The 57,671-nt window shown below is 58.6% G+C and carries 37 protein-coding genes (1 of these 37 cut by a window edge); 32 read left to right on the top strand and 5 right to left on the bottom strand.

Going from position 1 to position 57,671, the window contains the following annotated elements:
* Both metH and VGL38_05345 read left to right on the top strand, forming a co-directional pair.
* Positions 1 to 2,233: the 3' portion of a methionine synthase gene (metH, locus tag VGL38_05350; GenBank protein ID HEY3294841.1), read on the top strand. 1,229 nt of this gene lie to the left of the window's left edge; 2,233 of the gene's 3,462 nt are visible here — the last part of the coding sequence; its start codon lies beyond the left edge, outside the window; its stop codon occupies positions 2,231 to 2,233.
* 98 nt (positions 2,234 to 2,331) lie between these two features.
* Positions 2,332 to 3,216: a DMT family transporter gene (locus tag VGL38_05345; protein HEY3294840.1), complete on the top strand. Its 885-nt coding sequence runs from the start codon at positions 2,332 to 2,334 to the stop codon at positions 3,214 to 3,216.
* A 132-nt stretch (positions 3,217 to 3,348) separates the two neighbouring features.
* Here VGL38_05345 and VGL38_05340 read toward each other — a convergent pair whose 3' ends face one another.
* The 3 genes from VGL38_05340 to VGL38_05330 all read right to left on the bottom strand — a co-directional run bounded on the left by VGL38_05340 (position 3,349) and on the right by VGL38_05330 (position 11,415).
* Complete coding sequence (locus VGL38_05340; protein HEY3294839.1) at positions 3,349 to 3,840, bottom strand: Rrf2 family transcriptional regulator; 492 nt, start codon at positions 3,838 to 3,840, stop codon at positions 3,349 to 3,351.
* A gap of 234 nt (positions 3,841 to 4,074) precedes the next feature.
* Positions 4,075 to 5,151: a universal stress protein gene (locus tag VGL38_05335; GenBank protein ID HEY3294838.1), complete on the bottom strand. Its 1,077-nt coding sequence runs from the start codon at positions 5,149 to 5,151 to the stop codon at positions 4,075 to 4,077.
* A 492-nt stretch (positions 5,152 to 5,643) separates the two neighbouring features.
* Positions 5,644 to 11,415: a choice-of-anchor J domain-containing protein gene (locus tag VGL38_05330; GenBank protein ID HEY3294837.1), complete on the bottom strand. Its 5,772-nt coding sequence runs from the start codon at positions 11,413 to 11,415 to the stop codon at positions 5,644 to 5,646.
* A 274-nt stretch (positions 11,416 to 11,689) separates the two neighbouring features.
* On the opposite strand from VGL38_05330, the gene VGL38_05325 reads away from it, so the two are divergent.
* From VGL38_05325 to hisC, 10 genes are all read left to right on the top strand, one after another.
* Positions 11,690 to 13,198, top strand: a complete 1,509-nt coding sequence (locus VGL38_05325; protein HEY3294836.1) for a carboxypeptidase M32 — start codon at positions 11,690 to 11,692, stop codon at positions 13,196 to 13,198.
* Between the two features lie 220 nt (positions 13,199 to 13,418).
* Entirely contained in the window at positions 13,419 to 13,943 is a 525-nt protein-coding gene (locus VGL38_05320) for a MarR family transcriptional regulator (protein ID HEY3294835.1), read from the top strand.
* Between the two features lie 55 nt (positions 13,944 to 13,998).
* Positions 13,999 to 16,272, top strand: coding sequence for a TonB-dependent receptor (locus VGL38_05315; GenBank protein HEY3294834.1), 2,274 nt, complete (start codon positions 13,999 to 14,001; stop codon positions 16,270 to 16,272).
* 1 nt (position 16,273) lies between these two features.
* Complete coding sequence (locus VGL38_05310) at positions 16,274 to 17,164, top strand: hypothetical protein (protein ID HEY3294833.1); 891 nt, start codon at positions 16,274 to 16,276, stop codon at positions 17,162 to 17,164.
* Between the two features lie 78 nt (positions 17,165 to 17,242).
* Positions 17,243 to 19,513, top strand: a complete 2,271-nt coding sequence (locus VGL38_05305) for a TonB-dependent receptor (GenBank protein ID HEY3294832.1) — start codon at positions 17,243 to 17,245, stop codon at positions 19,511 to 19,513.
* A gap of 2 nt (positions 19,514 to 19,515) precedes the next feature.
* Positions 19,516 to 20,349: a DUF4249 family protein gene (locus VGL38_05300; GenBank protein ID HEY3294831.1), complete on the top strand. Its 834-nt coding sequence runs from the start codon at positions 19,516 to 19,518 to the stop codon at positions 20,347 to 20,349.
* Position 20,350: 1 nt separating this feature from the next.
* Complete coding sequence (locus tag VGL38_05295; protein HEY3294830.1) at positions 20,351 to 20,902, top strand: HD domain-containing protein; 552 nt, start codon at positions 20,351 to 20,353, stop codon at positions 20,900 to 20,902.
* A 149-nt stretch (positions 20,903 to 21,051) separates the two neighbouring features.
* Positions 21,052 to 23,013: a T9SS type A sorting domain-containing protein gene (locus tag VGL38_05290; GenBank protein ID HEY3294829.1), complete on the top strand. Its 1,962-nt coding sequence runs from the start codon at positions 21,052 to 21,054 to the stop codon at positions 23,011 to 23,013.
* Positions 23,014 to 23,200: 187 nt separating this feature from the next.
* Entirely contained in the window at positions 23,201 to 25,156 is a 1,956-nt protein-coding gene (locus VGL38_05285; protein HEY3294828.1) for a T9SS type A sorting domain-containing protein, read from the top strand.
* A 345-nt stretch (positions 25,157 to 25,501) separates the two neighbouring features.
* Positions 25,502 to 26,599 (top strand): histidinol-phosphate transaminase, encoded by a 1,098-nt coding sequence (hisC, locus tag VGL38_05280; GenBank protein HEY3294827.1) that lies wholly within the window; start codon positions 25,502 to 25,504, stop codon positions 26,597 to 26,599.
* Positions 26,600 to 26,783: 184 nt separating this feature from the next.
* Here hisC and VGL38_05275 read toward each other — a convergent pair whose 3' ends face one another.
* Positions 26,784 to 27,677 carry a hypothetical protein gene (locus VGL38_05275; GenBank protein ID HEY3294826.1) on the bottom strand — a complete coding sequence of 298 codons (894 nt, stop codon included), beginning with the start codon at positions 27,675 to 27,677 and terminating at the stop codon, positions 26,784 to 26,786.
* Between the two features lie 397 nt (positions 27,678 to 28,074).
* On the opposite strand from VGL38_05275, the gene VGL38_05270 reads away from it, so the two are divergent.
* The 5 genes from VGL38_05270 (at position 28,075) to deoC (ending at position 38,642) form a co-directional block, all read left to right on the top strand.
* The gene (locus tag VGL38_05270; GenBank protein HEY3294825.1) at positions 28,075 to 33,867 is read left to right on the top strand and encodes a T9SS type A sorting domain-containing protein; all 5,793 of its coding nucleotides are present in this window, start codon (positions 28,075 to 28,077) and stop codon (positions 33,865 to 33,867) included.
* A gap of 161 nt (positions 33,868 to 34,028) precedes the next feature.
* On the top strand, positions 34,029 to 36,059 hold the full coding sequence (tkt, locus tag VGL38_05265; GenBank protein HEY3294824.1) for a transketolase: 2,031 nt from the start codon (positions 34,029 to 34,031) through the stop codon (positions 36,057 to 36,059).
* The gene (gene rpiB, locus VGL38_05260; GenBank protein HEY3294823.1) at positions 36,056 to 36,505 is read left to right on the top strand and encodes a ribose 5-phosphate isomerase B; all 450 of its coding nucleotides are present in this window, start codon (positions 36,056 to 36,058) and stop codon (positions 36,503 to 36,505) included. The genes tkt and rpiB overlap by 4 nt, the downstream gene beginning before the upstream one ends.
* Positions 36,506 to 36,730: 225 nt before the next feature.
* A complete protein-coding gene (gene tal, locus VGL38_05255) occupies positions 36,731 to 37,831 on the top strand; it encodes a transaldolase (GenBank protein ID HEY3294822.1) in 1,101 nt (366 codons plus the stop codon).
* A 109-nt stretch (positions 37,832 to 37,940) separates the two neighbouring features.
* A complete protein-coding gene (gene deoC, locus VGL38_05250; GenBank protein HEY3294821.1) occupies positions 37,941 to 38,642 on the top strand; it encodes a deoxyribose-phosphate aldolase in 702 nt (233 codons plus the stop codon).
* A 208-nt stretch (positions 38,643 to 38,850) separates the two neighbouring features.
* Here the strand turns inward: deoC and VGL38_05245 are convergent, their stop codons facing one another.
* Positions 38,851 to 40,911: a thioredoxin-like domain-containing protein gene (locus VGL38_05245; GenBank protein ID HEY3294820.1), complete on the bottom strand. Its 2,061-nt coding sequence runs from the start codon at positions 40,909 to 40,911 to the stop codon at positions 38,851 to 38,853.
* A 377-nt stretch (positions 40,912 to 41,288) separates the two neighbouring features.
* Here VGL38_05245 and aroF point away from each other — a divergent pair, with 377 nt between their 5' ends.
* The 15 genes from aroF to VGL38_05170 all read left to right on the top strand — a co-directional run bounded on the left by aroF (position 41,289) and on the right by VGL38_05170 (position 57,579).
* Positions 41,289 to 42,314: a 3-deoxy-7-phosphoheptulonate synthase gene (aroF, locus tag VGL38_05240; protein HEY3294819.1), complete on the top strand. Its 1,026-nt coding sequence runs from the start codon at positions 41,289 to 41,291 to the stop codon at positions 42,312 to 42,314.
* 12 nt (positions 42,315 to 42,326) lie between these two features.
* On the top strand, positions 42,327 to 43,616 hold the full coding sequence (gene aroA, locus VGL38_05235) for a 3-phosphoshikimate 1-carboxyvinyltransferase (protein ID HEY3294818.1): 1,290 nt from the start codon (positions 42,327 to 42,329) through the stop codon (positions 43,614 to 43,616).
* Positions 43,613 to 44,470: a shikimate dehydrogenase gene (locus VGL38_05230; GenBank protein ID HEY3294817.1), complete on the top strand. Its 858-nt coding sequence runs from the start codon at positions 43,613 to 43,615 to the stop codon at positions 44,468 to 44,470. Before aroA ends, VGL38_05230 begins: the two co-directional genes overlap by 4 nt.
* Positions 44,445 to 45,611, top strand: a complete 1,167-nt coding sequence (gene aroC, locus VGL38_05225; protein HEY3294816.1) for a chorismate synthase — start codon at positions 44,445 to 44,447, stop codon at positions 45,609 to 45,611. Before VGL38_05230 ends, aroC begins: the two co-directional genes overlap by 26 nt.
* Positions 45,602 to 46,126, top strand: a complete 525-nt coding sequence (locus VGL38_05220) for a shikimate kinase (protein ID HEY3294815.1) — start codon at positions 45,602 to 45,604, stop codon at positions 46,124 to 46,126. The genes aroC and VGL38_05220 overlap by 10 nt, the downstream gene beginning before the upstream one ends.
* Complete coding sequence (aroB, locus tag VGL38_05215; GenBank protein ID HEY3294814.1) at positions 46,099 to 47,715, top strand: 3-dehydroquinate synthase; 1,617 nt, start codon at positions 46,099 to 46,101, stop codon at positions 47,713 to 47,715. The genes VGL38_05220 and aroB overlap by 28 nt, the downstream gene beginning before the upstream one ends.
* A gap of 142 nt (positions 47,716 to 47,857) precedes the next feature.
* Entirely contained in the window at positions 47,858 to 48,841 is a 984-nt protein-coding gene (trxB, locus tag VGL38_05210; protein HEY3294813.1) for a thioredoxin-disulfide reductase, read from the top strand.
* 130 nt (positions 48,842 to 48,971) lie between these two features.
* Positions 48,972 to 50,399 (top strand): dihydrolipoyl dehydrogenase, encoded by a 1,428-nt coding sequence (lpdA, locus tag VGL38_05205; protein HEY3294812.1) that lies wholly within the window; start codon positions 48,972 to 48,974, stop codon positions 50,397 to 50,399.
* A 191-nt stretch (positions 50,400 to 50,590) separates the two neighbouring features.
* Positions 50,591 to 51,577: an aldo/keto reductase gene (locus VGL38_05200; protein HEY3294811.1), complete on the top strand. Its 987-nt coding sequence runs from the start codon at positions 50,591 to 50,593 to the stop codon at positions 51,575 to 51,577.
* 135 nt (positions 51,578 to 51,712) lie between these two features.
* Positions 51,713 to 52,141: a hypothetical protein gene (locus VGL38_05195; GenBank protein ID HEY3294810.1), complete on the top strand. Its 429-nt coding sequence runs from the start codon at positions 51,713 to 51,715 to the stop codon at positions 52,139 to 52,141.
* A 30-nt stretch (positions 52,142 to 52,171) separates the two neighbouring features.
* Complete coding sequence (gene proS, locus VGL38_05190) at positions 52,172 to 53,644, top strand: proline--tRNA ligase (GenBank protein HEY3294809.1); 1,473 nt, start codon at positions 52,172 to 52,174, stop codon at positions 53,642 to 53,644.
* Between the two features lie 72 nt (positions 53,645 to 53,716).
* A complete protein-coding gene (locus tag VGL38_05185; GenBank protein ID HEY3294808.1) occupies positions 53,717 to 54,361 on the top strand; it encodes a hypothetical protein in 645 nt (214 codons plus the stop codon).
* Positions 54,362 to 54,364: 3 nt separating this feature from the next.
* Positions 54,365 to 54,943 carry a cob(I)yrinic acid a,c-diamide adenosyltransferase gene (cobO, locus tag VGL38_05180; GenBank protein HEY3294807.1) on the top strand — a complete coding sequence of 193 codons (579 nt, stop codon included), beginning with the start codon at positions 54,365 to 54,367 and terminating at the stop codon, positions 54,941 to 54,943.
* Between the two features lie 2 nt (positions 54,944 to 54,945).
* Positions 54,946 to 56,973: an ATP-dependent zinc metalloprotease FtsH gene (ftsH, locus tag VGL38_05175; GenBank protein HEY3294806.1), complete on the top strand. Its 2,028-nt coding sequence runs from the start codon at positions 54,946 to 54,948 to the stop codon at positions 56,971 to 56,973.
* 144 nt (positions 56,974 to 57,117) lie between these two features.
* Complete coding sequence (locus VGL38_05170; protein ID HEY3294805.1) at positions 57,118 to 57,579, top strand: Rieske (2Fe-2S) protein; 462 nt, start codon at positions 57,118 to 57,120, stop codon at positions 57,577 to 57,579.
* The last annotated feature ends 92 nt before the right edge of the window (positions 57,580 to 57,671 follow it).

Here is a 57,671-nt window from a genome sequence, read left to right as displayed (position 1 = left end):
GCGTGTCCCGATCATGATTGACACCACCGATGCCGCGGTGGTGGAAGCTTCCTTGCAGCAGATCGGCGGCAAGGCAGCCATCAACTCCATCAATTTCGAAGATGGTGAGAAGCGCCTTGAACTGGTCTGCCCCATTGCCAAGAAATACGGCGCGTCCGTGGTCTTCGGCTTAATCGATGAGGACAAGCAGTCCGGCATGGCGGTAACGTTGCAGCGCAAGCTCGCGATTGCTGACCGCGCCTACAAAACGCTTACGGACGTGTGGGGCTTCGATCCCGGCGAAATTATTTTCGATCCGCTGACGTTCCCCGCCGGCACGGGCGATCCCAACTATCTGGGAGCCGCCGCCGCCACGCGCGATGCCCTCTCCGAAATCCGCAAGCGCTATCCCGAAGCCTGCACGATTCTCGGCATTTCCAACGTGAGTTTCGGTCTTCCTGCCGAAGGCCGTGAGGCGCTGAATTCGGTCTTTCTCTATGACTGTATTCAGGCGGGTCTTGATATGGCTATTGTCAACACCGCCGGCATTAAGCGCTACGGTACACTCGCCCCCGAAGAGATCAGGCTCTGCGAGGATGTGCTTTACAAAGGTGATTCCGAATCCATTGCTGCCTTTGCCGCGCACTATCGCGAAGCCAAAAAGGAGAAGAGCGCCGATGAAGACGCGCACCTGACCTCCGAGGAGCGCCTCGCCAAGTGCATCGTGGAAGGCACCCGCGCCGGCATCGAGAAGATGATAGATGACTTGCTGACGCGGATGAAGCCCCTCGACGTGGTGAATGGTCCGCTCATGAACGGAATGAAGGTCGTGGGTGAACTGTTCGGCGCCAACAAGCTGATCGTTGCCGAAGTGCTCGAATCTGCCGAAGTCATGAAGGCCTCCGTCGACTATCTCGAGAAATTCCTCGAGCCCGGCGAGACAACCTCTGTACGTGGCAAGATGCTGCTCGCTACGGTCAAGGGTGACGTACATGACATCGGGAAAAATCTGGTGGACATGATTCTTTCCAACAACGGCTATGAGGTTGTCAATCTGGGGATCAAGATTCCGCCGGATGTGCTCATCGAAGCCGTAGCCGCCCATCATCCCGATTTCATCGGCCTGTCCGGTCTGCTGGTGCGCTCTGCCCAGCAGATGGTGGTCACCGCGCATGATTTTAAGGAAGCCGGCATTGATCTGCCGCTCATCGTTGGCGGCGCTGCCCTTACGCAAAATTTCACACTGACCCGCATCGCCGCCGAGTATGACGGTCCCGTGTTCTATGCCGGGGAAGCCATGCAGGGCCTGCGGCTGGCCAATCGCCTGATGGATGACGCCGAACGCCCGGCACTCGAATCCGAGTGGACTGCTCTGCGCGAAAAGGCCGTGCGCACCGCGCGCGATGCCGTCGAACAGTTGCCCCCCGCGCCGTCCCAATCGCTCTATGAAGAGACCCCTATCCCGCGTCCGCCGGACCTCGATCTGCATGTGCTGAAAGATATTCCCATCCGGGAAATCTATCCGCTGATCTCCCGGGCGATGCTCTACGGCAAGCACCTGGGGCTGCGTTTGGCCAGTTCACGGCTGGATAATCCTTCCGACAAGCAGGCGCAGGACCTTAAGGCTCACGTCGAGCGCATTCTGGCGATGGCCGAGCGTGAACAGCTCCTTTCCCCGCGCGCCACGTGGCGCTGGTTCCCCGTATACAGCGAAAACGAAGTCGTGTCGGTGCTCCACCCGGTGACCAAAGCCAAAATCGCCGAGTGGACCTTCCCCCGGGAACGCACCGCGCCGTTCCATTGCGCTGCCGATTGGGTGCGCCCGAAGTCTCTCGGTGGAGAAGATTACCTCGCCGTGTTTGTCACCACTGCCGGAGACAATGTGCAACCCCGCGCCAAACAGTTGCAACAGGAAGGCGAACTGCTCTCGTCGCATATTCTCTCGGCGCTGGCCATCGAAATGGCCGAAGCTACCGCCGAATGGACTCACCGCAGACTGCGCGCCGATTGGGGTTTTCCCGATCCTGCCGAGTTCACGTGGCAGGATCTGCTGCGCACCGCCTATCGCGGCATCCGCCTGTCCTTCGGATACCCCGCCTGCCCGAATCTTGAAGATCAGGTGCAGCTCTTCGACCTGCTGAAACCGCAGCAGACCATTGGCGTAACCCTCACCGAGGAGATGATGATGGTTCCCGAGTCCAGCGTTTCTGCCCTGGTTTTCCATCATCCCCGCGCCGAGTACTTCGCCGCATAGCCATATCCCCTTCTTCTTGTTCCCTTTCCCCACTTTAGTGGGGGAAGGGCCAGGGATGGGGGTTACGTTTCATCCTTCATCTTTCATCCTTTCTTTCTGTGTCTCGCAGCAAATCCTTCGAATACTTCATCATCTTTCTGCTGACCGCGATTTCCGGGTCGCTGTTCTCGGTCATCAAGATTGCGTTGCAAAGCTTCACCCCTTGGCAGCTTATTCTTGTTCGCTTTCTTCCCACGGTTCCGGTGTTCGCGGCCATCTGCTGGTACTCGCGGGAGAAGTTCCGTCTCCTGAATCGCGCCGATTGGGCCAAGTTGTTTGCTGCCGGGCTCTTCGGCACGGTCATTCATAATCTCGCGCTGAACACCGGCCAGACCCATGTCGGTGCGGGCATTGCCGCGCTGATGGATGCTCTCAATCCGCCTGCCATTTTCCTGCTGGCCGTAATCTTCCGCGCCGAGCATGTCAAAAAATATTTCGTGCTTGGCATGATCCTCGCCTTTGCCGGCGTCGCTGTGCTGACTCTCTCCCGTGGCGGACTGGGCATCGATCAAACCACCGCGACCGGCGTCGCGATTCTGATGATCGGTCCGGTCAGTTGGGGCGTGTACACGATTTTGCTGGCGGACGTGATCCCCAAGCTGGGTTTCTTCACCGCGCCTGCCGCCTGTGTGCTCTCCGGTGCCGTAGTGCTTCTGCCTTTGGCTCCGTTCTCCTTTCCCCATGGTCTCCCCGCGGGTTATGCTCCGTGGCTATGCGCCGCATCCCTTGCCGTATTCTCCACCATCACGGCGTTTGTCATGTGGGCGTGGCTGTTGCAGCGCCGTGGCGCTTCCCGCACCGGCATCATCGAATACCTGAATGTCATCTGGGGCCTTGCACTGGCCACCCTTGCCCTGCATGAGTCCCTGACGTGGCAAATGATCCTCGGTGCCGGGCTGATTCTTTCCGGCGTCGCCATCACCCGGCGGCGCACTATCCCTTGAATGTGACCCAACAAAAAAGTGCAAGAGTTCGTCTTGCACTTTTTTGCTTCAGCATGGTTGAAGAGCGCGCGTTCAGGCCGCGCTCTTCGTGTGTTCGCCCGTCGTGACCGGGAGAACAAATCCTCGAAAAACCTACTCCAGTTCTCCCGCCGCCACTTCATAGGGCGGCCTCAGCGGCGGCTGGCGGAAGCGCATCATGCCGCTCACATCCAGTTCGACCCGGGACTGATCCGTCGCGAGCTGCTCAATGGTTCGCGCTTCCAGAAAATGCCGGATCTCTTTCTTGATCCCTTCCCACTGGTGGTGCAACACGCAGTTGCAGTGGTCGTCACAAAACTTGTAGCCCAGCAGACACTGCTCTCCAAAATCTACATGGTCGGTCAGATGCGCGACATCCAGCAGCGTAAGCTTGCCCGGATCGCGCTGCAGAATGTAACCGCCTTTCTGGCCCCGCGTGGCCGCGACGATTCCCGATACCTTGAGCTGATGCAAAATCTTGGATAAAAACGGCAATGGAATGCCTTCTGCATCTGCGATGTGGCTGGCCAGCACTGGGCCTTTGCCCTTGGCCATCGCCAAGTGAACGAGAGCGCGGACGGAATACTGCCAAGTTGCTGATAACATGGTTGTCTCTCTCTATTACTTGATGATCAATACATCTCCAATCTATGGGAAAACTTACACAAAGTCAAGTCGAAAAATACTTGATCATAAATTCCAGTATCTTGTTATCTAATTAATTAGACAAACTGGTCATGAAAAAGAGGCTGCTTTATCGCGTTTGCGAAAGCAGCCTCTTTAGCTCAATTGCTTCGTCCAAATGTATCTAACCCGGTCCGTTCACATCCTGTCCGGTTGTTAGTTGATTGGCAAACTAACCGCAGGGTTCGACCGCGCACCAACTACCTTAGGCCGCTCGCCCGCACTGCGGAAGATCAAGACCGGAATATCCGCCGTCTCTGCCAGCGTTTCCGCCGTGCTCTGGCTCATCAGATGCACAAACCCTGACCGGTGGTCCGCACCGATGGCAATCACACCGCTCTTGTGCTCTTTAGCAACCATGAGGGCTTCCACCACCGGGGAACCGCTTCGCACCACAACATCGTGCTTCACACCCGAAAAGTCAAAGCGGCTCAAAAAATCTTCCACTTCCCGCCGTGCCAGCGTCGTACGCCGGTTGTCTTCAATCAAGGTGGAAGTCGTCGCATCCGGATTCTGAGAAGCGGCATACGAGCGTTTGCCGCCTGCGTCTGCCGGGCCGCAGCCTTGCCAGATGGGCCCTTCCAACATCGATGATGGCAGCGGTTCGGGGACTACATGCAGCACGGCCAACGGAGTCCCTGTTTGTCGTGACAGTGCAATCGCGTACTTCAGCGCCTTGCGCGAGGATTCGGTAAAATCCACCACGCACAACACGGGCTTCAGCGTGTGCTGCCCGACCGGGCGCACTACCATCAGTGGGACATCTACGCGCCGCGCAAGCTTTTGTGTCAGCGTGCCGAACCAGGCGTGGGTCTGCGACGCATCGCTGCGTTCGGAGAGCAGGATCACGCTTACATGGTGCTGCCGGGCGGCCTGCTCGATGTGGTAGGCCGGATTGCCTTCCATCAAAATCGTCTGCACGTAAGACGCTCCGGCATCGCGCAACTTTGCCGCGAGTTTTTCAAGCTCTGTGCGGCGCTCTCTTAGAACGGCAGGATCTCGCGCCAGTGTCGGCTCGTGAGGAACAACGTGCACTAAGACAAATTGGCTGTGGAATCTTCCGGCCAGATCGGCCGCAAGGGTGACCAGAGGTTTGGCAGCAGGATCAAGGTCTGTAGGAATAAGTACGTTTTCAAATAACTTACTGGACAACTCTCCTGTGCCGGACAGCCGCTCGCGAGCGGCCGTGGTTTCGCCGGAGCTTGCATACGGGATTCGTTCGTCTAAGACCATTGTTCCGCATCACTCTCTTAAGGCGGAGCAGTCCCGTTTCCGGAAACCTATCACCGCCGGGTTCAACCGGCATTCTTAAACTCTCTATGGCAGGTGCAATTGTGCAATGCAAATCACATTCCTCCGAGATCCCACTTGTTCCCATAGGGTCTCTATTACTTGATACCCGCGTCGGAAAAGCCGCGTTCCCACCCCTGCATTTTTTTCTCCATGAATCTATGTGCAATATTTGAACATGTTTCCGGCACATTTGGACTTCAACTTCCGCTCAGGAGCTGCCTTTGGTATTCAGATGTGATTGTCCACTTTTCCACCGTGTAACTCTTTGTCTGTCAGAATTATTCCCTCCCGCTGGGTAAGAGTTGCCGCTTTAGATTTGTTTAGATCATTTGTTATGTCACCAGCTATAACCCCGAACAAAAAAATGAGAGGCGAACCTCTCCTTTCATTGCTACCGACCGAAGCCCTGACCGGGACACACAGGTCTCCGGTCTATCTCCCAACCATTCTCACCCCTTCTTCCACCGCCGTTACCACATAGAACCGCTTTCCCTGGCCTGTGGCCACCACCGGTTCGACAAACGCCGTATCTGTAACGGAAGCAACCAGGAACTGCGGCTGGGCGGACACTGCCGAATTCCCGGCATACACCCGATAGCCACTGGCCCGTGCGGAGTGTCTCCACACTAACCGCACGGAGTCGCTCTGCGTGTATACGGCCAGATCCCGGATCACCGCCGGCAGCGGGTGGTACTCATCCGCCCCGATATCCGGTGGATTTCCTCGCACGTCGCCGTCAATATCTGTCGTCACTAACCCGGTCACAATACCTCGTCCATCCACCACTCCCGACGTATCCGCTATGTGCAAATCGCTCCCGCTGATAAAACCCGGATTGGCCGCAATCCCGCTGCTGTCGTATCCCGCCGCCTGCCAGGCCGTGAGGGTCGCGTAGGAAACTCCGTTCACGCGTCCCACGGCAAACAGCGGTGACGTTCCGAAAATATCATTTCCGTTGCATTGCGGACTCCCGCCGCTGTATTGCAAAATTCCATAGCTGGTCACATGGCCTTCGAGGGACACCAGAATATTGTTCTCAATTACCTGACTGCTCCCCGTGGAAATGCAGATGGCCGATAGGTCATTGGTCCACGGCATGTCATCCAGCCGCACACTGTTGTGCAAAATCGTATTGGTGCCTGACGAGAGATAGAATCCGTTGATCTTCAGATGTCCCGCATTGGAAAAACCGTAGATGAAATTGTTGACCGCCATCACCGCCGCGCCGCTTCCCGCCGCCGCGTAAATTCCCGCCGCGCGGTTCGACGCCGACAGAGACCCATCCGCAAACCCGTGAATCCGGTTTCCCGAAATCTGCACGCTGCCACCTGTCCCAAGTCCCGCTATATATACCCCATAGCAGGCCGCCGCCAAAGGAGACGGAGATCCGGGAACGATTTCGTTGCCGTTAATGACGCAGTCCACCTGCTTGCCGGCAGAAATCCCGTAGCGCGCATTCAAGATCATGGAGCGGTTGACGGTATTGCCGCTGTCCTGCCCTGCCGTGGCATCCCCTCCGATCGCAATTCCCGTAAAGGCACCACTTACCGTCACGCCGTCTATCAGATTGTTATGGCAGCCGTCTCCATGCACGAAGATCCCCGTGGTTATGCTTGCGGCAGAATCGGCGCCATGAATGCCACAACGTCGAATCTCGCAATGCGAGGACCCGCTGCGCAATGTTACCGCTGTCGTGCAGTTGCCCGCGGCGACAATCTCCATGTCGGCCAGGTTTACATACCGCGCGCTATCCAGCAGGATCACAGCTTCACCCGTAGCCGCTCTGAGCAGTGCCGGATTCTGCAACCCGTACAGCGACTCGATCGTCACAGGATGAGTTTCGCCGGCACCGGGGATGGCCGGAATGCAAAGCGTTCCGGTGTATATTCCCGGAGTAATCCGCAGTGCCACTTCATCGGATACACCGCGCATCGACAGATGATCTACGGCCTCTGCCGGCGTTGCAAAATCCGCCTCAACCCCGCCGATGCTGTAATGTCCGGCCAGCGGCGGCCCCACTACCGTCACCTCTGCCGTTGCGGTATCGTTCACCGCAATCTGGTCACCGGTCAAAAAACACTGTGCCTTCAAGACGCCACTCGCCAGCCCCGTATCCGGCGTCGCCCAGTGAACAAGCGCGGTATCGGCACCGCCCGCCGCGACGCTCACCGATGCGCTGCCGCAGGGAATCCCTCCGAAATACAGCAGCAGCGGCACCGAGGATGCCGCCACGGTCCCCTGGTTCACCACCCGCACAGCAATATCGTAGTCAAAAGCCGCCTCATAGCGTCCCCCGGGAATCTGCGCCCAGGATACGGCCAGATCATGCTGCGCCGCCAGAAAGTCGTACTCATCCGCGCCGATATCCGGCGGATCATCTCGTAGTTGCCCGTCAAAATCACTGTCGACTCCCACGCTGCTGACACCGCGATGGTTCAGCAGCGATATGTTCGGCAGAATATGCAGATGCACCGAATCCACAAACCCCGGATCTCCCGTTACGCTGTGAGCCTCTCCGCCCGTTCCTGCTTGCCACAAACTTAGCGTGGCATAGTCCGTATTTCCGGATCGTCCAAGATGGGCATGGCCGTTGCCTCCGGTGCGGTCACTGAACGCATTGAAGTCACTGCTAAGAGTGCCACCGCTCCGCACCAGGCACCAGGCATTGTTGGCCGTCTCACTGATCTGCAGGACATTGTTCTGCGCGACCGTGTGGGTGGCCAGCCCCGTATCCGCCAGGGCAACCACATCGCCGCTGCCCGCAATATCGTTCATCCACACGCTGTTAAATCGCACGTCCGCGTGCCCGCTGCCCACCAGAATTCCGTATACCGCATCCGCACCGCTTGCAGTCCATCCGCTGATCATGTTGTTCTGCACCGTCGCGTCGCCTTCGCCTGACGCGCTGTACACACCACAGCAGCCTGTCGCGCTCCGCCCTCCGGTAATCTCATTCCCGTCGGCAATCACCTGCATGCCGCTGCTCTGCGCGCCAAGATACACCCCGTAACAGGCTCCCGCGCCGTCAAACCCGGGGCGGATCCTATTGGAAACCAGCCGTGTGCTGTCCTGATAATCAGCGCGGATAGCGGTGCGAGTCGTCGTGATCGTGCACCGTTCCACCGTGTTGCCCCGGTCATCCGCCCCTGCGCTGCCATCCAGCCGGATGCCATAGTAGAATCCGCTGATGGCCAAATCGCGCAGCACATTCCCGTCGTTCCCTCCGCCCGCAATGATCACCCCGCAAGCTGTGGTTGCCGCGAGCGCCGAACCCGTCAAGGTGCAATTCAGAATCCGGTTGGAATCCGCATCGCTGTCCATCCGCACGGCGCTCAGGCAAGGATACTCCGGGACAATCGCCAGTCCGTCGAGAACCACGTGCCGTGCACCGCTGAAAATCACTACCGCCACGCCGCTGTCCGCGCTAAGGGTAACCCCGCCGAGCGAGTCCGCAGGCCGGAACGTCACCGTATGATCTCCAGATGTCCCCGCCACCGGACCGAGCAGAATCGGTTCGTTGTACGCTCCCGGTAGGATGCTGAACACCACCGGCCCGCTGATTCCCCGCTCCTGCACATCCCGCACCGCGTCGGAAATCGATCTGAAGCTGCTATGGTCCGCACCGACGGAATACACACCGCTTAACGGCGCACGCACCACATTCACCCACACGGCGGCGCTGTCGTTTGCCGGATCGGCGTCTCCCGCCAGAAAGCCTTGGGCTTTCAGTCGCCCCGTGGAAGGCGCTGCCGGAGTATTCCATACCAGCGTCACCGTATCCGTCTGCCACGGAGTAAGCGCGAGCGCCGTACTGTCCAGCGGAACATTGTTGAAATACAATCGCAGCGGTACACTATTCACTGTTGCTGCGCTGCGATTCTGCACCATAATCTGTACCGGCACGGCAGAGTGCTCTACCACCTGCGATGCCGGTTCCGCAAACCCCACCACCGCCACGTCTGCGGACGGTGCCGCAAACGCATAGTCATCCGCACCCCGGCAGGGCGGCGTCCATCGCGGCTCGCCGTCAATATCCGTCAGCAGGTCCGCTATCGCTGTCCCGTTGCGATTAGCCAGCCCATATGCCGGAAGAATGTGCAGATCATTTGAGTTGACAAACCCCGGATCGCCCTCGAGGCTATACAGGTCCCCGCCCGTCGCGCCTCTCCAGTCCGCAAGGCCGGGAAGATCCACACCCAAATGTCCCACGCGGTAACTGCTTCCCGTGCCCTGAAAGACATTGTAGTCCGACTCCAGCGGCGACGTGTTCAGCATCAGAAAAATGTTGTACGCCGGGCTGGAGAGTTCGCGGTTGCAGAAGATGTTGTTCACGATCCGCGTGTTCCCCGTCGCGGCGCTTGTCCCGATATACAGCGCATAAGCGGCGCCTGTCGCGGAGACGTCATTTACCAGCACACTGTTGTCCGCCACTTCCGTCTGGCCTGACGAGATGTACAGCGCCCGCGCCTGTGAGCCACCCGTGTTCTGAAATCCGTAGATAAAGTTGTTGCGGATGCGCACGACCGCCGTCGCCGAATCCGGCTTCACCCGGATTCCCACGGCGTACACGCTCGAGGTTTTCATACCGTGAATCCGGTTTGCCAACACCTCAAGCGTATCGTCCGGCAGCATCGCTCCCGCCCAGATCCCATCCACTTCATCTGCCGATCCGCCATTCACCGCGATGTCATTTGCCTGCACCGTGCAGGCGGACTGATACTTCAGATAGATCCCGCAGCGCACACTGTCCACGTGGCAACTGTCGATCTCGTTGCCTGTGCCGACCCCCGAAACCGTGCCTTCAAGCTGAATTCCCCGCACCGCTCTCCGCACCGTCAACATGGAAAAGCGATTGAATTCGCACGCCGTCCCGCGCAACAGAATCCCATCACTGTTGGCAAGGCCTGCACTCTGTCCCCGCAGGGTCGCGTTGCGGACCGTGTTGTGTTGGCTTCCGTCCGTCATTATCAGACAGTGGCGCACTGTCCCGGACAACGCCGTGATGTCAATGCCATCGAGCGTCAGGTAACGTGCGCCCGCGAGTGTCACCGTTGCCGTATCCACCGTGCTCCCGCAGGAAACCGTTACGGCGCCGCCTCCCGCATTACGGATCGTAACCGGACTTTCCGCAGATGCCCCCGGCACAGCGGAAATCACCACCGGCCCGCTGTACGCCCCCGGCGCCACCGAGATTACGGTCGGCGCGGACACACCCGTTGCCGTTAGTGCAGCCACGGCCTCGGTCAATCCTGCAAAGTCCGCGTTTGTGCCGCCTGCCGCATAGGTGCCCCCCAAAGGACCGGTTCCCGTAGTGAAGCTCCACACCGGACCAACCGTCTGAAACCACGGATTCCGCGTCACTACCCGCCAGTAATAAACGTGACTGCTCAGCAGGTGGGAAGGCTGCACATAGCGCGTCCCTTGCCCGTTCGCGATCACCCTTGCCGCAGGCAGCATCTGTTGCACGTCGGATGCCGTTCGAGACAGATACAGGTCAATCGCCGAGGTCTCTGTGTCCGCAATCCACGTCAGGGCCGAAGTCACGCTGGCATTGGAAGACTGATCGGCTGGCTCAGGAAAAGTCGGAAGGGCAGGGGGGAGGATCAGCAGCGGACCGCCGACATTGTCCAGCAGAATTGTGCTTGCCGCTGCGTTGCGTACCGCTCGCACCAACGCGATGTGCACAACGGTGCCGGAATATGCACGCAAACCGACGGCCCGCCGCACAAAAGCCGAGTCAAAATCGCGGCCCGGGCTCAGCACGGCTAACCGCACCGAAAAATCTCCGGCTGCCGTGCCGGTCGTTGACAGCAGTACATAGAGAGTGTCCGAAAACGATACGGACTGGCCCGAAGAACGCACATAAAAAGCCAACTCCGCGTGTGCAGAGTCGGCATACAGTGCGGGTGTGATCAGCCATTGCCGGATCGTCCCGCCGAATACATTTGGGTCGTGCTGCGAGGCCGCACTGTATCCCCACGGGCTCGTCGCACCACCGGAGCGCGTCCATCCGGTCGTGCCGTCACCGGTTTCAAAAGTCTGCCACCCTGACGGCGGAAAATCGCCCTCAAAGGTCTCCATCAGCGGCAGTGCTGAAACACATGCCACCCCTGCCAGCAGACCCGCCAATAAAAGCACCACGCGCGCGAAAACCATAGAATCGTCCGTCCCATCCATCGCAATCATCAACATCCATTCACCCATGCCGCGAATCTATAAGATAAGGCGCACAGCCGCCTGTGTAAAGAGCTGCATCACACATATTCAAAAAAGCCCGGATCCTTTAACGCTTCACATCCTTGATCTTAACAAGGATTTCTCATATCTTACAAAACTGTTGCAGGGTTGAGCTTACTGCTCTGACCGGTGAGCAAATTGCCACGGCCGCCTTACGATCGTGGACTTCGCGCTGGAATGAGTGATACTGCCGAATTATGGCATTTCATTTACAATTTCGGAAAGTAATGGAGATTCGAACATGACAAATGTTCAGACACACTACGGCGAACTGGTCGCCAAGTACCGCGAGTACACGGTCCTGCGCACCATTTCCGAACTGCTCCACTGGGATATGCAGACGATTATGCCTCCCAAAGGAGCCGAGAGGCGTGCCGACCAGCTCGCTCTCACGTCCGGCATGGCTCATGGCCGCCTGACCTCGCCGCGGATTGGTGAATTGCTTTCCGATCTTGAAGCTCATGAACAGGACCTGCTGCCCGAACAGTTAGCCAACCTCCGGGAGATTACCCGGGATTACCGCCGCGCTACCAAGATTCCCCAGAAACTGGTGGAAGAACTCAGCCGTCACCAGTCGGTCTGTCATGAAGCCTGGGTCAAAGCGCGCGAGTCCGGCGACTTCAACGAGTACGCGCCCTTCCTTGAAAAGATGGTGCGCCTCACCGCCGAGCAAGCCGAATATCTGGGGTATCGGGATACTCCGCTCGATGCCCTCATCGATGAGTTCGAACCCGGCGCCACGACCGCCATGTTCACCACGCTGTTCGATGAACTCAAGGCCGCCAATGTCCCGCTGCTCCGCAAAATTATGGCCTCGCCTGTGAAGGCGAACCATCGGTTTCTGGAGATGGACTATCCCGCTGCCATGCAGAAGAAGTTCGGCGAGCAGGTGATGCAGGCTATGGGCTTTGATACTCAGGGTGGTCGCCTGGATACCTCAGTGCATCCGTTCTGTTCCGGCACCTACGGCGACGTGCGGATCACCACGCGCTACAATGAGCACGCGCCGCAGCAGGCCATCTTCGGCATCATCCATGAGACCGGCCACGCGCTCTACGAGCAGGGATTCCTCCCCGAGAATCTTGGGACTCCGCTGGCCGAAGCTCTCAGCTACGGCATTCATGAATCCCAGTCGCGCATGTGGGAGAACTTCGTGGGACGCAGCAAGCCCTTCTGGACCTTCTTCCTGCCGCGCCTGAAGGAACTCTTCCCCAATGAACTGGCGCAGGTTTCACTGGATCAGTTCGTGCTCGCCATCAATCATGTCGAGCCATCTCTGGTGCGGGTGGAAGCCGATGAGATGACCTATGATCTGCACATCATTTTGCGCTTCGAAATCGAACGCGATCTGTTTGCCGGCAAGCTCTCCATTTCTGATCTTCCCCAAGCGTGGAACCGCAAGATGGAAGAGTATCTCGGCGTCACGCCGCCCAACAACGGCAAGGAAGGCGTGATGCAGGATGTTCACTGGTCAGGCGGTGCCTTCGGCTACTTCCCGTCTTACAGTCTTGGCAACATGGCCGCCGGACAGTTCTGGTATGCCATGCGCGCTCAAATGCCCGGCATGGACCAGCAGATGGAGCAGGGCAACTTCGCCGAGGTTCTGCACTGGCTGCGGGAGAATGTCCACCAGTATGGCCGCCGCTTCGTCCGCAACGAACTCATGCAAAAAGCCACCGGCAAACCCCTTGGCACCGCAGACTACATCCGCTATTTGAACGAAAAATACTCGGCGCTGTACAAGCTGTAATCGTTCCTTCGAATCGATTCAGAGAGGCGAGCCTTCGGGCTTGCCTCTTTTTGTTGTTGTTTTGTCGGCTGCCTCTCCGAGTTTCGTCAAATACAGATATTACAGTCTCCTTTACCCAAAGCTCCAGAAGTTACTCCTCTTGACAAATACATACTGACTGGTTAATTTACATATGTAAGTTTCACGGAAGAATAATTTCCGAAAGAAGTTTTTCTAAGTTATGAAAAGCACTGCATTTGATGTTGATCTTGAAAGCCGGGCACAGCTACTGATCGCCTTCCCACGGATTCTGATCATGGCCGGGGAAATTACGGCCAGAGCTGGAGATGCGCTGATTTTTGAGGAATTCGGCCTGAACGTGGCCAAGTTTAGCCTGCTGGCTACCCTCAGTCACTGCGGCGGTCAACTGTCCATGTCCGAACTCAAGGATCAGGCGCGCATGATGCGCAGCCAGTCCAACCTGACGCAGATGGTGGACGATCTGGAAGCCCGACATCTGCTTCAGCGCATTTCGTCCAAGGAAGACCGCCGAGTGTCTTTGGTGGAGATTACGGACGAAGGCCGGGCACTTACCGAACGCGTAATGGTGAAGTACTTCGAAATCATGGACGTCTACCTGAAAGACTTTCCCACCAATGAGTTGCGCGACACCGTGATGGTCATGATCAAATGGATCTGGAAGGCTGGCGATGCGGCGGGCGTCGGCCATTTGCGCCCAACCCCCAACCCGTTCGACGAGGCGTGACACGAAGCGCCCTTCACAACCCGAAGAAAGAAGCACATCAGAGGATTAACCATACATGAGTGAACACAAAACAGGGACAGGCATGCATCTTAAATTCATGATGCTTATCTTGCTGTCCACGATCTGCTTTTCCACCGCGCACGCCGTTACCGTCTCCGGCAAGATCCTGGACAAAGAGACCGGGGAGTCGGTCCCCAGCGCCGCAATTATGGTGGTTGGCACGACGCGTGGAGCTGCAGCCGATGTAGAAGGGCTGTTCTCGATTCCCGATCTCCCGGCGGGAGCCGTTCAGTTAAAGATCTCCGCGCTGGGGTTTCAGCCTTTTACCAAAGATCTCACTCTCGTTGAAGGCAATGATCAGCACATCATCATGAGGCTGGTGCCGGAAGCCGTGCAGATGATGGAAGTGAATGTCGAAGCTCAGGGGACCAAGGAACGCGAGTACACTCCCAAGGTGGCACAGTATCATCTTGAGTCCCGCGAACTGACGGCTCTGCCTCAACTGGTAGAGGCCGACCTGCTGCGCTCACTGCAGATCATTCCCGGCGTGCTGCCCACATCGGACTTCTCGTCCGACCTCAACATCTGGGGCGGATCCAGTGACCAAAACCTGATTCTGCTCAACGGGATCGACGTCTACAAGCCTGTGCATATGGGCGGTCTGTTTTCCGTATTCAATACGGATGCTATCAAGGACGTCAAGCTGGTTAAAGGCGGGTTCGGGGCCAAATACGGCGGCAGACTTTCGGCGGTGGTAGACATTGCCGACCGCGAAGGCAACCGCAACAAAATGCGGGGCAAGTTCGGGTTGTCTTTGCTCAGTGCCAATGGCACAATGGAAGGGCCGCTGCCTCATGGCTCCTGGCTGTTGGCCGGACGCCGCACCTATGTGGACTGGGCGTCAAAGACGCTGAAGAACAACGGCGTGATCAGCGACGCCTTTCCGTATTACTTTTATGATTTGAACGCCAAGGTCACGCGGGATTTTGCCAACGGCGACCGCCTGTCCCCCTCGGCCTACTTCGGACGGGACGTGCTGTTCCTGACGTCCAACACCAACGACCAGATCCATCTGTCGTGGGGAAATGCCACCTACAGTATTCCTTTTGTGCATGTCTGGTCGCATAAGCTGTTCTCCACCAACATCGTGGCGGGTAGTTTCTACAATTCGGATTTCCGTTTCGATACCGGTGGCAACTATTTCCTGTTCAAGAACAAGATACAGGACTTCACCTTCAAGACAGACTTTTCGTGGTTCATCAGCGACCGCAATGCGATGGACTTCGGAGTGCAGGCCAAGGCGATGGACCTGTCGTTCTTCATCGGCGGCCCGCAGGATACTTTGGTGGATCACACCAGCAAAGGCCTGATGGCGGCGGCCTATGTGTCGGATGATTTCCGCCTGACGCCGCTGTGGACCATTACCCCGGGACTGCGGCTGGAGCACAACGAGATCGCCGGTACCACCGATATTCTGCCGCGCCTATCGGCCAAGCGGTATCTCACCGCCAACTCTTCCATCAGCGCGGCGTGGGGCATGTACAGCCAGTATCTGCAACTGGTGAGCATGGGCGGCAATCTGGTGTCGATCTTCGATTCCTACGTGCCTATCGACAAGACGATGAACCCCAATCGCGGGCAGCAGTTCGCGCTGGGCTATGAGAATGCGATGGACGGCCGCTTCAAGATTTCGGCGGACGCCTACTACAAAATCTTCAACCGGATTATTCAGCTCGATCCCAAGCTCACTGACACACAGCACGGCAGAAACCAGGATCGCCCGCTCTCCGAGCTGTTTATCGTCGGTGACGGCCATGCCTGGGGAGTCGACCTGTTCATGCAGGGCGATTTCGACAAGTACACGGTGATGGCGGGTTATGGTCTGGGCCGCACCCTGCGCTCGTTTAGTTACTATGGTCCTTACAATTTCCCCGCCAGTTTCGACCGCCTGCACAACGCGAACCTGTTTGTCAGCCGGAAGATGACGAAGCACGGCACTCTGGAGGCACGCTTCACGTACGGTACAGGCCAGCCGATCACCAAGGCGGAAGGCGTGTACAGCCCCGGTTTTGACCTGCCCGGTCAGTCGCTGCCGTTTTCTCGGCAGAATGGGTATCGTGTCTCCAATTATAATCGCCTCGACGTGGCGTACCGGCTGCACTATGACTACCGCCACTGGAAGCTCGCGCCGTACATCGAAGTGGTCAACCTGTACAATCGCAAGAACGTGTTGTCGCTGGATTACAAGTTCAAGGACAACCCGCCCGTTGTAGCCGAAACCCATCAGTTGCCTTTCCTGCCGTCCGTTGGCGTCAACGTGGAGTTCTGAGATGCAAAAGCCAAAATGCCAAAAAACCAAAAAGTCAAACGTTCTTTGCATCTTTGCCGCGACACTGACGGTGATGCTGGCGCTGATTGCCGGATGTGATCCGGCCAACAAGGATCATTACGTCGAGCAGATTGTACTTCAAGGACAGATGTTCGTCGGACAGGCGCCGGAAATCCGGCTGGCTCATACGGTCCGGCTGGAAACACGGTACGATCCCAATAATGTCGGCATCAGTGGCGCGGATGTGGTGCTGACGGCTGAAGCGGATACTTTTCATTTGACCGAGCGGCTTTCGGATCTGCGCGGAGCGGGATATTACGGTCTCCGCCCCGGTGATTCCCTCATCTTGACTCCCGGAGCACACTACTCGATCCGCGCCATTGCCGGCACAGACACGATCACAGCCCAGACCCGGGCCGCAGGTTTTGTGCGCGTCACCGTGCCCGCAAGGGACCAGGCTCCGGATACCATTCTCTATGATGGCCAGTTCCGTTACGGCATCAACTGGGAGCGTGACAGCCTGGCGCGAGGTTACTGGCTGATTTACGAAAATGTCAATCCGCATCATGCGGATGACTCGACACTGCTGTGCGCCACCAACGCTGGGCCTGACAAGCGGGAAGGCGTTTACGCCTCCTACTGGAGTGTGCCACCAACAATGGACAGCACCAATTCTCCGGCGATTCTATTCAACCGGGACGGGCTGCACCGCGCGAGAATCTTCTCCTGTGACAGTGCATTGTGGTACTGGAGCAGCACGTGGATGCCCATCGCCATTCAGCCGAATCCGATCAGCAACGTGCACGGTGCCCTCGGATTGTTCTCGGTCGGCGGCGTGGACACCGTCTATTTCTACATTGCCAAAAATCCCGCCTTCGACAACTGTCCCTAAGCAGTGGATTGGCCATCGCGGATAAAGTACCCTTTGGAGAGTCTGCTGTAACCTGCACTGAAACGACAAGGGCCGCACATGCACCACGACTCACGCCGACTGTGGACAAGCATCCTCCTGATGGTGGTCATGCTGACAGGTGCTGTGGTTGGGAATCTGTATGCGGTAACGATTTCCGGTAAGATTCTGGATCGCGAAACCGGGGAGTCGGTTCCCAGCGCCGGCATATCGGTAGTGGGGACTCCGCGCGGGGCCGCCGCCGATGTGGAAGGTCTGTTTTCGATTCCGGATCTTCCGGCAGGGAAGACGGAGCTGCGAATCTCCGCGCTGGGGTATCAGCCGCAGGCGCAGAAGCTTGAACTGGTTGAAGGTGTGGACCAGCACCTTACCGTCCGGCTGATGCCGGAAGCCGTGAAGATGATCGAGGTCACGGTGGAGACGCGGGAGACGGCGGACCGCGAATATACTCCCAAGGTGGCGCAGTACCAGATGGAGCGGCGTGAACTAAGCGCCCTGCCGCAACTGGTAGAAGCCGATCTGTTCCGCTCCTTGCAGGTGATTCCCGGCGTGCTGCCCTCCTCGGATTTTTCCGCGGACTTGAATATCTGGGGTGGCTCCAGCGACCAGAATCTGATTCTCCTGAATGGCATTGAAGTGTATAAGCCCGTCCATCTTGGCGGGCTTTTCTCTGTGTTTAATATGGATGCCATCAAGGACGTCAAGCTGATCAAGGGAGGCTTCGGAGCCAAGTACGGCGGACGGCTTTCCGCCGTAGTGGATGTGGCAGACCGCGAAGGCAACCGCAACCGCCGGGTTGCCAAATTGGGACTGTCCTTCCTCTCGGCAAACGGCACCGTCGAAGGTCCGCTGCCGCATGGCTCCTATCTGCTCGCCGGTCGCCGTACGTATATTGACTGGGCGTCGCGGACCCTCAAGCACAATGGAATCATCGAGGACGATTTCCCTTACTACTTCTACGACCTGAATGTCAAAGTCACGCGGGATTTTGCCAACGGAGACCGGTTGTCTCCGTCGGCCTTCTTCGGACGCGACGTGCTGTCCTTGACGTCGACATCGCACGATCAGGTTCACCTGACGTGGGGCAATGCCACCTACAGTGTGCCCTTTGTGCATGTGTGGTCCCACCGGCTGTTCTCGACCAACATCGTGGCCGGGAGCTTCTATGATTCGGATTTCGGCTTTCAATCCGCCGGCAACCTGATCAAGTACAAGAATCAGATTCAGGACTTCACCTTCAAATCCGACGTGACGTGGTTCGCCACTGCCCGCAACACCTTTGACTTCGGCGCGACCGCCAAAGGAATCCGAATCGTGTATTTCATCGGCGGGCCGGGTGATACACTGGTAGACCGTTCGAACCGCGGCTGGCAGTACTCGGGCTATCTGTCCGACGATTTTCGCCCCACAGAGAACTGGACGATCACTCCCGGCATCCGGGTGGAGCGCAACGAAATCGCGCGGGCAACGGACTGGCTGCCGCGTCTGGCCATCAAGCGCCAACTGTCGGAGAAGACCTCCCTCAGCGCGGCATGGGGACTCTACAGCCAGTACCTGCAACTGGTGAGCATGGGCGGCAACCTGATTTCGATCTTCGACGCTTACATTCCGCTGGATCACACCCTGTCGCCCAATCGCGGCGAGCAATATGCGCTCACCTTTGAGGGTGAAGCCGGTGAGCATTTCCAGATTTCTTCCGATGTTTACTACAAACGGTTTCAGCGGGTCATTGAACTGCGGCGGAATATGACCAATTCGCCCGACGGCCAAAATGCAAATAAGCCATTGTCGGAGCTGTTCAACGTGGGCAGCGGGCGGGCCTTCGGTATGGATCTCTTCCTGCAGGCGGACTATGGCCGCTTCGGCTTCATGGCGGGCTACGGACTGGGGACGTCGCTGCGTTCCTTCAACGCCTATGATGGCGGACTCACTTTCCCCGCCGCCTTCGACCGCCTGCACAACACCAATGTGGCCGTCAGCCAGAAGATCGGCAAGCACAGTTCGCTCGAACTCCGGTTCAACTACGGTACAGGCCAGCCGATCACACAGGTGATGGCCTACTACTATCCGGGCGGAGCCTTTGGGACGCTGTTCCTGCCCGACCGCCGCAACGGCTACCGCATTCCCGATTATCACCGCCTTGATGCCGCCTATCGGATGCGGTATGCTTACAGGCACTGGACGTTGGCTCCCTATCTGGAAGTCATCAACGTGTATAACCACAAGAATGTATTGACCCGGGATTATGATCTGTCGCACAGTCCGCCGCGGATCAACGAGATCACCCAGTTGCCCATCCTGCCCTCCGTGGGCGTTAACGTGGAGTTCTGACCATGAGCCTACGCCTGAAGTTTGTGCTGCTGGCGCTGACGCTGAGCCTGCTGGTATACTGGGGCTGCGATGTCAACCGCCAGAATGAGTATCAGGAGCAACTGGTGCTGCAAGGACAGATGATTGTCGGCTATCCGCCGACGGTGCGGTTGACCCATACGGTGCCCATCGGCGAGGCATCGGAGGAGTACGACGTCGGGGTTGCCGGCGCCGACGTGCGGATGCGAATCGGCACGGATTCGAACAGTGTGGATTACCGCATGACGGAATACTCCAGCCGCGGTTGGCCCGGCTATTACACCCTCAACAACGGCCACCGCGTCACGCCGGGTGTTCACTATGCCATTACGGTAGCGGTTCGAGGCGATACGCTCCGCGCGGAAACCGTGGCGGCGGGACGCATGTTCCTGCTGTACCAGAATGAGGACACGGTAGTGTGCGGGAGCCCTACGGCGCTGGTGCTGCGTTGGCGTCCTGACTCGTTGGCGTCCGGCTATTACGTGCTGGTCGACAACATGGAATTCAATTATGAGGACAACCCGGTCGACTGTAACATCAATCCGTTCGCCACGAGCAGCGCCAGCAACTGGAGTGTCAGCCACCGGGATGACAGTCTCCAAGTGCCTTGGGTGATGCTGCGCTACCGGGGACGCCACGAGGCGATTATCTTCTCCTGTGACCGCGCTTTGTGGGACTATTCCTACACGGCCTATTACGGGCAGACGGAGAATTACCCGGTGTCGAATGTGCAAGGCGGGCTGGGGCTGTTTTCAGCCGTGGGGGTGGATACGGCCTATTTCTATCTTACGGACCAAACGACGCTGGGAGGACAGTGAGATGACACGGGAACAGGCCTGGAATCTGCTGTGTGAATGGACGCCGTCGGAAAGCCTGCGCAAGCATGCGCTGTCGGTGGAAGCGGCGATGCGCTTCTGCGCCCGCAAACTGGGCGGGGACGAGGGAGAATGGGGAATCGTCGGGCTGCTCCACGATTTCGATTACGAACGTTTTCCCACGGCTGAAGATCATCCGTTCCGTGGGGTGGAACATCTCCGGACCTTGGGAGTGCCGGAAAGTTGGCTCGAGGCAATTCTTGCCCATGCAGACTATACCGGCGTGGAGCCGCGTACGCCTTTGGCCAAGGCACTTCTGGCCTCCGATGAGCTGACCGGACTGATTACGGCAACGGTTTATGTCTTGCCCAGCCGGAAGATAGCAGACCTGAAGGCGTCCTCGGTGAAGAAGAGGATGAAGGAATCGGGTTTCGCCCGCAAGGTGAACCGGGCGGACATTGTGCGCGGCGCGGAGCTATTGGGGATTACGCTGGATGAGCATATTGCCAATGTGATCGAAGCGATGCAAGGCGTGGCGGTGGAATTGGGACTTTAAGCACACTCGATAAGTTTGTCGTAGTGTGCTCCTGCTATTGACATTTCTCCAAACCCTGTTTATATTCTTTGTCAGAACATAAACAGGGTGTTTCGTTTTCGGACTGCCCGTTGCCCGAAACTTGACCAACTCAGAACAGGAGGCAGATCATGCGACTTCGCGGTTCATGGGTATTCTTCATCGGCTTGCTTCTGTGCACAGTTGCACTGGCGGCCGTTCCTTCGCACATTCGCGTCCCGCAACCGAGCGCGGTTACCGGTATGGAACCGGGAGCCGCACAGTCGGTGAGCTTGCCCCGCGGTCGGGCGCATGCGTTGGATGACACGATTGTCGGGTCGCGGTACCTTGTAGGCACGACCTGGAATGATCTGCAGCAGAACGGCTCGGCCGGCAAGCAGATCGCGGTCGATCGTGATGGCTGGGTACACGTGGTATGGACCAACGGCTTGAACTCGGCCAACTCGCCCCGGCATGTCTATTACAACGTCTGGGATCCGTCAACACAGGAATTCATCTCCCCCACAGGCTATCAGGCCAACACTGGCAGCCGCGGTGGATTCGTCAACGTTGCTGTGAATGACAATGGCTTCGGTTTCCCGGTATTCCATCAGATCAATAACTCTCAGAGCATCGCCCGCTCTGCGGCTGCCATTGACTTCCAGTCACGGTTGGGCGCCTTGGCGGCGTGGGAAATTCCGCCAATGACGGGCGACACGCTGATTTGGCCGCACGCGGACATCGACCGCAACGGCGTTCTACATACGGTCAGCACGCAGCAAGGTGGCCAGAGCCGCCATTTCTACGCGCGCGGCGTACCCTATTTCTCCGTCGAAGGTTATGGTGACAGCGTTAACTGGCCAGGCGGCTTCCAATCGCCCGGTGAACTGGGAACCTTCCCCACGGCAGACGTCGCGGCAGCGCCGCATTCCGACCGTATCGCCATGGCCTGGATTTATGGCAACTCCAGCACGCTTTGGGTGGGCGACAACATCTATTACAAGATTTCCGAAGACGGCGGTTTGAATTGGGGACCGACGGTCAATATGACCAACTTTGCAGTCGTGGACACGAATTGTATCGCGCTGGGCGGCGATGCGGCCACCTGCGATAAGGACACGCTGCGTCCGTGGATTGACCTCTCCATGGTCTTCGATGATCATGACATGCTGCATATTGCCTTCTCGACGGAAGGCTATTACTACTGGTTCCCCGGCGATTCGACCTTTGCACCCGGCGGCTGGACCTTCACCGGACGCTTCAGCCAGATCTGGCATTGGAGTGAGGCTACTGACTGGTTCAGCCTTGTGGCCGACCGCTGGTACGGCCCGGAAGATCCGACCGCCCATACCGTCAGCCTCAACAACCTGATGGTTCAGCGTCCCAGTTTGGCCATTGACACCACGACCGGATACCTCTACTGCTCCTACCAGGCGTTCGATACGGCGCAGTGGAACAACTTCACGCCGAATATTCTGATGTCCGACGCCTACATGACGGTCTCCACCGACGGTGGCCGGCGTTGGGCGGAAGGCACGGATGTCACCCTGACCAATGGCGGTCAGAACACGGCCCCGCCCAATAGCAAGTCCGAGCGGGACATCATGCTTGCCAAGTATGTCACCGGCGGCAACGTGCATATGACCTATGAGATGGACCATGATGCCGGCACAGCGGTCTTCTCGACCCCCGGTGGCGTGGTGACGCTGAATGAGATCTACTATCTGCGAATTCCTGTCGATTCCATTCCGACGTCGCCGCTGATGCCGGTTCGCGCGCTGCATTGGGATTCCACCGGCTTCCCCGACACGACGTTGGCGGTGGGGAACGGGCATACGGCGATTCCGGGCGAGTTCACGCTTTACCAGAACTACCCGAATCCCTTCAACCCGACGACGACGATCCAGTTTGACTTGATGTCGCAGAGCACTGTCAGCCTGAAGGTATTCGATGTGCTGGGCCGCCAGGTCGCGACGCTGCTGGACCAAGCCAAGCTGGGCGCGGGGGTGCAGATGGTTCCCTTTGATGCATCCAGTCTGGCCTCGGGGATCTACTTCTACCGTCTGGAAACCCCGACGGTCAAGCAGACCCGCAAGATGGTCCTGATGAAGTAGACCTAAGACCAAAGACCAGAGACGTGAGAAAAGGGCGATCCGGCACAAGGGTCGCCCTTTTCTATGGTCTAAACGCTTGTAAAGTTTGATAGAAAACCCGGCGGCTGAGCCTTGATATTCAGGCGTATCTTGAGTATATTATTATGTTTTGGAGGGTATGCCGACTAAACCGATGAGGGAATAAAGGATGCGAGTCCGATCCATTTTTGTTTTGCTGACTGTACTGGCCGTGTGCGGTTTTGCACTGGCAAAGCTGCCGAAAAACGTGCGTCTTGAGCCGATTCCGGCGCGCACTGGTCTGGAAGAGGCCGTTCCTGCTCCGGCTAACACCGTGCGCGGACCTGCCCGCCACTCGCTGGATGATCCCATCGGCACGGTGGACACGGTCGGGTACACATGGTATGATGAACAGCAGTACACCACCTGCGGCAAGCAGATTGCCGTGGATCACGAGGGGTATGTTCACAACGTCTGGACCAATGGCCGCAACGAGACGTCCAGCGACCGCCACATCTACTACAATGTCTGGGATCCGACGGCCTCGGCCTTTGTGATCCCCAGTCCGGATGTGCCTACCGGTGCCGTGGTGGACGCCGCGTACAAGTCCGGTTATGCCAATGTGACCGTGAACCGGGAAGGCATTGCCTTTCCGACCTTCCATCAGGTGCTGACCAATGGCGCCATTGCGCACACGGCGGTAGGCATCGACTTCGCACCCCGCCTCGGTGTATTCACGGTGCATGACCTGCCCTACTTTCAGGACAAGAAAATTATCTACCCGAAGATTGGCTGCGACATTGACGGCAATCTGCACCTGACCGCCACGGAAGGCACACCCGGCAATTTCGGTTACTACGCTAAGGGGCACCCGTATTTCACGAACGGAAACGGCGACAGCATCAACTGGCCGGATGGAATGCTCGAACAGGATTCGACCTTCTATCTGTCCCGCGACATCGCGGTATCGTATCGCAGCAACCGGGTGGCGATGGCGTGGATCTATTTTGACTGGCGGTCGTGGTATGGCATGAATGTGTTTTTGAAGACTTCCGAGGATGGTGGCGCGACGTGGGATGCTCCGATCAACGTGACCAACTTCCCGGTGATCGACACCAATTGTGTCAACAACGGCGGCAATATTGCCGCCTGCAATCAGGACACCATGCGGCCTTACATCGACATGTCGGTCGTATTTGATCAGAATGACGTGGTGCATCTTGCGTTCATGGCCCGTGGCTTCTACTATTGGGACGAGACGGGCGCGGTGGGTCCGTGGCTGCATAATGACGGCGTCAGTTCAATCTGGCACTGGGATGAATTGCATCAGGAATTCAATATCATTGCCGAGCGCCCCTATGGCACGCTTGATCACGGTCTCGGACGCGTGCAGACCATGGTTCAGCGTCCCAGTCTGGCTGTCGACACCACGACCGGTTTCCTCTACTGCTCCTATCAGGCCTTTGACACGGCGCAATACAGTGAAGGCGGCTATTTGCAGTCGGATGCATGGGTGAGTGTGTCCACCAGCGGTGGCCGCATGTGGTCGGAAGGCACGAATGTCACCAACAGCAACGGCGGGCAGAATACCGCGGTTGGGCAGTGCGTCAGCGAGCGTGACATCAACCTCGCGCAGTTCGTCACCGACGGCACGATTCACATGCAGTATGAGTTGGACCTTGACGCCGGGACGGCTATCAATTCGACGCCCGAAGGTTCGCCCACTCACAATCCAATTCTCTATCAGCGCATTCCTGCCGAGCAGATTCCCGCGCGTCCATACATAAATCCGTACCGCGTGCTGCGGCTGGATTCTACCGGTTTCCCGCGCGATCTGGACACGACATTGGCGGTGGGGAACGGGCATAGGGCGATTCCGGGCGAGTTCACGCTTTACCAGAACTACCCGAATCCTTTCAACCCGACGACGACGATTCAGTTTGACCTGATGTCGCAGAGCACAGTTAGCCTGAAGGTGTTCGATGTGCTGGGGCGGCAGGTGGCGACGCTGCTGGACAATGCGCGGTTGGGTGCGGGGGTGCAACTGGTGCCGTTTGATGCATCCAGTTTGGCTTCGGGGATCTACTTATACCGTCTGGAAACCCCGACGGTCAAGCAGACCCGCAAGATGGTCCTGATGAAGTAGACCTAAGACCTAAGACCAGAGACGTGAGAAAAGGGCGATCCGGCTGGTGGGTCGCCCTTTTCTATAATGACCTGCGGTAACGGTGCTGACACACCTCCGCCAGCCTCCCGATTTCATAGTCTAAGCCTGTCACAGGCCCACCGATTTAGCTGACAATTGCCCGGAAGTCAACAGCTAACGAGGGGGTGCCATCGGTAAGTACATCGAAAATTCCGGCAAGGCAGTCTAAAGCCAGTACAACGCGACCGGCAAACTTGCAACTTAGCAGGATTGATCTTAAATTATGCCCATGACCTGACGTCTATGGCCCCGTCCTTGGTTTTCTTTAAGGATAGAATCCCCACTATGCCTCTTGTTCCTCCCAATATTCAAGCTCTGGTTGCCTATCAGCCGGGGCGCAACGCCGATGACATCCGCCGGGAATTTGGTATTTCGCGGGTCATCAAGCTGGCATCTAATGAGAACCCGATGGGGCCGTCCCCCAAGGCGGTCGCCCGTATTGGTACGATTTTGGATGATATTCATCTCTATCCCGACGGCGGCCAGAAGCTACGGCAGGAATTGGCGAACCGTTTCCGGGTGAAGATCGGCAATGTAGTGGTGGGCTCAGGCTCCGAGGCGATTATGGCCAACGTCATCCGCACCTTTCTGTGCGATGACGAGGAGGTGCTGACGGCGGAAGGTACCTTTATCGGCTTCTATGTGCTGGCGCGCTCGCGCGGCGTAAAGCTGGTGACGGTGCCGCTGAAGGACTACCACTATGATTTGGATGCTATTGCCGCCGCGATTACCCCAAAAACCAAGATCATTTATCTGGCCAACCCGAACAATCCCACCGGCACAATCTTCTCAAGCAGCGAATTCGACGCCTTTATGACGCGGGTTCCGGAACATTGTCTGGTGATCCTCGATGAAGCGTATTTCGAATACGCCCAGGACATCCCGGACTACCCGGACTCGATGAAATACCGTTTGGATAACGTAATTACGCTGCGGACATTTTCCAAGGCCTATGGTCTGGCGGGGATGCGCATCGGCTACGGATTCGCCCATGAAGAACTGTGCGACAATGTCCGCAAGGTGAAACTGCCGTTTGAGCCGTCCGTCGCTGCCGAAGCCGCGGGACTGGGTGCGCTGGAGGATCACGATTTTCTGGCCAAGACACTGGATGTCAACCGCAAGGGCAAGGAGTTCTTGAGCGCGGCGCTGAAAGACCTGGGGCTGAATGTCACTCCCACGGCAGCGAACTTTTTCCTGGTGGCGCTGGGAAGCGAGGCGGAAGCGATGCAGCTTTATACTGATCTGTTGCGCCGCGGGGTAATTATTCGCCCGCTGAAGGCCTTTGGCATCCCCAATGGCTTGCGCATTACCGTTGGCACGCCGGACCAGAATGCGGTGCTGGTGAATGCTTTGAAGGCCGCCCTGCCCGTACAGCACGCCTGAACCGATTCTCACCTGTTTTGAAACGCAAGATCCTCGTCAATGTGACGAGGATCTTGCGTTTAGGACGCTTTGTGAGATGACACGGCAACTGAAAGGTTGCTCCTGCTGAATCAGCGCACGCTTTTTGCTATATCTCATGCAGAGGCAAACCTTGGCCGCACATCAGATGGCGATTTTATAGCGGTCACGGCAAGGCGTCTACCGAGTAAATCGAGCCTTGGCTGACAAACACCGCCCGGCTTCCATCTACATTGAGAACTGGAGTTTCCGGGGAGAATTTGGGGGAACTGAAGAGCACGTCGCCGGTCCCTTTGGGGAGGCGAAGCCGGTACAGTTCCGGAGGATTTGAGCCTTCTTGCCGCACGCACACCAGACTCATCGAATTGCCTGCCCAGCCGGGGTCGGCGGCATTATTTTCCTTGATGACTTTGCCATCCGAAACGCGAATTACCAGCAGGGCTCGAGAAGGCTCCGTCTGGGCAGCCGCCACCCAATTGCCATCGGGTGAGATTTCCATCGCCCCAAAGCGTTCTGTCGGATCCGAGGTGTAAACGGCTTTACCGTTGGGATCCTTTACCATAAGCTGGCCTGTGGTGGTGTTCCAGTAGGGACCGTCCTTACGGGCTTTGCCAGCCAGAGAGATCAAGGGTGCTGTAAGGGAATCCCGGTAATAGATCTGGTTGCCGATCAGATACGGGCCAAACAGATCGCCCCGGACATTCTGTGTGCGGGAGACCGGGTCCAGCATGTAGAGCGAGACTGACAGCAATCGCTCGGGCTGTTCCGGAAGCGCGGCAATGCGGCGGCGATAGGTGACCCGCTCCTGATCCCCCGGCTCGAAGACGAAACGTCTGCCGACACCGGCATTCAGTACCACCTGCCGGCTGGAGTCTTCGCCGATTACGAGCACTCGGATCTCACTATGCGAGGCGTTGCTGAACGCCAGTTTCGAGCCGTCGCGGGAGATGACGGGGTTTGTCCACCCGGTTTTGCCGGCTGAAACAAGTAACTGAGGCGTGGCAGCGGCAAAAGAAATGGCCGGTAGCGCCAGTAAGAATAGAAAAATCAGTGTATTCATAGTCGAAACAACCCTCTCTTAGGCTGTGCTTAAGGTACGCAATCAGGACGAAAGGATCAACACGGAAGGCACGTGGTTGATCTCACCGTTGACAACGCTTTGTAAAGTGGCCCCAAGCAGGCGAGGGATGACTGTTATCGTATGTTCTTTCCTGTTGACTCACCTAAGAAAAACGATTATCTTAAAGTGAGCAGAAGACCCTACAGCAGATGTTTTTCATAACTCTATGTAATTTGTGTGTTTTCGCACTATTACCGGAGTTTGTGCGGTTTACAGATCCCGAGTCGATTCCTCGGGTGGAATGCAGACACTTGGATCGGTCAGGCAGGCACACTGCCCAATAGCCATAGAGTCTATCTTGACTTTTTTTCCATACGGTTTTGTGAGGAGAGCCGCCATGAGAGTTTTTGTAACAGTTTTGGTTTTGCTGGCTTTGTTAGCCGGAGCATCCACGGTGCTGGCGCAGTCTTTCTGCGTGGCGCTGTTGGAATCCGATCAGCAACTGGACAGCCTGTGTGATGGTGCCGGACATCCCATTGCGGACGGCACAATTATCGAAATCTGGCAGGACAAGGATCCGGCAGGTATTGGCCCCGAGGATTCGCTGGCAAATGCCTGCACAGGCGACAACTGCCCTCCGGGGTTGGTGAACCTGAACCAATTCTTCTTTGATGCCGAATACAACGGTCTCTTGCCCGGCCAGTTCTACATGGACGACCGGAATCCGCAGTTCTGTTCGTACGGCATTTTGCCCACACCGAACCGGTTCTATCTGCGAATCTGTCTCCCCGGTCGACATTACGTCTCGAATGTGTTCAGCCCTGTGAGCGGTGCTTCGGACTATGAAGTCGGACCGTGGCAGTGCATCGAACAGCCCTGCGCGGGCTGTCTGCCCCCGCCTCCTCCCACCGCCTTTTCGGCGACGGACAATTCCACGTGTTTTGGCGTGAACATGACGTGGAACTATCCGGATAACGTGGACCAGTTGGATGCTTTCTTCCTGTACCGCGACGAAGGCGGCAACACTCAGGAAATCGCTCAGGTTGGACCTGCCGTTCGCTCGTATACGGACTCGTCCGCTGCCAGCGGCGTCCCCTATACGTTCTCGATTAAGGCCCGCAGAAATTGTGGCACGTCGATAGCCTTCTCCGCTCAGCCGACGGACCCGGGTATGGCGTCTACGGCTCCGCAGGTCGCCACCAGCCTTACGGTGCAGAATGCATGTTCGACCGTGACGGTCACGTGGAGCTTCGCCAGTATCGCGGGCACGCAGCGCTTTGTCGTCCGGCGTGACGCGGACAGCGTCGGCTTCCGTCAGGTGGTGACGCCGGGAATTCTGACGTTCAGTCATACGACGTTATCGGGCGCAGCCGGCCAGTATACCGTTGTGGGCTGGAATTCGGTCTGCGGCTACGGACTGCCTTCTGCCCCCGTGACGGGTCAGGCTTTGCAGCGTCCGGCGCAGGTGCAGAATGTCAGCGCAACCGACGGTGTTTGCGACTCGACGATTATTACCTGGACCGATGTGACCGGTGAGACGGCATATCAGGTGTGGCGTTCGAACGCCGACGGCACGTCGCCTTCAAACCTCGTCCCGGCAGGATTGCCCGCCAATACCGTTCGCTACCGGGACATTACCGGAACGATCGGGACATCGTACCGCTACTGGGTCATCGCAGCGAATACCTGCGGACCGGCGGCGGCTTCGGTGTATGATTTGGGCGTGCGGTTCCAGACTCCGGGCACGCCGCTGAACTTCGCGGCGACGGACAGTACTCTTTGCGACCGTGTGCGTTTGACCTGGTCGAATGTGGCGTCGAATCAGGGATTCAAGGTGATGCGCACCTTCGGCGCCACCACGGACACGCTGGGTCCGGTGCCGCAGGATACTCTGCATTTTGAAGATATGACCGCTGCGGGCGGCGTCAACTACACCTACAGTGTGCTGGCGTTCAACGGCTGCGGCAGCAGCGCGCCGAGTCTTGCCAATGCCGGCAGCCGTCGTGGCTTGCCCGGTCAGGTAACCGGTGTGGTGGCCTCGGATAACGTGTGTGCGGGCGTCGATGTGACGTGGAATAACGTCGCCGGCGAGGACAGTTTCCGCGTACTGCGTGACGGCGTTCAAGTCGGCCACGTTGGAGCGAATGCTCTGACATTTACCGATGTGACGTCGGTTCCGGGTGTCGTGTACACCTATACGGTGGTTGCGGCCAACGCGTGCGGTTCGGCTGATCCGTCTACCGGGGATGCCGGAATGCGCCGTGAGCTTCCCGCTCAGGTCGCAGGCGTCACCGCGTCGCAGGGCCTCTGCACCGGCGTTAATATCGCCTGGCAGACGCAGGCCGGCGTGGACAGCTTCATCGTCTACCGGGATGCCGTGCGCATCGGCGCCACGGGTCCGCTGGCGACGAGCTTCTCGGATGTCGACATTCACGACGCCGTGAATCATAATTACACGGTGGCCGGCACAAACGTGTGCGGCATCGGTCCGGTCTCGGTTGCGGCGCAGGGACGTCGTAATCCCGCGCCTCCGGCAATCACCGGTTTGGCGGCCACGTCGAATCAGTGTGCGGCCGTTGTGCTGACCTGGACCGCCGCGAGCGGCGCGGACAGCCTTCAGGTGCGGCGCGATGGCTCGCGCATCGGTGTTGCGGCAGGAGCGGCGACGACCTTCTCGGATGCGGACGCGACTCCCGGCACTACCTATTCGTACGTAGTTGTTTCCTACAATAGCTGCGGTATCGGCGAAGTGCCCACGGCGGTGCAGGGCGTACGTCCGGCCCCCGCGGTCGTGCAAGGGCTCACGGCAACGACAAACCGTTGCGACATCGTGCGTCTGACCTGGCAGCCGGTCAGCGGCCCCGTACAGTATTACCGGATTTTCCAGAACTCTATTCTGATTGACATCGTCGATGGCACGGTCACCACGCGCGATATTCATCCGGGAGGCCCGGGCAACTGGTCCTACGCCGTGACTCAGTATTCCGCGGAATGCGGCGAAAGCGCGCGCTCGGATACGGCCAACGGCATCATGCAGACCCAGCCGACTCCGGCCACCAATATTGCGGCGACGATCAACCGTTGCGACGGTGTGCTGGTGTCATGGACTCACGGCACGGGCGCCATTGACGGCTACATTGTGCGTCGCGGCGGAGTGAACATCGATACCACCGCCTCGAGCGCGACCAGCTTCCTCGATACGGCGGCGCCGGAAGGCAACTCGGCCTACTCGGTGCGCCCGTATTCGCTCTTTTGCACCAACCCGTCGTTCCCGGCCAACGTGACCGGCACGCGCACTCCGATGCCGGTGGCTCCTGCCAGTGTGGCGGCGACCACCGACGAGTGTAACCGCGTCCACGTGACGTGGAATGACCTTCCCGATGAAACCGGATATCATGTGTACCGTGACAGCGTGCAGGTGGCCGTGCTGGCCGCCGGCGTTGTCAGCTTCTATGATTCCAACGCCACGGTGGGCAACCATCACTACGCCGTTGTGGGTATCAACACCTGCGGCGAAGGCACGCGCAGTGCGGCCGTAACCGGCACGTACAATGCCATCCCGTCACAGGTAACCACGCTGGCGGCGACGCAGGATAGCTGCACGAGCATCTATCTGACATGGACGGATCTGGGTACGGCGGAACGCTACCGCATTTTCCGCGGCGGCACGCTGCTGGATTCGGTCAATCAGGGCGTAGGCACGTTCCACGACGCCACACTGACGCCGGGCATCTATGTCTATGCCATTGAACCGGTGAACTTCTGCGGTGCGGGTCCCGTCTCGGCAAACGTAGACGGACGCGTACAGAGCATCCCCGCTGAAGTGGCCGGTCTGGCCGCCACGAACGACCAGTGCCATATCACGGTAACATGGACGGACCTTTCGAACGAAGTAACCTACGAGCTGTTCCGTGACGCCGCTCCGCTGGCGACGGTGGCGCAGAACGTCGTGACCTATGTGGATTCGACCGCCACGGTCGGCCTGCATGAGTACGCCATTCAGGCGGTCAATCAGTGCGGCACGGGCACCGCGTCGGGTACGGTCAGCGGCGAACGCCAGGGACCGCCCACGGAAACGTCCTCCGTGACGGCTCCGGACAGCGCCTGCGGCGAAGCCACGCTGACGTGGACGGCTGTCGGCGACGTGACCGGCTATCTGATTCTGCGCAATGCGGTTCGTGTGGATTCGGTCGGCGGTTCCGTGACGACGCTGCCGGTTTCGGCCCAGCCCGGAACCTATGCGTACACGGTGCAGGGCATCAATGCCTGCGGCACGGGCCCGGTTTCCGAACCGGTTTCGATTCGCTTCAAGCCGGTGCCGGCGCAGGTAACGGGCGTCGAAGCGTCGACGACCAGTTGCTCGGACATCGTGCTGACGTGGAGCAATATGGCCGAAGAAACCGGATATCATATCTACCGGGAAACGGTGTTGATCGGCACCATTGGCCGCGACACCCTGACCTTTACCGACAACACCTCCGGCGTCGGATCGTTCACCTATCAGATCGGCGCCTTCAATGAATGCGGCGAAGGCGTGCTGTCCGCAGCCGCCACCGGCATTCACCGCGGTATCCCCGGAACGGTGACGAACTTTGCGGCCAGTGACACCATGTGCACGAACATCACGGTGACCTGGACGAACGTTGCCGACAATGAAGGCTACATCCTTCAGCGTACCAACCCGACTCCCGTGGTGGAAGACTCGCTGGGCGCCGACGTGACCACGTTTGTGGACAATACCGTCACGGCAGGCATCACCTACACGTATCGCATTCTGGCACGCAATGCCTGCGGCCGTGGCAGCTTCAACACTCCGCAGACCGGCGTGCGCACGGACGTTCTGGCGCAAGTTCAGAACGTGGCGGCGTCGACAAACCGCTGCGACGCTATTATGGTCTCGTGGAGCAACATCGTAGGCGAGACCCGCTTCTGGATCTACCGCGATGGCACCGCGATTGACAGTGTGGCCGCTGACGTATTGCAATACCTCGATGCGAACGTGGCGATTGGCGCTCCGCATGCCTATACGGTGAGCGCGCGCAATGGCTGCGGTCTCAGCCCGATTTCCGCCCCGGCCAACGGCTCGCGGATGCAGGGTCCGCAGATTCCGGCCTTCCTTACGGCCCGGGATTCCTGCAACTCGGTCTTCCTGCGTTGGGGCGCGGCGGCCGGCGACGTGGACACCTTCCGCGTGTTCCGTGGCGCGACGAACATTGCCAACGTGACGGCAGCCACCTTCACGTATCTCGATGTGACCGTGCCGGGTACCTATGTGTACACGGTGCTGGGGCACAGCACGGAATGCGGCGACGGCTCGGCCACTCCGGCCACCAACGGCACCAGCCATGCCAGCGCAGGCGTCCCGGCCGCTTTGCAGGCCGCAGCCGCGGTGTGCGATTCGGTGGTGCTGACCTGGAATGCATCGCCGGGCGAAACGTCGCGGTACCGTGTGTTCCGTGACGGCGTCCTGATCGACAGCACAACGGCCCTGCGTTATGCGGACCGCAACCTGCCGAATTCGGCCAACCATTCTTACACCGTAGCCGGGTTCAACCCGTGGTGCGGTCAGAGTGCGCAGTCGACTCCGGTGACCGGACATGTTCTGCAACTGGTGCGGATGAACGATGTGGCGACGACGCTGCGTTGCGGCGCGTCTGTGCACATTGTCCTGCAGCACTGCTCGGCCATTCCGACTGCCGAATTCTTCCTGTCACTGAACGGCGGTGCGTACCGTTCGATTGCCACGGTGTCGCCGGTCGACAGCTTTGCCAACGTAACGATGCCGGATACCAACTCCGCCAACTATCCCAACAGTCATCTGATGCTGGTCAGCCACCGCGGCGCGCGCGTCGACACGGTGTATTCCAACACCTTCATCCTCGACTGCACGGACGGCGTGGATCAACTGGATCCGGGCGCGATTCCGACCGATTTCTTCCTCAGCCAGAACTACCCGAACCCCTTCAACCCGTCTACGGTGATCCGCTTCGGCGTGCCTCGCACGGCGGAGGTGAAGGTGGCGGTGTATGATGTGCTGGGTCGGCAAGTCGCCAGCCTGATTGACGGTGCGATGCAGCCGGGCGTGCATTCGATCAACTGGGATTGCCGAAGCTGTCCTTCGGGCATGTATCTGGTCCGCATGGAAACCGGCGACCGCGTGATGATGCGCAAGATGCTGTTGATGAAGTAAGGCGCAAGCGGTCTGTCTGAAGTGAATATCTGAGACAACCACAGAACGACGGGCAATGCGTCCCGTCGTTCTGTGCGTTTTTGTGCCGCACGGAACCCTCCCCCTTTGTCGTCCGTTCAAACTACGTCATTCCCACCTACTGTGAAAACCGAGTGATCTTCATGAGTTCTGCTCTCGACCAACTCTCGATCAATACCATTCGAACCCTTTCCATCGATACCGTACAAAAGGCTAAGTCCGGTCATCCGGGCCTGCCTCTCGGCGCGGCGGCGATGGGTTATGTTATCTGGACGAAATTTCTTCGTCACAATCCGCACGATCCCCAGTGGATCAACCGCGACCGCTTTGTGCTGTCGGCGGGACATGGCTGCGCGCTGTTATACTCGTTGCTGCATCTGACCGGCTATGATCTCACGATGGACGATCTGCAAAACTTCCGGCAGTGGGGCTCACGGACTCCCGGCCATCCCGAAGCCAATCACGGCACGGCGGGTGTGGAAGCGACCACCGGCCCGCTGGGGCAGGGTGTAGGCAATATGGTCGGCATGGCCATCGCGCGCGAACATTTGGCGGCAACGTTCAATGCTCAAGGCCGCGAGGTCATCGACTTCCATATCTACGGCATCTGCTCTGATGGCGACATGATGGAAGGCGTGCAATCGGAAGCGGCGTCGCTGGCCGGACACTTGGGGCTTGGCTCGATTGTGCTCCTTTACGATGACAACAACATCAGCCTCGACGGACCGACAGCCATGTCTTTCAGCGAAGACGTGAGCAAGCGCTACGAAGCTTACGGTTGGCACGTGCAAAGCATCGACGGCATGGATCCCGACGCCGTGGAAACGGCGATCAAGGCGGCGGTAGCCCAGACGTCCAAGCCGTCGCTGATTTGCTGCAAGACGATCATCGGTTTCGGCTCGCCCAACAAGGCCAACAGTCAGAAGGCGCACGGCTCGCCGCTGGGTGATGAGGAAGTAATGTTGACCAAGCGTGCACTGGGCTGGCCCGAGGACAAGAAGTTCTACATCCCGGATGAAGCGCTGAAGAACTTCCGCTCGGCGGTGGATCGCGGCGCGAAACTGCAAAACGATTGGACGGCCAAAGTTGACGCGGCCCGCAGCGGCTCCGCCGGGTTCCGTGAACAGTGGGACAATTTCTGGGCGCGGAAACTGCCCGCCGACTGGGAAACTCATCTGCCGTCGTGGAGTTCAAAAGACAAGCCGATTGCGACGCGGAAAGCATCGGAGAAGGTTATTCATCAACTCGCCCCGATTTTACCGGCCATGTTCGGCGGCTCCGCCGATCTGCATGAGTCGAATTTGACGTATATCGAAGGCGGTGGTGATTTCGAAAAAGGAAATTACAAAGGCCGCAATCTGCGGTTCGGTGTGCGCGAGCATGCCATGACCGCGATTCTGAACGGCATCGCGCTGACCGCGCCGTATCTCGCGTTTGGCAGCACATTTTTGAATTTCGTAGATTACATGAAGCCGTCGATCCGGCTGGCGGCGCTGACCAAGCTGCCGGTGATCTATGTGTTCACTCATGACAGCATTGGCCTCGGAGAAGACGGACCGACGCACCAGCCGGTGGAACAGTTGTGGATGATGCGGGCGACGCCGAATTTGTGGGTGATGCGTCCGGCGGATCCCAATGAGACGGCGCAGTGCTGGAAGCTGGCGATTGAGCGGGAGGACGGACCGACAGCGCTGGCGCTCACGCGGCAGAATGTCGATACCTTGGATCCCGCACTGTATGGTCCGCTGAAGGTGGAACGCGGCGGCTATGTGCTGGCGGAAGCGTCCGGCAGAACCCCGCAACTGATTCTGATGGCCACCGGCAGCGAAGTCGGATTGGCGCTTAAAGCCCGCGAGCAGCTCGAAGCGAATGGGATTGCGACGCGCGTGGTATCCATGCCGTGCCTGAAGCTGTTTGATGCGCAGCCGCAAGAGTACCGCGATTCGGTGTTGCCGCCGTTTATCAAAGCGCGTGTAGCTATCGAAACGGGCGCGACCTGCGGCTGGTGGAAATACACTGGCCTCGACGGCGACGTGATTGGGCTGGACCGCTTCGGTGCCTCCGCGCCGGGTGAAATCGTCATGGAGAAGTTAGGGTTTAACGTGCCGAATGTGGTGCAGCGCTCGCGAATGGTTCTGGATAAAGTGCGCCCGGCGGTGGAGGAGAACGCATGAAGATTGCCATCGGCTGTGACCACGCGGGATTTACCCTGAAGAGCGAACTGGTTCCGTGGCTGTTGAAAGCCGGCTACGAGATAATTGACGTCGGCACGATGTCGCTTGATCCCGTGGACTATCCCGATTATGCGCGCGCGGTGGGGCTGGAAGTGATTTCCGGAAACGCGGAGCGTGGCATTATCATCTGCGGCAGCGGCGTCGGCGCATGCGTGGCAGCGAATAAGATGAAAGGCGTGCGTGCGGGACTGTCGGCGGATACCTTCTCGGCGCGGCAGGGTGTGGAAGACGATGACGTCAACGTGCTCTGCCTCGGTGCGCGGGTTATCGGCGGCGAGCTTGCCAAGGAAATCGTGATCGCATTCCTGAAGGCGCGCTTTTCCCACTTGGAACGCCATGAACGCCGTCTCAAAAAGGTGCTCGCGATGGAAGCCGCCGGAGCGTAATCCCTGCGCTTGTCATTCCGTTCTTTCTTATCCTGTTCTGTCCCCCTAAGCTTGTCATCCTGCAACCCGTCTTCGGGATGCAGGATCTCTCGGGGAGTGGCATAATCAAATATCTGCATTCTAAGAAGAATGCCAGATGCCAACGTTGGCCGGACAGGGCGGAAGAAAAAAGAACGAATGCCGGAATATTGTATTTTACGAACCACACATTTTCACAGGACTACCATGAGCCATCCAACGATACAAAAGACTCTTGATCTGGGACAATCCATCTGGCTGGACTTCATCAGCCGTGACCTGATGAACTCGGGCAAGCTGCAGCAGTTGATCGACAACGGTTTGCGCGGCGAGACGTCGAATCCGACGATCTTCGAGAAGTCCATCAGCAAGAGCGGCGACTACGATCCGGATATCCACGAAGGCCACACTCAGCATTGGACCGCGCCGCAAATCTTCGAGCATATCGCGGTAACGGACGTCACCCGGGCCTGCGACGCTCTGCGCCCCGTCTACGACATCACGAAGGGTACAGACGGCTTTGTAAGCATCGAAGTCTCGCCGGGTCTGGCCAACGACACCGACGGCACCATTACCGAAGCCCGCCGCCTGTGGAAGAGTGTGAACCGCCCCAATCTGATGGTCAAGATTCCCGGCACGGACGCAGGAATTCCGGCCATCGCCGCCATGCTGGCGGAAGGTCTGAATATCAATATCACCCTGTTGTTCTCGCAGCGGCAGTATCATAACACCGTGAAAGCGTGGCTGGACGGCCTCGAAGAGCGCGTGCGCAAGGGGCAGGATGTCTCCCACATCGCGTCGGTCGCCAGTTTCTTTGTCAGCCGCGTGGACACAGCCGGCGACAAACTGCTTGAAGCCAAGGGCCGCAAGGACCTGATGGGCAAGGCCGCCATTGCCAATGCCTGTCTGGCGTACAAGTATTTCCTCGAGATGCTCCAGTCGCCGCGCTGGAAGGCTCTGGAAAAGGCGGGCGCGCACGTCCAGCGGCCACTGTGGGCCTCGACCTCCACCAAGAATCCTGACTATCCCGACGTGCTGTATGTCACTGAGCTGATGGCTAAGGATACGGTGAATACGCTGCCCCTCGACACCATCGAAGCCTGGATGGATCATGGCAAGCCCGAGCCGCGTCTGCTCGAGAATTTGAAGACGGCCGAAGAGACGCTGAAAAAGGTTCACGATGCCGGAGTGGACGTGGTGAAGATCACCGAAGATCTGATCGAGGACGGAGTGGTAAAATTTACGGAATCCTTCAACCAGTTGATGGCCGCCATCGAGAAGAAGGTTCACGCCGAAGCCGTTAAGTAGCTTTACTGTTTTGTGAGAAGAAAGGGCGAACGCAAGTTCGCCCCTTTCCTTTTGTTTCAGCGGCGGATCGTCCGGTCCGCCTCCCCTGCAGTCTTTCGGAGTCTCCGCTATGCCTCACGCCGTACTTGAAGTTCCCAATCACACCGAACTTGCCGCGATGATTGACCATACGGCCCTCAAACCTGAATGCTCGATGAAAGATATCGAGAAGCTCTGCCACGAAGCGATAAGCCTCAAGTGCGCGTCGGTCTGTGTCAATCCGGTCTATGTGCCGATGGTCAGCCGGGTCCTTGAAGGCACGACTGTAAAGACCTGCTCAGTCGTGGGATTCCCCTTGGGGTCTAACACCACAGCGCAGAAGGTCCACGAAGCCCGCGAGGCGATGCGCATGGGAGCAAAGGAAATCGACATGGTGATTTGGGTCGGCGGCCTCAAGGCAGGCCACACCGAATGGGTAGGCGAGGATATTGCGGAAGTGGCGCGCGCCTGCCGGGACAATCACGCCATCCTGAAAGTGATTCTCGAATGCTGCCTGCTGACGGACGAGGAAAAGAGGCAGGCGAGTGAACTCTGCGTGCAGGCCAAGGCGAATTTCATCAAGACCTCCACGGGCTTCGGCCCGGGCGGCGCGACGGTGGAAGACGTGCAGCTCCTTTCCAGCATTGCCAAGCCTGCGGGTTTGGGTGTAAAGGCAGCCGGAGGAATCCGCACCTATGCCGATGCTCTGCGGATGATCCACGCCGGAGCCACACGCATCGGAGCCAGTTCAAGCGTGCGCATCATCGAGGAAGCGAAAGCCGCGGGCGCGTGAAAGACCAAGTCTGACCTTGATCATCCCCCGCAGTGTAGGGGAGGGGTAAGCGGCAGATCCTACCCGCTCCCACACCGCCCCCGCGCAACCCTCCCGCTTCAAGCATAGCAGCGCGCCTCGGATAATGACACAGGGACATGGCATGCCATGTCCCTGTTACGCAGGGGCGGATCTTAGATCCGCCCGTTTCTTTTTTTGTGATCGCGGCTTACATCAGCGGTTTGACCCGCGCGGTTAGCGGCACATCATTACTGGCGGCGGGATTGGCGACGAATTTTAGACGCCAGCCCAGCGTTACCGGAACACAGATGCTGCTGCTCTCATCGGTACAGTACGCAAGGTTCAGCGTGGTCTGATATTCTCCGCCGGGTTGAAAAGCCGACGCGGGAATGCGCACTTCCACCGGGATCATCGGCGACTTCGCCAAGCCCTCAATCCCCTTACCGCCGTTGGAACTGGAGACAAACGCGTAATTGATGGGCGCTTCTTTATTAAGGTGAACGCCACGCGGAAACTCCGGATTCAGTCGCAGCACCAGATCCATCCCCGGTTTCACGGCAACTTCCTGTAGTGGAATTCCCGTCAGGTCCATCTGCTTGGTGGCTTCCATGCGCAGACCCTTCAACGCAAACTCATGCCATGTGCCGCCGGCCAGATTGTATTCGATGATGCGGTCATGGTTGGTGTCGGCAATGTAGAGTGTGTCGCCGCGCGCGGAAAGCCCGCCCGGTTCATAGAGGGAAAGATCGGTCTTGTCTGACGCGGGAGCGGAGGATTTGCCCGTCCCTGCTACTGCGCTGATCTCGCCCTTGGCTTCATTGACGCGCTTGACCTTGTGATTGTAAGTATCGGCAACCAGAATGTCATCACCGGAAACCGCGACGCCCAGCGGGTGCTGCAATTTGGCGCTCCGCAGCGAGCCCGTGCGGTCTCCGAAATCGAACAGCCCGCTGCCGATGAGCGTTTCCACCGTGCGCGTTTTCAAATTGGCGCGGCGCAGCGCGCTGACTTCGCTGTCGGCAAAGTAGAGCCAATCTCCCTTGCGGGTCAGCCCCGAGGGCTGGGCAAGATTGACACTGAGGCCTGTGCCGTCATCAATGTTTTCCGCGCCCGACCCCACCCACGCGCTGACTTTGCCCGACCGCAGATCCATAGACCAGATCTGGTGATTGCCCGCCATGGCAATATACAAGTTCCAGTCCACCAGCGCCAGATCCCACGGGCTGTTCAGACCCTGTGCGGTTCCGTTCGCGCCGCCGGTGCGGTCATAGACCTGCTTGCCGGTCCCCGCGATAGTCTGCACGGACTTGGCATTCAGGTCCAGCTTGCGAATGAGATGGTTGTCGGTGTCGGCCACATAAAGCAAATTGTTCGCCGCGTCGTACGCCAATCCCTGCGGATTGGCAAACTGTGCCTTATCGAACGCGCCATCGGCGTTGCCCTTCTCGCCCGAACCCGCAATCGCCACTACGTTGCCCTCGGGATCGGCAATGATCACGCGGTCATGGTTGGAATCCGAAATGAATACGAATTTGCCGGAGGGCTCGGCGAGCACCTTGCCGGGAAAAGCCAGTCCCGAGGCGGACGGCACGCGGCCTTCCCGATGAAACACCGGCGGCCCTGCGGCAAGTGTGCCGTTCTGCTTGCCTTCTTCCAGCAGCGCGGAGACGATCTCATCAAGGATGACGCGATTACCTTCTCCCGAGAGGGATCCTACCACTTTGCCTTCGGGGTCAATCACCATCAGCGTCGGCCACGAATTCACGCCATATTCCGACCAGATGCGGTGCCGCTCGTCCACGATCACCGGATGGGCGATGTTGTAGCGTTCCACGGCCTGCCGGATATTGTCGCGGTCCTGCTCGTTGTCGAACTTCGCGCTGTGTACCCCTACGATGACCACCGGCTGCCCGGCGTATTTCTGTTCGATGTATTCGAGGTCCGGGAGGATATGCATGCAGTTGATGCAGCAATACGTCCAGAAATCGAGCACCACGACGCGGCCCTTCAAGTCCTGGTTGATGTACAGCGGCTTGTCCGTGTTCACCCAGGCGAAATCCTTGGGGAATTCGGGGGCGCGGACTCGTTGCTTGGGGAGATTGAATTTCAGCATGGCATCACTTTCTCTATGGCCGGAAGGACGGTTGGCGGCGGCGGCGAAGGGGAAGATGGATCCGCCGCGCGACCCCTGAAGACGAAGGCCTGCCCAGACCAGCGCCACAGCAACCACGAGGAGGGCAGACGCACGGAAGGCCTTGGAATGTAGCATTTTGTGTAAGAACCTGAGTTTAAGTCAGAGCAATCGAGCCTGTGCATTGTAGACTCGACAGTCCATTAAAAGTTCCGCAGATGCTTCACCGTCTGGAACGAACTGTCATAGAAAAGAGTTAAATGCACATTGAACTGAGAATCGACGCGCCAACAGTTTGTTAATTAGAGAAATATCTGTCCCTTTGACGGACGGCGGCGACCGATGCATCACAAAGATCGGGTGCCGGAGCGGGATTCTCTCCTTTCAAAGTGTGATGTTCTTCATACTGGATAATTACGTTTTGTTTGCGTATTATCCATATAGTTGTGGAGTCCTGCCGTGCCGGTAACAAATGGCGGTGGGCGGGAAGTGGCGGCTTAGGGAGAGCGAATCATATGCTGGTGATTATGGCACGCGACGCGTCTGAAGAACAGATTGCCCACGTGGTGAAACAAATTGAACAGGCGGGCTTTCAGGCGCAGGTCGTGCCGGGGAAGTCCCGCGTGGCCATTGGAATCACCGGAAATGTCAGCCCGCTGGATCCAGCGTTGGTAGACTCTCTGCCCGGCGTAATGCAGACCTTCCGGGTCACGCACCCGCTCAAACTGACGTCACGCGATGCCAAAGCCGAAAACACGGTAATCCACGTGGGAGACGCCGTAATCGGCGGCCACGACGTGGTCGTGATTGCCGGACCGTGCGCTGTCGAATCCAAGGAGCAACTGTTTGCCGCCGCTGAGCGCGCAAAACATGCCGGTGTGCAGTTGCTGCGGGGCGGAGCCTACAAGCCGCGCACGTCGCCGTATTCCTTTCAGGGACTCGGGGAAGAAGGCTTGAAATTGCTGGGCGAAGTACGCGCTTACACCGGACTGCCGGTGGTCAGCGAAGCGGTGGATGATGAGAGCGCGGGCCTTGCCGAAAAGTATGTGGATGTGATTCAGGTGGGCGCACGCAACATGCAGAATTATGTGCTGCTGAAGCGCGTGGCGCGGATCGGCAAGCCCGTGCTGCTGAAGCGCGGCCTGGCGGCGACTCTTGAAGAGTTTTTGGGCGCGGCGGAATATATTCTGTCGGCGGGCAATCCCAATGTGATCTTGTGCGAGCGCGGCGTGCGCGGGTTCTCGGACTTTTCGCGCAACACGCTGGACATCAGCATTGTTCCCGTGATCAAACAGCTTTCCCATCTGCCGATTATTACCGATCCGTCGCACGCGGCGGGGAGACGGGATATTGTGCTGCCGCTGGCAAGGGCGTCCATTGCGGCGGGCGCGGACGGCGTGATGGTGGAAGTGCACACCGAGCCTGCTCAGGCGCTTTCCGACGGCTATCAGTCGCTGCACCCCTCGGAGCTTGAAGAACTGGTGAAGCAGGTGGCGCAACTTGCTCCGCTGATGGGCCGCGGCTTTCCGCGCAAGCACTGAGTCAGGTGCACCATGGCGCGCGCAATCATCACTCCGGTAACGGCTCCGCTTCGCGGCGAGATTCACCTTCCCGGAGACAAATCCGTCTCCCATCGCCGCGCGTTGCTCTCACTCTTTGTTCCCCATGAGGTGCGACTCTCCCGTTTTGGCACAGGAGATGATGGTTCGGCCACGCTGGCCTGCCTGCATCGTCTGGGGAAGACGGTAAGCCGTGACGGCGGTGAGGTGGTCATCGAAGGCGGACTAACGGCCTGCTCTGCGGATCTGGATTGCGGCAACTCGGGAACCACGGCGCGTTTACTCTGTGGAATCCTGTCCGGACAAAAGGGCACGTGGGTGCTGCGGGGTGATGCGTCGCTCTCCCGCCGACCGATGGAAAGGGTCGCGGCGCCGCTGCGGGCAATGGGTGCGCGGATTGAACTGACGAATGGCGGCCTCCCCGCGCGAATTGAAGGCGCGGACCTGCATGGCATCCGCTACGATTCTCCGGTGGCCAGTGCGCAGGTGAAATCGGCGGTGCTGCTGGCAGGACTGAAGGCGGAAGGGATCACGCGCTATCGTGAGCCATTGGCGACACGCGACCACACCGAGCGGCTCTTGAGTATTGCTCCCGATGAAGACGGTTGGATTACCCTGGACCCACGCAAGGTGACTGTGCATTCGGAAATGCTCTCCGGGAAAATTGGGGCGGATCCCAGCGCGGCGGCCTTCTGGGCAGTGGCTGCGGTGCTGATTTCCGGATCTCATGTGCAGTGCAAATCGGTGCTGGCCAATCCGCATCGTATGGGGTATATCGAGTTGCTGGGTGGGGCAGGGGCGAAGCTTTCCTTCAGCCATCACCACAAAATTCGCGGCGAAGAGCTTGCCGATCTGGCGGCGCTGGGATCACAGACCAAAGGCTTTGCCGTGAGCGGTGCGCTATCGGCCAGCATGATCGACGAAATACCGGTTCTGGCCGTGCTGGCGGCACGGAGTGAAGGCAGCAGCGAGTTCCGCGACGTCGGCGAACTAAAGGTGAAGGAGTCGGACCGGCTGCATTTGATCACGGAGAATCTGCAGCGGATGGGGGTTGAAGTGCGCGTGTGGGATGACGGCTTCATAGTGAATGGCCCTGCAAGATTGCGCGGCGCAGAGATCACCACCGAAGGCGACCACCGCATGGCGATGGCCTTTGCCGTGGCGGCGCTGAGGGCTCGCGGTAAGTCGGTTATCCATAACGCCGAGTGTGTGCGGGTCTCTTATCCCGAATTCTGGAATCACCTGCAGCAGCTCGCGCCCGGTTCGGTGAGTATCGAATCATGAGCACATCTCTTCGCCTTGGCCTGCTCGGCAGAGACATCTCGTACAGCCTTTCACCCGCCATCTTTGAATGGGGATTTCGGACAACGGATATCTCCGGCACTTACGTGATTCACGATGTGCCCGAAGAGCATTTGGCACCGCTGATCGAGAGCAATGCCTGGGATGGATTGAATGTGACGATCCCTTACAAAGCGGCGGCGCTGCGGTTCTGTCAACAGGTCACCGTCGCGGCACGCGATGCGGGCGCGGTGAACACCCTCTATCGAAAAGACGGAGACGTGTGGGGAGACAACACCGATCTGGCAGGATTCGGTTATGCGGTGGCGCGGCGCAAAGGGGCGGAAGAACATTTCCATAATGTGCTGGTGATTGGCAGCGGCGGCGCGGCGCGTGCCGTGGTAGTGGCATTGTCCAAGGGCTATCACCGGATGGCAATCACGGTGGCGTCGCGCGATGCGGCGCGGGCGAGGCGGCGGCTTTCGGAATATGTCGAGTCCGCCGATTTGTCCTTTGCCTCGCTGGAGAATGCGCGCGAATCCCTTGAAGGATTCGACCTGATTGTCAATGCCACCCCGTCGGGAAGTCGCTCCTGCCCCGGATCTCCGCTGGCGCCGCCGCTTCACTTCAATCCGGCATCGCTGGTGATGGATCTGATTTATGAGCCGCGCAAGACTCTGCTGCTGCAAGCGGCGGATGAGCGCGGTGCGCGTACGGAAAATGGACTGGTGATGCTCTTGGCACAGGCGGCAGCGAGTTTTCAAATTTGGACCGGACGCGAGTTTCCGCTGAAGCGCGCGCTCACAGAATTTCTACCCCGGCTGGAATCGTATGATCCGTTATCTCACGGCGGGTGAAAGCCACGGCAAATGTCTGATCGGCATTCTGGAGGGGATGCCGGCAGGCGTCGGGATTTCCGAGGAGGAGATCGCTGCCGATTTGCATCGCCGCCAGCAAGGCTATGGCCGCGGCGGCCGCATGAGTATCGAACAGGACCACGCACAGATTCTTTCCGGAGTGCGCTATGGTGTGACGCTGGGTTCACCCCTTGCCGTGCAAATTGAGAATCGGGATTGGGAAAACTGGCGGGACGTGATGCGAGTCGAGGCCACGGAGAGCGAAGAGCAGTCGACGCCGCTGACCACGCCGCGACCCGGTCACGCCGACTATGCGGGCGCGGTCAAATACGGGCAGCGGGATATCCGCAATGTCATTGAGCGCTCCTCGGCGCGGGAAACTGCCGTGCGTGTGGCCCTGGGTGCAATCTGCCGCAAGTTCTTTGCGGAAGTCGGCATTACGGTGGGCAGCCATGTCGTGCAGATCGGCCCGGTGAAGGCCGAGTCGGACGCGAGCCGCCTGACGCCTGAGGAAATTAACCGCCTTGCCGATGCGAGCCCTGTGCGGTGCCTGGACAAAGCGGCCGAGCGCCGCATGATGGAAATCATCGACGAAGCGAAATCGCGCGGCGATTCGGTGGGCGGAATTTTTGAAGTCATCGCGTCGGGGCTGCCGGTCGGTGTGGGCAGCGGTGTTCATGGTGATCGGCGGTTGACGGCGCTTCTGGCGCAGGCAATGCTGAGCATTCCCGCTATGAAGAGCGTCGGCTTTGGCATGGCGGAAGACGTGGCCGCGCACTTCGGCAGTGACGTGCATGACCGGATGTTTGCCGGTTCGGACGGCAGCGTGGTGCGGCGAACCAATCGATCCGGCGGCGTCGAGGGCGGAATGAGCACGGGCGAACCGCTGATCATCCGCGTGGCCATGAAACCGCTGTCGACCCTCGCCCAGCCGCTCGAGACGGTGGATCTGGCAACGGGACAGGAGGCGGTGGCGTTGCGCGAACGAAGCGACGTCTGCGCCGTACCGGCGGCCGCCGTGGTGGGGGAGGCGGTGTGCATGCTGGCGTTGATGAATCCTTATCTGGAGAAAACCGGTGGCGATTCCATGAGTGAAATCCACGCACATAACGCCGCAAGGCCACCCCGCCCATGGGTCTGATCTTTCTGACGGGAATGACCGGATCCGGCAAGACGGTGGTCGGCGAAAAGCTGGCAGCGAAACTGGGCATCGCGTTCATTGATCTCGACGCGAAAGTGGCGCGCACCACGGGCCGCAAAATTCCGCAAATCTTTGCCGAAGAAGGTGAATCGGCTTTCCGCGAGCAGGAAGCTCTCGCCTTGCGTCGCGTCGCCAAGACTCCCGAGGGAGTGGTCGCGCTGGGCGCGGGCGCATTGGAACGGCAGGCCAGTTTCGAACTGGTCCACGCCCACGGCGCCCTGGTCTACCTGCGCGCCAGTGTGGACCTGCTGGTAGAGCGGTTGCACGTACTGAATGACCGGCCCTTGCTGGCGGGAGCGGATACGGCGGAAGACCTGAAAGCCAGGCTTCGGGAAATGCTGGCGCGGCGCGAACGGCACTACTTGACCGCGCAGATCGTAATCGATATTGACGATCAAACGTCCGTGGAAAGCACGGTGGACCGGATTTGTCAAATACTGAAACCGTCATCATAGAAAAAGAGTTAAACCTCGCGCTGGGAATGCAGTCGGTGCCGGTGCGTATGGCGCAGGCCGGATTGAACTGGGCCGCCGCGCAACTGGCGCAGATTACCGGCAAGCCGTCGCCGCGCGTGCTGGTGATCACCGACGAGCGCGTGGCGCTGCACTATGGCCGCGCTATCACGATTGCGCTGGAACAGAAAGGTTTCGAAGCGGCGCTGATCAGCTTTGCCCCCGGCGAGCAGTCCAAGGACTTAAACACCATCTCGGCGATCATCAGCCAGCTTGCGTCCCAGAAATTCGCGCGGGACGATCTGATTCTTGCGCTGGGCGGGGGAGTGGTAAGCGACGTCGCGGGATTTGTGGCGGCCATCTATCAGCGTGGCATCAACTGGGTGGCGGTGCCGACCTCGCTTTTGGGAATGGTGGACGCGGCTATCGGCGGCAAGACCGGCGTGGACCACCCTTTGGGCAAGAATCTGATCGGCGCGTTCCACCAGCCACTGGCCGTGCTGATTCCTTTCGATCTGCTCTCGACTCTCGATGACCGCGATTGGATTTCCGGATCCGCCGAAGTGGTGAAGGCCGCATTGCTGGGCGGGGGGGAGTTGTGGGATAGTGTGCAAAGGTACGGTCCGAATATGCAGCTCTGGCCGCGCCCCGACGTGCATCAGGCCATTGCGCAGGCGATAGAGTTCAAGATCGGAATCGTCATGAAGGACGAGAAGGAATCCGATCTGCGCCGTATTCTGAATCTGGGCCACACCTTCGGACACGCTCTGGAAACGGTTGGCCGCTATGCTGTGTTTAAACATGGCGAGGCCGTGTTCCTCGGACTGCGCGCGATGGTGCGCCTGTCAGAGGCGATGAATCTGCTGGAACCTGCGGCAGCGGCGGCTATGGAACTGCAATTGGAACGCGCGCCGTTTCCTAAAGCGGACATCAAGCCGGAAGCGCTGCTGACCGCCATTCAGCGCGACAAAAAAGTCTCGGCGAGCAAACTCCACTGGATCCTGATGCGCGGCATCGGCCGGCCTGCTATCGTCTCCGATGTGCTGCCTGCCTATGTCGAAGAGACCGCGCGCTGGCTCTGTGCCGAGATCACCCAAGGGGCGGCGGAGGAATCTCCGGCACGCAAGCTGCGGGTGCTGGTGATCAATGGGCCGAATCTCAATCTGCTGGGCACGCGCGAGCCGGAAATCTACGGCACCATGGGCTACCAGCAGGCGGCGAGCCGCTTGCAGGAATATGCCGCCGAAAAAAATGTGCATTTGCTGGTGCGGCAAAGCAATCTCGAAGGGGAGATTGTGGATCTGATCCACGAAGCGCGCCACTGGGCCGACGGGATTGTCATCAACGCGGGCGGATACACCCACACGTCGGTCGCCATTCGCGATGCGCTCGCCGCCGTCACGCTGCCTGCCATTGAAGTGCATCTGTCCGATATTTCGCGCCGCGAGGATTTTCGCAAAACATCGCTTCTGGCTCCGGTGTGCGCCGCGCAAATGATGGGGCAGGGGCTGAAGAGCTATTTCCAAGCCATTGAGCGGCTGATAGAACTCAACCGGGATATCGGCTCGACGCTGGGAACGAGAGTGCAATAGCTGAAGAAAAATGACAAACCAAAAATGAAAAACCAAAAAGCAACCGCAGACTGATACCATCTTTTCATTTTTAGTTTCTAATTTTTGGTTTCTGATTTCTGATTTGAAGCAACGAATAAACATCAACTGACGGGAATTTGACGTGAGCGAACGAGAAGTACATTCATTGGTGATCATCGGCTCGGGGCCGGCGGGTCTGACGGCGGCGATTTATGCCGGGCGCGCAAATCTGAAACCCGTCGTCGTGGACGGTCTCGAACCGGGCGGCCAGCTCATGATTACCACCGAGGTGGAAAACTATCCGGGCTTTCCCGAAGGCATTACCGGGCCGGAACTGATGGACCTTTTCCGCCGCCAGGCCATGCGCTTCGGCACGACCTTTGTCGAGGACGAAGTATCTTCGCTGGATGTCTCCGAGCGGCCGTTCCGCATCAATCTTTCCGGTGACGATTTTCTGCTCGCCGAAGCGGTGATTGTAGCCTCGGGCGCATCCGCCAAGTGGCTCGGATTGGAATCAGAGACCCGCCTGCGCGGCAAAGGCGTCTCCGCCTGCGCGACGTGCGACGGTTTCTTTTTCCGCGATAAGGTCGTCTGCGTCGTCGGCGGCGGCGATACCGCGCTGGAAGAAGCGGGCTACCTGACGCACCACGCGTCCAAAGTGATTCTGATTCACCGCCGAGAAGAGTTCCGCGGGTCCAAGATCATGCAGGAACGCGTGCTCACCAATCCCAAGGTGGAAGTGCTGTGGAACTCGGTCATCAAGGAGATCCTCGATGACGGCGCGGGCAATAAGGTAACGGGCGTGCAACTCGAAAACACCAGGACAGGCGAACTGACCACTGTTCCCTGCGAAGGCGTATTCATTGCCATCGGCCACGCGCCCAATACCCAGATCGTGCGCGATAGTCTCAAAACCGATGAGACCGGATATCTGCTGCATGACGCGGATACGTCGCTCACCGATATTCCCGGCGTGTTCGTAGCGGGCGATGCCTTTGACAACCGCTACCGTCAGGCCATCACGGCGGCAGGCACCGGCTGCAAGGCGGCGATTGATGCCGAACGCTGGCTCGAAGAGCAGGCGCACGCGCGCCATAGCAAGCGCCAAAAGGCTGTCGAAGTCTGACCAAAACCCGATTTTGCTCAGTAATCCATGTCTACCCTGAGGCTTGCGACTTTCGCAAGCCTTTGGTATATTGATTCTTGAGGTCATATTGACCTTTCCTAACAACTTCAAGATTAACAGGTAAATAGCAATGGCGAATTCCGTCACGGACTTTGATCTCGTGGTCTTGGGCGGCGGCCCCGGCGGCTACGTCGCGGCCATCCGCGCCGCACAGCTTGGCATAAAAACATGTGTGATTGATGAGCAGCCTTTGGGCGGCGTGTGCGTCAACTGGGGCTGCATCCCGTCTAAGGCGTTGCTGATGACGGCGTCATTCTATCAGGATGCGCAGCATCTGGCGCCCGAACTGGGTGTTCAGTTGGATATCAAAGGTCTGGATTGGGCGCAGGTGATCAAGCGCTCGCGCGACGTCTCCTCCAAGAATTCTTCCGGCGTCGAATATCTGGTCAAGAAGCTCGGTATTACGCGGCTGGATGGGCATTTCCGCGTGGTGCGGGATCGCGAAATCGAAGTGCTGGACAAGGAAACGCGGCAGAATATTATCGCCACCGTGCGCGGACAGAATGTGATTATCGCCACAGGCAGCGTCAACCGCAACATTCCCGGTCTGCAAACCGATGGCAAGAAGGTCATCACCTATCATGAAGCCATGATTCTGCCCGAGCAGCCCAAGGAAATGGTCATCATCGGTGCCGGTGCCATCGGCATCGAGTTCGCCTATTTCTACGCCGCACTGGGAACCAAGGTCACGGTCATCGAAATGCTGCCGCGCATTCTGCCCATCGAAGACGCCGAGAGCAGCAACGTCTTGCAGCGTTCACTCAAGAAGATGGGCATTGACATCCGCACCTCCACTCCGGTGGAAGCGGTGAATGTCGTCGGCGATAAGGTGATCGTCAAGGCCAAGGTGGGAGAAGGTTCGCAGGAATTTTCCGGTGACGTCTGCCTCGTGGCTATCGGCTTTGCAGGCAACATTGAAGGCTGGGGTTTTGAAAAGGTTAACGCCGCCACGGACCGCAGCTTCATCAAGGTGGATGAGTTCTACCGCACCAGTGCGCCGGGCTATTTTGCCATCGGCGATGTGATCGGCCCGCCGCAGCTTGCGCACGTGGCTTCGCATGAAGGCATCATCTGTGTGGAGAAGATCGCCGGGCAGGATCCCGAGCCGCTGGATTACGGCACCATCCCTTCCTGCACCTACTGTCAGCCGCAGGTCGCCAGCGTGGGCATGTCCGAGCAGGCCTGCCGCGACAAAAATATTGCCATTCGCGTCGGCAAGTTTCCCTTCACCGCCGCCGGCAAGGCCAATGCGGTGGGGCACACGGACGGTTTTGTGAAGCTCATTTTCGATGAGAAGACCGACCGCCTGCTGGGTGCGCACATCGTCGGCAGTGAAGCCACCGAAATGATTGCGGAGTTGTGCCTGGCCAAGGTCCTGCACGCCACCGCCTACGACATCATCAACACCGTCCACGCGCACCCCACCCTCACCGAAGCCGTGATGGAAGCCGCCGAAGCCGCCCACGGCCACGCGATCCACTACTTGGGAAGAGTGTAAGCAAAGATGGAACCCCGCATCCCAGTGCAGCCTGTTCTGCCCCGCGTCCGGTCAGTAACGCAGCAGGGGCAACTGTCGGAGGGGCGGATCTAAGATCCGCCCGCTTGGCCAAGGCCTCGCCGCGCGGGGTGTCCTTACCCCGCGCGAGGTAAAGTAATCCGGCACATGAAACGTCTCCTCGGAGAATACTCATGCTTTCAAAACGCAAACTTGGAACACAAGGCCTCGAAGTCTCAGCCATTGGCCTCGGGTGCATGGGGATGAGTCAGGCGTATGGAGAGCCGAATGATCCGGAATCCATCGCCACAGTTCATCGCGCCCTCGAACTCGGGCTGAACTTCTTCGATACTGCCGAAGTCTATGGCGTCGGCAAAAATGAAGAACTGCTCGCTCGCGCGCTGCAAGGCAAGCGTCATCAGGCCATCATCGCCACCAAGTTCGGTTTCCATATCGTGGACGGCAAAATCGCCGGAGTCAACAGCCAACCCGCGCACATCCGCGAGGCCGTGGAAGGCTGCCTGAAGCGGCTCGGCACCGATCATATTGATCTGCTCTACCAGCACCGCATCGATCCCGCCGTGCCCATCGAAGATGTCGTCGGCGTTATGGCGGAGTTTGTGCGCGCGGGCAAAGTGCGATTTCTCGGCCTGTCCGAAGCGGGCGAACAGAATATCCGCCGCGCTCATGCCGTGCATCCCATCTCCGCGCTGCAAAGTGAGTATTCCCTCTGGGAGCGCAATCTGGAGCCGCAGATCATTCCTGTGTTGCGCGAACTGGGCATCGGCATTGTACCCTTCTCGCCTCTTGGCCGCGGCTTTCTGAGCGGCACTGCCAAACGCTCCGAAGAGTATCCCGAAACCGATTTCCGCCGCAATGATCCGCGTTTTCAGGGCGAAAACTTCGACAACAACATGCGCGCCGCATCCGTCGTCGGCGAAATCGCCCGGCAGAAAAAGGCCACACCCGCACAGATCGCCCTCGCCTGGCTGCTGGCTAAGGGCCATGATGTGGTTCCCATCCCCGGCACCAAGCGGCGTGAGTTTTTGGAAGAAGATATTGCCGCCGACGATGTGAAGCTTAGCGCGTCCGAGGTTCAAACCCTTGATGCCGCGCTTCCTCCCGACGCCATCTCCGGCCCGCGCTACAACGAGCGCATGATGGCCATGATTGACCGCTGATCACGACACTGCCCAAACTATAGCCGAAGCACACTTCTTGTCTTCCTCCCTTTCTCCATGTCATGGGGAAAGGGCCGGGGATAGGGGTCTGCTTGCACGATCTCTCCATCCTGAAATCTGTTCTGTGAGGTTCTCATGAAGCTTCTTACTCTGATGATCCTGCTTCTCCTCTGCGCTTCCGTGTTCGCCTCCGAACCGGTGCGTCCGCTGCTGGCCCAACTGGAGCCGCAGAAACCGGTCGACATGAAGAACGCCCAGCCGCGCATGATGGGCCTGTATGAACAGGGCTGGGATGAAGGTGCCAAGGTCGGCAATCAAAACGCGGGCAAGATCGGCTGGTTCTTTGCCGGGTTCGGCAACGTGCCGCTGCTCTGGCTGCCGTGGACCGTCGAACCGCGCCGCCCTGCCAAACCGCCGATTGTCGCCGAAGAAGAATTCAACAGCGGCTACAAAGGCGGCTACCGCGCCGGCTGGAAAAACGCGCACAAAACCTACTACATCGCCGGCGCCATTGTGGAATCGGCTATCGTCGGCGGGATTTTGATTGCGAACAAAACGAAATAACTCGATTCCAACATAACATCTCTCTTCTGCATGGCTAAAAACATCACTCCTCGCGCCAAAGACTACAACGAATGGTATGTGGATGTAGTGCGCGAAGCGAAACTCGCCGACTATTCTCCGGTCAAGGGCTGCATGGTTATCCGGCCCAATGGCTATTCGATTTGGGAATCCATCCAGCGCGTGCTCGATGGCATGTTCAAAGATACCGGCCACGTCAACGCCTATTTCCCGATGCTGATCCCCCAGAGCTTCTTGGAGAAGGAAGCCTCGCATGTGGAGGGGTTTGCCCTCGAATGCGCCGTGGTCACGCACTCCGGCCTCGAGCGCACCGATGGCGGCGACGGCAAGCTGCGGCCCAAAGGCAAGCTCGAAGAAAATCTGATCATTCGTCCGACGTCGGAGACCATCATCTGGTCCACCTACAAAAACTGGATCCAGAGCTACCGTGATCTCCCGCTGCTCATCAATCAGTGGGCCAATGTGTACCGCTGGGAAATGCGTACGCGCCTGTTCCTGCGCACCGCCGAATTTCTCTGGCAGGAAGGCCATACGGCTCACGCCACGTCGGAGGAAGCCGTCGAAGAGACCATCCGCATGCTGAACGTCTACCGCACCTTCGCCGAAGAGTACATGGCTATGCCCGTGCTGTACGGTCTGAAGAGTGAAGGCCAGAAATTTCCCGGCGCGGTGAACACCTACTGCATCGAAGGCATGATGCAGGATGGCAAAGCGTTGCAGGCGGGCACATCCCATTTCCTTGGGCAGAACTTCGCCAAGGCCTTCGATGTCACCTTCCAGACGGACAAGAACACTCTCGATCACGTGTGGGCGACCTCGTGGGGCGTCTCCACACGGCTGGTCGGCGCGCTGATCATGTCCCATGCCGATGATGACGGTATGGTCGTGCCGCCCAAGCTGGCGCAGACTCCTGTCTACACCGTGCCTATCTTCCGCAAACCCGAAGAGCGCGCCGCCGTGCTCGGTGCCCTCGAGCCCGTGGTAAAAGAACTGAGCGACCGCGGCATCCGCATGCGCGTCGATGACCGTGACAACCTGACGCCCGGTTTCAAGTTTGCCGAAAGCGAACTGGCAGGGTACCCGTTGCGTCTCGAAATCGGCCCGCGGGATGTCGCCAACGGCCAGCTCATTGCCACCAAGCGTCACACCCGCGAAAAGATTACCTTGCCGCTGGATAAGGCTGCCGCCGAAATCCCCGGACTGCTCAGCTCAATCCAGAGTGACCTTTTTGAACGCGCCAAGACCCGGCTGACCGAGCGGACAAAGGAAATCAATTCATACGATGAATTCAAAAAATTCATCGCTGCGGATGAAGGTTTCGCACTGGTGCACTGGGCAGGGAACACAGATGATGAAAAACGTGTTCAAGAGGAGACCAAGGCCACGTTGCGGGTAATTCCTCTTAATGGCCCCGAAGAAAAGGGCCGTTGCATGCTCACGGGCAAGGAATCCACCCGCCGCGTCGTGTTCGCCAAAGCATACTGATCCACCTCCAGCGCCGTGTGCCTCGGTCCGGCGTCGACTTCTGTGTCAAGCTTTGCCCCTCAAGGAGGCGTCATGAAGCGTGATATCAAGTTCGTCTGGACTGTTTTGTTGCTGTTTATTCCGGTATTCGGTTTTGCTCAGGATGCAGAAGACGAAGGGATCACGTCCTATACGGGTGTGACGTGGGGTGTAACCCGCACCTTCTGGGGAAGCAATACGGGCGAGGGCTATGCTCATGCCGGCACCGCTGGCCCCGTGATCGGACTGCGCAAGGTCAAAATGGTGGGATCCAACGCCGCGTTCGTGCCCTATATCACCTATATGGCCATGTTCAGCGGCCCCATTACCACCACGCAGTACCTGCAGGACAGTATTCTTGTTTCCCGGCACACCACGCGTTCCTACTTCCGGGAAATTGACTTGGGTTTTAATCTCAATTACTACTTCGGTCCCAACCGGAAATCGTTCTATGTGGGTCTCGGTCCCTCTATCCGCTGGGGACAGTCGGGAGAGCGCACAGATGACGCCCGCCCGGCCAAGACCATGAAGGCAGCATGGTTCGGCACAACGGTGCTGGTCGGATATCAGGCAGGGTGGGGCAAGAAAACGGTAGTCTTCTTTGAGCCGCAGTTCACCTTCAGCCCCGACCCGGCAGACCGCTGGCAAATGGCCTATCCGCCGGACAATTTGAACTTGCACATGGGAATTTTATTTTAGCTTATGCAGGATAACGAAGATCAGGTCGCCAGCATCATGGTCGAGGCCAATGAGCCGATGGGCCTGGTGCTGGTGAATACCGGTGACGGCAAGGGCAAGACGACCGCCGCCCTTGGAACCGTGCTGCGGGCCGTCGGCTACGGCCATCACTGCCTCATTGTGCAGTTCGTCAAGGGCAGTTGGACCTATGGCGAACTCAAATCCATCAAACGACTGGAACCCGAAGTCGAGTTTCATCGTATGGGTAAAGGTTTCGTCGGCATCGTCGATGATAAACTTCCCCGTGAAGAACACGAGCAGGCCGCCCGCGAAGCCTTAGCCTTTGCCAAGGAGAAACTGGCTTCGGGACAGTACCGGCTGGTCCTGTTAGATGAGATTTTTGTAGCGGCAGGACTGGGGCTGATCAGCACCGACGATATTCTAAGTGTGCTGGATGCGCGCCCCCGCTCAACGTCGCTGATTCTTACGGGGCGCGGCGCCCCTCCCGAAGTGATAGAACGCGCGGATACCGTGACGGAGATGCGCGAAATAAAACATGCTTATCGTAAAGGCATCTTAGCCCAGCGTGGAGTGGATTACTGAGCGTGGCACAGAACTCTGATACAAATAACCCCAAGCGGAAACCCGCGCAGCCTCCCGGCGGGCGACGTTTCAATTTTTCCATCTGGTACCTGATCGCCGTCCTGCTGGCGCTGTTTGCAGCCCAGACGTTTCTAAGCGGTGCGCGGGTCCAGAGCATCCCCTATTCGCGTTTCAAACAATTCGTCGCCGACAGCTCGCGGGTCCGTGACCTGGTGTTGACGCCGGACAAAGTGGAAGGCGAATTGCGGGTCGACTCGGCGGGAGCCTCCGTGTGGCGCGGATTCGAATCCGTTCGCGTGGAAGATCCGCATCTGGTGGATTCCCTCGATGCGCGGCATATTCAATACAAGGGCGACAAGTCCGGGAATATCTGGCAGAGCATCCTCTTCACATGGATCCTGCCTATGGCCATCATCTTCATCATCTGGAGCTTCCTGCTGCGGCGGATGGGTGGCGGCGGAGCCGGCGGCGTGATGTCCTTCGGCAAGTCCCGCGCGAAAGTCTACATGGAGAGCGCCACCAAGATCACCTTCAAGGACGTCGCCGGAATCGATGAGGCGGTGGAAGAACTCAAGGAAGTGGTTGAGTTCCTCAAGACGCCCGCCAAATTCCGCACGCTCGGAGCCAATATTCCCAAAGGTGTGCTGCTCGTCGGCCCTCCGGGAACAGGCAAGACCCTGCTGGCCAAGGCGGTGGCAGGCGAAGCCAAGGTCCCGTTCTTTACGATTTCTGGTTCGGACTTTGTGGAAATGTTTGTCGGTGTGGGCGCGGCCCGTGTGCGGGATCTGTTCCAGCAGGCGCAGGCCAAGGCTCCCTGCATCGTCTTTATTGATGAGCTGGACGCGCTCGGCAAGGCTCGCGGCTCCAATCCCTGGGGCGGCCACGATGAGCGCGAGCAGACTCTGAATGCGCTGCTCGTCGAGATGGACGGCTTCGAGAGCAACAAGGGTGTGATCATCATGGCGGCGACCAACCGCCCGGAGATCCTCGATATGGCCCTCATGCGGCCGGGCCGCTTCGACCGTCAGGTCGTGGTCGATCCGCCCGACATCAACGGACGCGAAGCTATTCTGAAGGTCCACGTGCGCGGCAGGAAGGTCGGCAAGGACGTCAATCTGCGCGTGATCGCCGCCCGTACGCCGGGCTTTGTCGGCGCCGATCTGGCCAATGCCGTCAACGAAGGCGCGCTGCTTTCGGCGCGGCGCGGCAAAAAAGAGATCGGCATGATCGAGCTTGAAGAGGCGGTGGACCGGGAGATGACTGGCATCGAACGCCGGTCCCGTGTGCTCAAGCCCAAGGTCAAGGAGAAGATTGCTTACCATGAGTGCGGCCATGCGCTGGTCGGCGCCAAGCTTAAGCACATGGACCCCATCCATCGTGTGTCCATCATTCCGCGCGGCACCGCAACTCTTGGGCACACTCTCTATCTGCCTACAGAAGACCAGTACCTGATCACCAAGGAAGAAATTCTCGACCGCATCACGTCTGCCTTGGGTGGACGCGCCGCTGAAGAACTGGTCTTCCATGAGATCACCTCCGGCGCGTATAGCGACCTGATGCAGGTCACCAGCATGGCGCGGGCCATGGTGATGGACTACGGCATGTCCGAAAAGCTTGGACTGCTGGTCTACCGCCGCCGCAATGCCCCCAGTCGGGAAATGCCCTTCCCCATGCAGCAGGAAGACATCTACGGTGAACACACCGCCGAGGAGATTGACCTCGAGATCCGCCGCATCGTCGATGAGTGCTATGAGAAGGCCAAGGATATTCTCCGCGAAAACTTCGATCTGCTGAAGGAGATGTCCACCAAGCTGCTCGAAGTGGAAGTGCTCGAAGGCGAAGCCTTGCGCGACTTCCTTGGAGCCGAAGCGACCACGGACTTCTCGCGGATGGACGGCGATGAACACCCCGGCATCACGATCTCGCCGACGCCGGCTTCCGAAAGCCAGCCCGACGCCAACGGCAATGTCCCGCCCGATATCAAGGAAGACACCCCCGGCATGGGCAAGAACGTGGATCGCAAAGGATAGTGCGGGAAGACCCGAGACCTGAAATGTGAAACGGCGGCCACAATGGCCGCCGTTTTGCATTTGCAGTCTCGCACCGGAACCAAATCTATCTGCTGGGAGTGTTCAAGAAAAACGTCTGGGCAAGTGTGACGCGGAGCGGAAGGAATGGATCAGACTCGACGGCAGTTCATCAGAACCTGCTGTGCCCTCGGCGCGGTGGGAGCGGCAAGCTGGCTGGGAATCGGGTGCTCGAAATCCGGCAACAGTAATCCGTCCAACCCGCAGAGCGGCCCGCCTTTCAGCGTGGATGGCCAGGGACGTGTGGTGGTTAACCTGTCGGATGTGCCCGCCCTCCAGCAGGACAATCAGGCCGTGGCCTTCTTCGGCACGCCGCTCGGACATCCGTTGATCGTGACGCACATGACGGGCGACAGCTACTTTGCCCTCGACAGCACCTGCACCCATCAAAGCTGCACCGTGGACGCCACGTCTCCCGAAATCTCCTGCCCCTGTCATGGCTCACTGTACAACCTGAATGGCACCGTCGCCCGCGGCCCCGCCCGCGCGTCCCTTCCCCATTACACATTAACCAAGGCAAATAACACCCTCACGATTGCGCTGCATTGACATCAGGGTAACAGTATACAGAAAGCGGGCGGCCCAAAGGCCGCCCGCTCGAATTTCGTTCGCCGCGCGGGGTGTCCTTACCCCGCGCGCTT

Source organism: bacterium (genome assembly GCA_036504735.1).
Taxonomy (GTDB): Bacteria; Electryoneota; RPQS01; order RPQS01; family RPQS01; genus DASXUQ01.
Note: the sequence above shows the minus strand (reverse complement) of the source record. Positions and strands in the feature narration are given on the sequence as shown.

Bases quoted from the DNA above. Each gene is read 5' to 3' on its own strand.
- VGL38_05275 (HEY3294826.1), bottom strand. From the start codon at position 27,677: ATGAATACACTGATTTTTCTATTCTTACTGGCGCTACCGGCCATTTCT.
- VGL38_05230 (HEY3294817.1), top strand. From the start codon at position 43,613: ATGAGCACATCTCTTCGCCTTGGCCTGCTCGGCAGAGACATCTCGTAC.
- rpiB (HEY3294823.1), top strand. From the start codon at position 36,056: ATGAAGATTGCCATCGGCTGTGACCACGCGGGATTTACCCTGAAGAGC.
- tal (HEY3294822.1), top strand. From the start codon at position 36,731: ATGAGCCATCCAACGATACAAAAGACTCTTGATCTGGGACAATCCATC.
- VGL38_05170 (HEY3294805.1), top strand. From the start codon at position 57,118: ATGGATCAGACTCGACGGCAGTTCATCAGAACCTGCTGTGCCCTCGGC.
- VGL38_05340 (HEY3294839.1), bottom strand. From the start codon at position 3,840: ATGTTATCAGCAACTTGGCAGTATTCCGTCCGCGCTCTCGTTCACTTG.
- VGL38_05270 (HEY3294825.1), top strand. From the start codon at position 28,075: ATGAGAGTTTTTGTAACAGTTTTGGTTTTGCTGGCTTTGTTAGCCGGA.
- VGL38_05330 (HEY3294837.1), bottom strand. From the start codon at position 11,415: ATGGGTGAATGGATGTTGATGATTGCGATGGATGGGACGGACGATTCT.
- VGL38_05335 (HEY3294838.1), bottom strand. From the start codon at position 5,151: ATGGTCTTAGACGAACGAATCCCGTATGCAAGCTCCGGCGAAACCACG.
- VGL38_05220 (HEY3294815.1), top strand. From the start codon at position 45,602: ATGGGTCTGATCTTTCTGACGGGAATGACCGGATCCGGCAAGACGGTG.
- VGL38_05305 (HEY3294832.1), top strand. From the start codon at position 17,243: ATGCACCACGACTCACGCCGACTGTGGACAAGCATCCTCCTGATGGTG.
- aroC (HEY3294816.1), top strand. From the start codon at position 44,445: ATGATCCGTTATCTCACGGCGGGTGAAAGCCACGGCAAATGTCTGATC.
- VGL38_05245 (HEY3294820.1), bottom strand. From the start codon at position 40,911: ATGCTACATTCCAAGGCCTTCCGTGCGTCTGCCCTCCTCGTGGTTGCT.
- cobO (HEY3294807.1), top strand. From the start codon at position 54,365: ATGCAGGATAACGAAGATCAGGTCGCCAGCATCATGGTCGAGGCCAAT.
- VGL38_05315 (HEY3294834.1), top strand. From the start codon at position 13,999: ATGAGTGAACACAAAACAGGGACAGGCATGCATCTTAAATTCATGATG.
- aroF (HEY3294819.1), top strand. From the start codon at position 41,289: ATGCTGGTGATTATGGCACGCGACGCGTCTGAAGAACAGATTGCCCAC.
- VGL38_05310 (HEY3294833.1), top strand. From the start codon at position 16,274: ATGCAAAAGCCAAAATGCCAAAAAACCAAAAAGTCAAACGTTCTTTGC.
- hisC (HEY3294827.1), top strand. From the start codon at position 25,502: ATGCCTCTTGTTCCTCCCAATATTCAAGCTCTGGTTGCCTATCAGCCG.
- VGL38_05285 (HEY3294828.1), top strand. From the start codon at position 23,201: ATGCGAGTCCGATCCATTTTTGTTTTGCTGACTGTACTGGCCGTGTGC.
- deoC (HEY3294821.1), top strand. From the start codon at position 37,941: ATGCCTCACGCCGTACTTGAAGTTCCCAATCACACCGAACTTGCCGCG.
- proS (HEY3294809.1), top strand. From the start codon at position 52,172: ATGGCTAAAAACATCACTCCTCGCGCCAAAGACTACAACGAATGGTAT.
- lpdA (HEY3294812.1), top strand. From the start codon at position 48,972: ATGGCGAATTCCGTCACGGACTTTGATCTCGTGGTCTTGGGCGGCGGC.
- VGL38_05300 (HEY3294831.1), top strand. From the start codon at position 19,516: ATGAGCCTACGCCTGAAGTTTGTGCTGCTGGCGCTGACGCTGAGCCTG.
- VGL38_05200 (HEY3294811.1), top strand. From the start codon at position 50,591: ATGCTTTCAAAACGCAAACTTGGAACACAAGGCCTCGAAGTCTCAGCC.
- VGL38_05195 (HEY3294810.1), top strand. From the start codon at position 51,713: ATGAAGCTTCTTACTCTGATGATCCTGCTTCTCCTCTGCGCTTCCGTG.
- VGL38_05320 (HEY3294835.1), top strand. From the start codon at position 13,419: ATGAAAAGCACTGCATTTGATGTTGATCTTGAAAGCCGGGCACAGCTA.
- VGL38_05295 (HEY3294830.1), top strand. From the start codon at position 20,351: ATGACACGGGAACAGGCCTGGAATCTGCTGTGTGAATGGACGCCGTCG.
- VGL38_05325 (HEY3294836.1), top strand. From the start codon at position 11,690: ATGACAAATGTTCAGACACACTACGGCGAACTGGTCGCCAAGTACCGC.
- VGL38_05290 (HEY3294829.1), top strand. From the start codon at position 21,052: ATGCGACTTCGCGGTTCATGGGTATTCTTCATCGGCTTGCTTCTGTGC.
- tkt (HEY3294824.1), top strand. From the start codon at position 34,029: ATGAGTTCTGCTCTCGACCAACTCTCGATCAATACCATTCGAACCCTT.
- VGL38_05185 (HEY3294808.1), top strand. From the start codon at position 53,717: ATGAAGCGTGATATCAAGTTCGTCTGGACTGTTTTGTTGCTGTTTATT.
- aroA (HEY3294818.1), top strand. From the start codon at position 42,327: ATGGCGCGCGCAATCATCACTCCGGTAACGGCTCCGCTTCGCGGCGAG.